A 57,671-nucleotide genomic window follows, 5' to 3' on the forward strand; every position below is an offset into this window, starting at 1 on the left:
GGGGTGTGGTGTGTGTTTTTTTCGGGGGGGGGGCGGCGGTGGGGCCCCCCGAGGTTGGCCCCGGCCCGGCGCTCGGTGCCGGCGCGGGGGCGGCCACGGAGGGCCCGCCCCTACATGCTCAGAAAGGTGAGAAGATGAGAAAACTTTGGGCATTCACATTGATCGCAGCGATGACGGCATGCACATCAACGAAGACGACGGAACAGACAATGAACAACTCGGGTGACAACGAGCTCAAAAAGATTCACGACGCATACGTCGTTGAATTTCTGCGGCGCAACCCGACCGTCAACACCTACCTTGGAGGCGCAGGGCTCGATCCCTCGCTGCGTGATGTCGACGGCACATTGCGCGATCACTCTGCGGCGGCGCTTGAAGCTGAAGACCGCTGGCTCGCAGAAACGCAGAAGTCGTTCGAGAGCATCGACCCTAATACTCTTTCGGCAAACCTGCGAATAGACCGCGAAGTTGCGCTAGCTCAGATTCGGTTCCTGCTTCGTCAGCATCAAGCGCGCCGCTATCAGGAGCGCGCGCTTGACACCTACACCGATGAGCCGTTCCGCGCGATCGACTGGCAGTTGCAGGGGATGACTCAGACTGGCGAGAAGACTTATGGCACGGCGGACGAATGGTCGCTTGTTGCCAAACGCGTGAGCGCGATCCCTCGCTTTCTGGGCGTCGCAGAGGAACAGTTGCTGGCTGGAATCAAGTCAAACAACACGCCTGATTTCCGAATGCTCACCCGGAACGGCATAAACACTTCCGAAGCCGACGAGAAGTACTTTGACGCGACGTTGCCGAAGCTTGCCGAAGAAAGAATCGCCGGTACGCAGCGAGAAGAGTTACTGGCCCAAATTCGCAACGCCTCAAAAGAGGCGGCTGGAGCCTATCGAGCGTTGCGGGACTTCGTAGCGAAGACCTTCTTTGACGACGTGGCTACGGCGAAGGTCAAGCCGCAATTCGCCGGCGATCGATTCGCGATGGGTGAAGCCGAGTACGACTGGGCTCTCAAGAACAACTTCCGCATCGATAAGACCGCGGCTCAGCTCTACGAAGAGGCGTGGCCGATCGTCGAAGCGACGCAGAGAGAGATGATCGAACTCGCGCGTGAGATCGGAAAGTCGCACGGTTGGACTCTTCCCGCGGAAGGCTCGGCTGCGGTGCGCGCGATTTTGGATGAGTTGTCGAAGGACTATCCGAAGTCCGATGCCGAGATGGTTTCGTGGTACCGGGATGCCGCGTTTCGCCTGGTTGAATATGCGCGCAAGACCGGAATCTTCGACGTGCCCGCCGACTACAAGCTCGAGGTCGTCGAGACGCCTGCGCCGTTGCGAGCTTCAATCGATGGCGCAGCCTACTATCCTGCTCCTCCGTTTAAGACCACCGGTGTCGGCCGCTTCTACGTGACGCCTACGGACAACGACCTCGCCGCGTTGAAGTCGAACAATCGCTCCGCGCTTGCCGACCTGTCCGCGCACGAAGGCTTTCCGGGCCACGACTGGTATTACAAAGTCATGACTCAGTACAAAGCTCAAATCGGCGCCGTGCGATGGCTCACGCCGGGGGCGGTCGAAGACTCGTCGTCGATGTGGGAAGACTCGATGCCGTCAGAAGGATGGGCGCTTTATTCCGAGGCGTTGATGGCTGAGCCTCAGCCGGGCGCTCCGCAGGGTTTCTACACTCCGGAAGAAAGGCTGTATCAGTTGCAGGGCAAGCTCTACCGCGATCTGCGAGTTCGCGTAGACACGGGCATTCACACCGGCCGGATGAGCTACGACGACGCGGTCGATCTGTTCTCCCAGGTAGTCGATTTTCTTCCGGGCTCGTGCCGCGACGCCACGGCGACCGCGAAGGACGATAAGCGAGCGAGCTGCAAGTCGGCCGAGGGCGCGATCTTTCGCTATTCGAAGTGGCCGACTCAAGCGATCACCTATCGGCTGGGCAAAGACCAGATCTACGCGCTTCGAGAGGAAGCCGCAAAGCTTCTGGGAGATCGTTTCTCGGCCAAGACGTTTCATCTTCTTTTCATCAAGCAGGGAACAATCCCGGCCGGATACTTTCGCGATGAACTGCTGCGCGAGCTTCGTGAGTCGAAGTGAAGAAGGAATGCGTGAAACGTGATGCGTGACCGGATGAGGTCACCGAAGCGCGCATTCATGAGACTCTGTATGGTCACGCATCACGCATCACGCATCACGTTTCACGCATCACGTTTCACGCATCACGGATCACGCATCCTATGGGCATGCATTTCTCTTTCGGTCCGGCGCTTCCCGGCAACAAGCGGCCGACTCTCCAGGCGCGTTTCGCCGCGCTCGGCTACATCGCTCCATTGATCAAGCTCGTTTGGGAGACGCATCGCGGCTACACGATCGCGATGGCATTGCTGCGTCTGATGCGATCCGCCATTCCGGTCGCTACGCTTTGGGTCGCGAAGCTGATAATCGACACGGTGGTTGCTTCGCGTGAATCATCTCCGGATTTCGCGAGGCTTTGGAAACTCGTCGCTTTCGAAATCGTCATCATGACCACCGGCGATGTTCTTGCAAGAATGTCGTCGCTGGTTGAAAGTTTGCTGGGCGACCTGTTCTCAAACCATACAAGCGTGCGATTGATGGAGCATGCTGCCACGCTCGACCTTTCGCACTTCGAAGACCCGGCATTCTACGATCATCTCGAACGCGCGCGGCGGCAGACAACCGGCCGCATTGGGTTGCTGACCCAGCTTCTGACAATCGGGCAAGACGGCCTCACGTTGATATCGCTCGGCGCCGCGCTGATAGTGTACAGCCCCTGGCTTTTGCTGCTGCTTGCTATCGCAGTGCTGCCCAGCTTCTTTGGTGAGACTCACTTCGCTTCACTCGAGTATTCGATGCAGTTTCGCTGGACGCCCGAGCGCAGACAGCTCGACTATCTGCGTTATGTCGCAGCCAGCGACAAGACCGCGAAAGAGGTCCAACTCTTCGGGCTCTCTCACTGGCTGATAGAGCGGTTCCGCGCCCTCTCCGCGCGGTTTTATGACGAGAACAAAAAGCTTTCGATTCGCAAAGCGTACGTCAGCACGGCTCTGTCGTTGATAGGGACGCTTGGCTACTACAGCGCGTACGTAATCATACTGGCGCGTGCGGTGAACGGTGTGATCTCGATCGGCGAGCTGACCTTTATAGCGGGGTCGTTCGCGCGAAGTCGAGGATTGATCCAGGGACTGTTGATGGGCGCGGGCGGAATCTATCAACAGTGTCTCTACCTTAAGGACCTGTTCGATTTCTTTGATATGAAACCGTCGATCGCTTCTCCGCCCGGCGCGCCGCCGGTGCCGCGGCCCATCCGTGAAGGGTTCGTGTTCGAGGACATCGGCTTTCGCTATCCCGGGAGCGACGCGTGGGCGGTGCGGCATGTGAGCTTCACGTTGCGACCTGGTGAGCGCGTCGCGTTCGTGGGCGAAAACGGCGCCGGCAAGACCACGCTTACCAAGCTGCTCGCGCGGTTGTACGATCCAACCGAAGGGCGACTTTTGTTGGACGGGGTCGATCTTCGAGAGTATGACATTCATTCGGTGCGGCGCGCGATCGGGGTGATCTTTCAAGACTTCGTAAAGTACGATTTGCGTTTTGATGAGAACGTCGGCGTCGGCGAGATCGACGAAGTCCGCTCATATCTCGACCGGGCCAGCGCAAACGAAAAAGAACGCGACTCGATTGTAGCGGCTGACGGTAACGGCGAAGTGCCGGGCGCGATTGTTTCCGCCTCGGAGAAGTCGCAGGCCTCCTCGCTGCTGCCGCGATTCGCAAAAGGCTACAAACAGATGCTGGGCCGGCGTTTCGACGAGGGAGTCGAGCTTTCGGGCGGCGAATGGCAAAAGATTGCGCTTGCTCGCGCGTACATGCGCGACGCGCAGGTGCTGATTCTTGACGAGCCGACGGCTTCGCTTGATGCGCGAGCCGAGTACGAGGTCTTCATTCGGTTCTCGAAGCTGGTGGCGGGACGGATGGCGGTGATCATTTCGCACCGCTTCTCGACGGTTAGGATGGCTGACAGGATCATCGTTCTTCAGAACGGAACTGTCGTCGAAGACGGATCTCACGAAGACTTAGTCGCAGCGAGCGGGTTGTACGCCGAGCTGTTCGCGTTGCAAGCGGAAGGGTATCGATAGTGGGATGCACCGGGCTAACGCTGCGCGCGCGAGGGGGTTCGCTGAGTCAGGTGAGGAAGGAATTTGTTAAGCACCCGGTAGCCTAACAAGACCGCGACTGCCACGCCAAACAAGATTGGCTCTCGAGTATCCGCCTTCACAAGCATGTAGTAGTGAATCACGCCGCCGGCTGCTGACAGGTAAACAAGCCTGTGCAGCCGGTTCCATCGCTTGCCTCCCAGCCGCTTGATGCTCTTTTGAGTTGAAGTCAGCGCGAGGGGCACCAGCATCAGGAAGCTCGCCATGCCAACGGTGATGAAAGGGCGTTTGACGATGTCTTCGCCGATCGGCCCGAAGCCAAAAAACTTATCGAACCAAACGTAGGTCAGCAGGTGAACGCAGCCGTAGAAGAACGCGTACAGCCCGAGCAGCCGTCGGAACTTGATCATCCATGGAAGGCCGAGCGCTTTGCGGAGCGGCGTCACCGCAAGCGAGAGTATCAAGAACAACAGCGTCAGAGCGCCGGTCGTGCGAGTTGCGAATTCCGTCGGGTTTGCGCCGAGGCGGTGGTGATACCAGTCCCACCCGAGCAGCGAGAGCGGCACCGCGCTGCTGATGAAAATCACGAGTTGTGCGAAGCGAGTATCGACGGAGGACGGACGACGGGCGACCGATGACGGGACGGACGACCGACGACCGATGCCGGACGCAGGAGGGCGGACGACTGACGACGGACGACTGACGACCGACGACGGGGACTCGGGTCGGTTGTCTTGGTTATCCTCTGGTCGTCGGTCCGCGGTCATCGGTCGGTCTTTGGTCGTCTTCAGTAGTACTTCTTCAAATCCATCCCGCCGTAAAGCTGCGCGACCTGGTCACCGTAGCCGTTGAACATCAACGTGTCTCTCAAGCCGAACTCGCCGATGCGACGCTCGGCCTTTTGGCTCCAGCGCGGGTGGTCGCGGTTCGGATTCACATTCGAGTAGAAGCCGTACTCGCTCGGGCCCGCGATGTTCCAGGCCGTCGGTGGTTCATCTTCGACAAGCCTGATTCTCACGATCGACTTGAGTCCCTTGAAGCCATACTTCCACGGCACAACCAGTCTGAGCGGCGCGCCGTTTTGAGGCGGCAACGTTTCGCCGTACAGCCCGCTCGCGAGAATCGTCAGCGGGTGCATTGCTTCATCCAATCGCAGTCCTTCGATGTACGGCCAATCGAGAACGTCCGAGCTGAGGTTTGGCATCTGCTTCGGATCTGCGAGCGATTCAAAAGCGACGTACTTCGCTTGAGACAGCGGTTGCACTTCATCGAGCAGTTTCGCGAGCGGAAAGCCCACCCAGGGAATCACCATCGACCAGCGTTCGACGCAGCGATGACGATAGATGCGCTCTTCGGGCGGGCTGATCTTCAACAGATCGTCGATGTCAAAAACGCGCGGTTTGTTGACTAGACCTTCCACGGCCACCGTCCACGGACGAGTCACGAACCGTTTGGCCTTGCTCGCCACCTCGAGCTTGTCGGTCGAGAACTCGTAGAAGTTGTTGTAGTGGGTTATGTCTTCGTACGAGGTGTTTTTCTCATTGAGCGGAGGAGCCGTTTGCGGGGGCGCTTGGACATCGGCGATCTTTTCTCCCGCTTGAGTCTCTTCGCCGTGACTGGTGAAGTATCGATAGACAAGTCCGGTGGCGACTGCGCCGCCGGCAAGAGCTGCGCCGCGGATGAACATCCGGCGTTTTAGGTACAACTCCTTGCCGGTGATCTCGCTGCTCTTGATGTCGCCGGGTTTCTTGATCAACATAGTCTCAAAATTCTAGCACCGTGAACTGAACCTCGACGCAGGGGAATCTATCGCTAGTGACCAAAATCGCGTCCTCCAGCGCCGCAACGCTCGCGAACCTATCTTGCGAAAAGCGAAACTTCCGCTGCCAAACGCGCTGATAGCCTGTTCCAAGGCGCGAATCTGGTCACTGTCAATAATCGTCCTGCCATCAGATGCGATCGCCACGAACGCTCCCCGGTGCTTGCCTTCGAGATGCCTGCCAAACCTCTCGTAGAGTTCGTCGTCCTCATCGGCGCGCCGGCGTAGTTCTTCCTGTTTCATTTAGACGTCCTTGAACTGAGAGTTGTGACTAGAAGTTTGAACATCGCTTCTGCTGTTACCGATATCCCGATTCGGCTCGATTCTATTCCCAGCTTGAGGGTTCAGGACATGGGAGGCTACTCTTGACCGAAGTAGTCCGAATCAACTCTCTTTACCAACTTCAAAGACTGGAAATCAGGAATTGCCATAATTAAGAGCGGCGCGCATTTGCAAGATCGCTATGCTCCCTAGATTCCATTGGCGATCCTGGACCGGCAGCTCCGCCATTGGCGTCGGTCGTCTTGGTTGACGCAACGCGTTTCATCTTACCCAATTCGAGACACAACCTGCGCAACTGGGAGACTCGTTTCAGTCGAACTGTTACCGCCTCAGGCGACATATCAACTTTCATCTTGGCCACCCTTCAACCGCTCTATATCGTCCAAATCTTGACCGCTTCTACGGAACGACTTGAGTAAGATCAACCCCTCACGAGATACAACGAAAACACTCCCTTTGGGTGATGCCACTCTAATCCGATTGTTCCACGCGGCCGCAACCGCCGGTGTTACCAACAAGAAGTCGATCATCAGCAAATCGCCATCGCTCGGATCGATCTTGGACAATCGTCGAATCTCGATCGCGCCCTTGTGGAAGGTCATCGGTTGCGCCTCTATAGTATAACCGAGACTGCGCACGAGTGACTTAGCTTCTTCCAGGCTCTCGCCGAGTATGAGCAAGTCGATATCGACCGTGGCGCGCGGGAGTCCGTGAACGGCCATCGCGAGTCCGCCGCACACAGCGTAATCTATCCCTCGCTCATCAAGAGCCGAGACTATCGATTTGAATTCTTCATAGAGATCAAACATGTTCAGGTTTCAGGATCGAGGCCAATGCAGACCTTGAGCTGCCTGTTACGATGCAATTCTGCTGCCCGACAATGTCGCTCTCAGCAAGTCCGCTGGCTCGTCTAGCGCCAGGTCGGGCGAAGTCTGAAGCAATTGTTCGCGGCTCGAGCCGCCCCACAACGCCGCCGCCGTTCGCGTTCCCGCCGCCCGCCCCATCATTATGTCAGCCGGGCTGTCGCCGATGACAAGCGTCGATCGAGGATCAGCTCCAAGACCGGCCATCGCGCGAATCACGCCGTCGGGTTCCGGCTTAGGGCTCTCGACATCGTCGCCCCACACCGCGAGACTTATGAGCCGCCGCAGTCCAATCATGTCCAGTTCCAGCTCGCCCGCGCGACGAGGCTTGAGCGATACGATCCCGACGCTCGCTCCCTGCTCGTTCAGCGACGACAGCAACTCTTCAATACCCTGATAGGCGATCAAGTGATGGTGATGCGTTGCGTAGTAGTGCTCTTCGAAACTCGCGTACATCTCGTCGAGCAGCTCCGCACCGTAGCGTCTGAGCACGTCGTGAGGAGGCACGTTCCAGAAATCGCTAAACTCGACGTCGTTGGGCAGGACTCCAGTGTGTCGCTCGATCGAATGAAGAAACGCCGCGCGATACGCGGGCTCGGAGTAAGCAAGCGTTCCGTCGAAGTCAAAGAGGAAGCAATCGAAATCCATTGGGGTTGGGTTCAGGGTTCAGGGTTCAGGGTTCAGAGTTCAGAGTTCAGAGTTCAAGCTTTAGCTTGCAGGCCGCGAGTCAGCAACCTGAAGGTTGAACTCTGAACTCTGAACCCCGAACCCTCAACCGTGGGTCTGGTCCGTGCGCTCTTCGAACTCGCCCATCGTGCGGAACTTGTCGTAGCGCCGTGCGATGCGCTCCTCGCAACTGAGATCGCGCACCGACCGCAGCGCGTCCGAAAGAGACGCGTCCAGCAGACTGCCAGCTTCCTCGTGATTCATATGCGCGCCGCCCTCAGGCTCGGGGACGATCTTGTCGATCAATCCGAACTCGAGCAGGTCGGGCGCGGTCAATCGCAAAGCGTGGGCCGCTTCTTCTGCGTGTGCCTGATCGCGCCATAGTATCGCCGAGCAGGATTCGGGCGAGATCACCGAATAGATCGAGTTCTCGAGCATCAACACCCGATCACCCAGCCCGATTGCGAGCGCGCCGCCTGACCCGCCTTCTCCGGTGACGGTCACTATCACCGGCACGCGCAGCCTCGCCATCTCGCGGAGGTTGTAAGCGATGGCTTCAGCCTGACCGCGCTCTTCGGCGTCGATGCCGGGATAAGCGCCGGGCGTGTCGATCAAACAGAATATCGGGCGCTGAAATTTCTCGGCGAACTTCATCGCGCGCAGCGCCTTGCGATAGCCTTCGGGTTTAGGCATGCCAAAGTTGCGGTGCTGGCGCTGTTTAGTCGTGCGGCCCTTCTGATGCCCAATAACCACGCAAGGATCGCCGTGGAAGTGGGCGAAGCCGGTGATCATCGCCGGGTCGTCGCCGAAGCGGCGGTCGCCGTGTATCTCGAAGAAATCCGTGAACAGCAGCCCGACATAGTCGAGCGTGTAAGGACGATTCGGATGGCGCGCGAGCTTCACCCGGTCCCAGGCGTCGGGTGTCCCGGGCTCGGCAGTAAGATTGGCCGCGCCGGACTCCTTGAGTCGACGATGGATCTCGTCGAGCGAGCCGACCGGGTCCATCTCCTTCTTTCGCTCTACCATTTCAGTCTAGTTCAGGTTTAAGCTTTTTAGTTCAGAGTTCAAGCTTTAGCTTGCAGGCTGCGAGGCAGCAACCTGAAGGTTGAACTCTGAACGTTGAACTCTGAACCCTCGTCTGCTGTTCATCTGAGCTTCGAATCTTGACACTGCTCTAGCACGGTTGTTACATTGCGGGCGCGTCGCACCGCGCTATCAGGAGGTTCGGAGCTAATGGCGAGGTTCAATGGTATAGAAGTTCCCGCCGATGGTCAAAAGATTACGGTTGAGGGCATGAAGCTGAAGGTGCCCGACCGCCCCATCATTCCATTTATCGAGGGAGACGGCATCGGCCGCGACATCTGGCGCGCGTCGCAGCGAGTGTTCGACGCCGCAGTCGAGAAAGCTTACGGCGGCAGCCGCCGAATCGTCTGGTACGAGATATTTGCCGGCGAGAAGGCGTTCAAGATGTTCGGGGAGTGGCTGACCGATGACTCGGTCAAAGCGATCGCGGAGTTCGCCGTCGCAATCAAAGGCCCGCTGACCACTCCCGTGGGCGGAGGAATCCGCAGCTTGAACGTCACCCTTCGCCAGGTGTTGGACCTGTATGCTTGTGTGCGGCCGGTGCGCTATTTCACTGGAGTGCCCTCGCCGGTAAAGCATCCCGAAAACGTTGACGTGGTCATTTTTCGCGAGAACACCGAGGACGTCTACGCCGGCGTCGAGTTCGCTTCCCAAACCGAGCGCGCGCGAGAGATCATTTCGCTGTTGAACGACAAGTACGGATACAAGGTGCGGCCGGACAGTGGCATCGGCATCAAGCCCATCTCGCCGACGGGAACAAAGCGGCTCGTGCGGCGCGCGATTCAATACGCGCTCGACTTCGATAAGCCCTCGGTGACCCTGGTGCACAAAGGCAACATCATGAAGTTCACCGAGGGTGCGTTTCGCGATTGGGGCTACGATCTGGCGAAGGAAGAATTCAGGAACCAGATCGTCACCGAGCGCGAGACCTGGATATTGGAAAACCGCGAAAAGAATGCTTCGCTCACCGAAGAAGAGAACGCGAGGATGATCGAACCGGGCTTCGATCAGATGTCGGAGAAGCAGCGCGCGGCGGCAGTAGAGGAAGTCAAGAACACCCTAGGCGCGATTTGGTCGACGCACGGAAACGGCGAATGGCGAACGAAGCCGCTGATCAAGGACCGTATCGCCGACTCGATATTCCAGCAGATCCTGATCCGGCCGGACGAGTACTCGATTCTGGCCACACCGAACCTGAATGGAGACTATCTATCGGACGCGGCCGCTGCGCAGGTAGGCGGTCTGGGAATGGCTCCTGGGGCCAATATCGGGGATCGAGCCGCGGTATTCGAGGCGACTCATGGCACCGCGCCAAAGTACGCCGACAAGGACATGGTCAACCCTTCATCGGTCATATTGTCGGGCGGAATGATGTTCGAGCACATGGGCTGGCGCGAGGTGAGCGACCGGATCGTCGCTGCCCTGACGAAGACGATTCAGCAGAAGCGAGTGACCTACGATCTACATCGGCAGATGGAGGGCGCGACAAGGCTTAAGACGAGCGAGTTCGCGTCGGCGATCGTCGAGAATATGTAGAACGCGAGCATTCTCTGCTTGATCGCGATCGGCAAACTTAAACCAACAGGCTTTCAGGCTGGTGATGAGAGGCGGACCAGCGAACACCGGACACTGGTTCGCAATCATGGAAGACGCTACAAAGCAGAAGGTCGTCCCGGAGGATTGGGACGATTTCGTCAAGTTCATAAGCCAGCACCGCGATGATATAGCCCACGGTAGATATGACCTTCGAATCGAAAGGGATTGGGCGAGGGATCTCACCGGCGAAGACCAGCTGCTACTGATCGAGCACTGCCCAAGCTCGCGCCTTACCATTGCGTCGGCAACGAAATCAGTTGAAGTTTTGGACCGCCTCGCGCGCGATTCTTCAAGCGATGTCCGGGAAGAGGTAGCCGACAACTCGCGAACCCCTGCAAGCACGCTCGATACTCTCTCGAGAGATTCAGTTCATGCCGTTCGCATGGCTGTGGCTGAGAGCGCAAATGTGTCGGAGGAGAATCTGGAGAGACTTGCGAGCGACCCGGCCAATTACGTGCGATGGGGCGTTGCTCACAACGAGAAAACACGATCAAGCGTATTGGAGATGCTGGTCAAAGATCCTGACTCTTACGTGAGCGACGAAGCGAAGAAGAACCCTAACGCTCCGAAGAGAGGCATTTGGTCTCGCCTGTTCGGGACACGTTAATGCCTGAACAGTTCGGGCCGGTTACAGGGAGGGTTAACAGGTTTAACAGGGCGCATTGACAAACCATAGCTGCTCAAATAGACTTTCCCCGGCCTCGAATTGTAGTGATAGATGTTGCCCAGCCGTTCACGGTTGAACTTGCCGAGTTTACCGCGTGACTGGAGCAACAAAGTCCGGATTCTTCGGTTGTACCCGTGTTTGCCGAAGCGACGCTTACGACCGGAACGTTGAGTGGCAACACGGCAACACTCGATCTGATCAACCCTCTGGCGCGCGTTAACGGATTCATCGGTCGCGATAACGATTTCGCGCCCTTTTACTTCGAAGCGCCCCAGGATTTAGGAAAGACGATACGAGACGGCATTGCCAACGGCACCATCCAGGAACTGTTCATGGTGCTGCGGCTTCCGACAACCACTCCTTTTCCGGGCGTCAGCAACATCCCGCCGCTGATCGGCCTGGACGGTAGCGGATCGGCCACCGGCCTTCCGAACGATGTGCCGATTTTCGGCTTCTCGTATCTCTCAACTAATGGTGTCACCTTTAATAAGGTGGTGAACTTCAACTTCATGTTCTCGCTGATTCTCTCCGGCCCTGTGAACATCCCGGGGGAATGAAGCGCTCGGAAAACGTTAGTAAGGTTCGAGTGAGCTGACCTTACGACCAGAAGCGGAGTTCCTTAGAACCTGTCGCGCTAAAGGCCAACACTTTTAGCCAACGGCAATAAGTTTAGCGGGCGAATGTAACAAATTCGCCCGCTTTTCTTCTATAGCGGTGACGAATCGCTTTCTTGCCGAGCCGCCTGGTTCTCGACTTATGACCAATGGAGCACTCGCCTGGCATTTTGGAGTGTAACCTATTGCCTTAGTCGAACGTGTTATCGTCAACGGGAGGCGAACACGATGGAACCAGGCAATTATCAGAACGATGTCATTGTTATCGGCGGCGGCGTCGCCGGGCTCGCCACGGCAACTTACATCGTGCGGCAAGGCAAAAGCGTTCGCTTGCTGGAACAGTCGCACGCGCTCGGCGGCCGCGCGCAGACCAAACAGCAAGAGGGATTTTATTTGAACATCGGGCCGCACGCGCTTTACCGGGGCGGGCGAGGCATCGAAGTCCTCCGCGAACTCGGTGTCGAGCCTCGCGGGAGAGTGCCTTCGGTTTCGGGCGCGTTCGCCGTCAAGGCCGGCGTGAAACACACTTTTCCAGCGGGCGCCGTATCGTTGCTCACGACAAGTTTGTTCGGGCTTTCGGCGAAGCTTGAAGCCGCGCGCTTGCTGGCATCGATCGGCAAGATCGATGGCAATCGGTTCATGGGCATCAGCGTGCGCGAGTGGCTCGACCGGAACGTCTCACACCGAGAGGTCAAGGATTTCGTGCTTGCAGCGTTCCGCGTCGCGACTTACACAAATGCGCCGGAACTCATGAGCGCGGGCGCGGCGATCGACCAGTTGAAGAAGGCTCAGGACAAGAGCGTCCTTTACCTCGACGGTGGATGGCAGACGCTCGTCGACGGCTTGCGCGAAGCCGCTGTGCGCTCAGGAGTCATCATCGAAACCGAAGCCAGGGTCGATGTTGTCACTCGCGACGCTACCGGCGCCGTGGACAGAGTGCGGCTCGCGGACGGCCGCGCGCTGAAAACTCCAATTGTTGTGATCGCGTCGAGTCCTTCGGTCGCTGCTTCGCTTGTGGAAAACGCCGACCGAACATCGATGGCGCGATGGGCCGATCAAGCCGTTCCAGTAAGAGCTGCGTGTCTCGACGTAGGGCTCAGCCGTTTGCCTATACCGAAGGCGACGTTCGCGCTTGGCATCGATCGCCCGCTCTATCTGTCCGTGCATTCGGCAGTGGCGCGGCTTGCACCCGACGGATGCGCGCTGATTCAGGTAGCCATGTATTTGCCGCCGGATCACGCCGACTCGAAAGAATCAGTCGAGCGTGAGCTAGAAGGCTTGCTTGATTTGGTGCAGCCCCTTGCACGTCGCTCACTTCAGGACTGGGCCTTCCTCGCGTGCCGTCGCGACCCGCTAACGGCATCGCGTTGCGATTAACCTCAGCCGCGACTTGCTTCGCCGAAGAAGACGACAGGGCTATATCGGTCCGTGGCTTCCGTCGCCGGTTCCGACGGACGAGGAGAGTCCGGCATCTTACGAGCCTCCTGCTCCAAGCGCGGACTCGCCCGCGGCGCGGTATGACTTGAAGGAAAGCATCTCGTTTGCTTTCTTACTGGCTCTCGAGGCGCTCACTCCAACCCAGCGGGCGGTGCTACTGCTACGGGATGTCTTTGACTACTCGACAAGCGAGACTGCCGAGGCGCTCGACAAGACGGAAGCGAATGTGAAGGTTCTGTTGCTGCGCGCTCGGCGCAAGATGCGCGAGTATGACGGCGGTCGAGTTGATCTGAGCCCTGCGCGACAGGACGCGACCCGCCGCGCGTTGGAACAGTTTCTGTTATACCTGGGCGCGCGCGACGCCGCGGGACTCGAGCGCCTGCTAGCCGAGGACGTCATTAGCCTCTCTGATGGCGGCGGCGAGGTTAGCGCCGCGCGTCAGCCGGTTCGCGGGCGAGACAAAGTGCTGCGGCTGATCCTCGGCCTTGCAGCGAAAAGCATTGCCGAACCACACGTCGAAGTTCGTGTGCTGAATGGCCTTCCGGCAATGCTTGTTGAGGACGTTCGCTCGATCACGACCGCTGCCACTCGCTACACAATTCACATCGAGGTTGGGGACGACGGACGCATTCGCGGTTTGCACGCCGTGGTGGCGCCAGGCAAACTGACCGCAGTGAAATGACGAGTCGGGCCTCGACGCCTGCGAACAGCATGGCCGACTCGTTCCTCGCTCCCCTCATCTGTTCAAAAGGAGATCCATTGCGACAAAGAGAATTTGGAACTAACCTTATGTTTCCGGATTTGAATGAACGGCAGCGGAGGCCGAAACAAGGAGCAGTGATGTTATGAGGCGAAACCGACTAAACGTGTTGATTGCGATCATCGCAGTAATCCAGTTTGCTGCATCAGGCGTTGCCCAGCAGCCTGGCAAGCAGGAGCCACCGGCGCGGCCTCGTCAAGCGCGGCCGTCAACGAAGCCCCCGGCCGACCCCGTTGAAACGCCCGACACCGCGCCGCAGGCTCACGAGCCGGACGAAGCGATGCGCCGCGCGCTAACGAGTCTTTCCACTCAGCTGGGTTTGCTCACCGACGAACTGCAAATGATGAGGCGCGAAACCGAGCGCAATTCGGCGATGATGGAGTTGCTACTCAACGAAGATCGGCTGGCGAAATTGGAAGACAAGATCCAGGATGCGGCCGATCGCAAGGCTCAGTTGGATGCGCGCGAGCAGGAGCTTGGGCGGCGCATGCGAAACATCCAGGGAGAGTTATTGTTGCGCGGCGGCCTGCGTCGAGACGAGGCCGAGGCTGCCATACGCAGTGAGCTTCAGCGCGTGCTCGACGACGTTCACAATCAGCAAGCGGGCTATCAGCAACGCGTGGCCGATCTGAACGAACAGGCTGCGCGGCTCCGCGCCCGCGTTGAAAAACTGCGCCGGAAGGTGGAGCTATTGGACCGGAAGAGTGAGAAGGAAGAAAAGTGACAAAAGGCTTCAGCAGGAAAAAATATTAGCCGCCGATGACTCTCATCATCGGCGGCTTTATGAGTTCTAACGTAGAGCCACGCCCCCTTGTGCCTCTACACTCGAACTTTGTACTGTCTGTCGCTTCTCTCAGTATTGCTGAAAGCTTCGATGCTGTCACAGTGGCCTGCTCGCCGTGTGACTTTGCTTTGAATGGAAGGCAGGGCCCCCGTCCTCCCTTCCATCCGCCGCATCAGTTCCGCATCCTGCAGTTGCTCTGAGCAGAAGAGGTTTCCATATCAAACTGTCGAATTGCTAGAACCGGGTGCTGGTTGAGCAATGATTGTGCCAGCAGACCGGACGAGTTCATCGCGAAGACGTGATCCGCCTTTTGATTTCTCGATTAGCGCTCGAGCCTTCAGACGGAACTTTAGTAACTGGCAACATCGCTCCTGCTTTTGACTGACAAATTTCGGTAGCCGCGACTCCCAAAATGCGTCACCGGACATTTGGACAGATGCCCCAAAGCTGGATCAGTTCGGGGCACGGCCTTGAAAATCATCGCCGGCGATTGCAACAGGTCTCGCGATTTGGCACGAGGCCGGTGACAATGCGCGTACCATAAACTTCAGTGTGTGCGGCTCACAATAAAGTCTAGCTACCCCAGCTTCCAGTTGCGGCTTGCGATGCTTAACCGGATAATGACGGCTCGGTCTTTTTGATGACTAGAAACGAGAGGAGCAACCATGAGCAGTTCCGATACCGAGCGCTTTGTTAGTAACTGGAACCGTATACACAAAGAGACATCGCGCGTACTAAGAGCCGCGCCCGACGACAAACTCGAGTGGAGGCCCAAGGAAAACATGTTCACCTTGCGCGAGTTGATTGGCCACATACCGCAGGCGGAACTGGTTCTGGCGCGGTCGGCGCTTGCGGGTTCCACCCAGAAGCCGCCGTTTGATTTTTCAAATCGCAGCGGAAGTGAGATCGCCGGCATGTTCGATAGTCAACACGATGAACTGGTCAGCGAAGTGTCGAAGCTGACTGCTGAGCAGTTGAAAGAAGAGGTCGAGTTCCACGGCAGAACTCTGCGCCGTGGCGTGCTGTTGTGGTTCCTGACCGAGCATGAGATTCATCACCGCGGCCAGTTGTTTACGTATTACCGGCTTGCGGACATCGAGCCGCCGAACTTGCATGAGTGAAACCGCGAAGAAATCCGGACGGGGAGACGGGGCGGCGAGGCGACCGGGCCAGCCGGAGCGCGCCACCGCGCGATTCGATAGGGTCTTTGAGAGAATCTACCGGCTGGTGCTGCGAATTCCGCGCGGGCGGGTGATGACCTACGGCCAGATCGCGCGCTTGCTTGAAGAGCGCTACAGCCCGAGGCTTGTTGGGTGGGCAATGCACGCGACTCCGCGCGATGAGCGCAACATCCCCTGGCATCGCGTCATCAATTCGCGTGGAGCTATCTCGACTGGCCGGGTCATCCTGCACGAGCCTGACCTTCAACGCTTGATGCTCGAAGCGGAAGGCGTTGTGTTCGACGCGCGCGGTCACTGTGATTTGAGCATTTATCTGTGGTCGCCACGGCAAAGAGCGGCGAGAGCCAGGCTCAAGGCAATGCGAAAAAGTAGACCTGGCGCGCGCGGAAAAGCGGCGGTTCAAGCGAGCGCCGTTCGGAAGACCACAAGGACGAATAAGAAAAAGGGTCGTACAAGAGAAAGATAGGACTAATGGAACTCACTCCTGAGACACTGCGGCTGATACGTGAGAAGTTTGAGACCAATCACTTTCCGCGATCACTGGGAATCGAGCTCGATTCGATCGGGGCGGGAAGAGCCCGGTTGAGCCTAGAGGTCAAGCAGCAGCACTTGCAGCTTGCCGGCATAATGCACGGCGGCGCGATCGCGACGTTGATCGACACCGCGGTGGCATTCGCGATAGTCGGCGCGTCCGAACCCAACGCCCGCTTCACGACGATCGAAATGAAAGTGAACTACCTGAGCGCAATTCGCGAAGGCCGAATCGTCGCCGACGCGAGGTTGATCCGTGACGGCCGTCGAATCGTCGTCGCCGAATGCGACCTCTTCGATTCGAAGGGGCAACTCGCAGCGAAAGGCCTGGTGACTTATATGCGGCTTAGCGAAAGGAAGTAGCATAGCCTTTAGTCTGTGCGCGTCGTTCAGAACTGAGCTCTCGAAGATACAGGCTAAAGTCATGCTACGTTGCTTTCGCCGCCAACTGGCGATGGCTACAATAGCTGAGTGGCGGGTGCGCTGCGGCCCGCCAATACTTTATTATGGGCCAACGCAGCTTCGAGGATCCGCAAGGTCGTTATGACTCCGCTTCGCAAGCTCCTAAGCTACTTCGTGCCGTACCGGCGAATGCTAGTGTTCGGCATATCGTGCGTCTTCATGACGAATGTCTTCAAACTCATCACGCCTGGTTTTGTGGGCGATGCGATGGATGCCGTGAAGACCGGGATCGATGCGTTGAGCGCAGGGAATACCTTGGACCCGGGTATGCACGCGGTGGTCGAACAAGGCGCGCGGGCGAATCTACTCGAATTAAGCGGGTTGATCGTGCTGGCCACGGTTGCGCAGGGCATTTTTCTGTTCACCCAGCGGCGCGTGCTGATAAATATGTCGCGGGACGTCGAGTACGACTTGCGTAACGATTTCTACGCGCATCTCCAAAAGCTCCCGTTCGAGTTTTATCAAACGCATCGAACAGGCGATTTGATGGCGCGCGCGACAAATGATCTTTCAGCGGTGCGAATGATAGTCGGCCCCGCGCTGATGTACTCGATGAACACGCTATTCGCGATGATACTCATCGTGCCGCGGATGGCGTCGATAAGCTGGCGGCTCACGCTGCTGGCTTTCCTCTCGATGCCGCTGGTGGCCGCGGCGACCAATTACTTCTCGAAGCGGATACACGACCGGTTCGAAAAAGTGCAGGAGTACTTTGGCACGGTGTCCAACCGCGCGCAGGAATCGTTCGCGGGCGTGCGGGTGATCCGCGCTTACACGCAAGAGCAAGCCGAGATAGAGAGCTTCAAGCAGGTGAACCGCGAGTTCGTCAATCGCAATCTGAAGCTCATTCGTTTGTCGGGAATTTTTCATCCCATACTCCAACTCTTCATCGGGCTCGCCTTCATCGCGGTGCTGTGGTACGGCGGAAGCCTCGTCATCAGCGGCGCGATGAGAATTGGGCAGTTCGTGCAATTCACGTTGTATCTCGGCTTGCTGGTCTGGCCGATGATCGCGCTCGGCTGGGTTATCAACATATTCCAGCGCGGCATGGCTTCGATGGGACGCATGCACCACATCATGTCGATCGAGCCTGCGATCCGCGATACCGGAAATGCGTCCGGCGCCGAAGCAATCGAGGGCGGAATCGAGTTTCGCGACCTGACGTTCACCTACGGCGAGGCGGGTGAGCCCGCATTGAAAGGCGTCAATCTTAACATCGAGCCCGGTCAAACGGTCGCTTTCGTCGGAGCGGTTGGATCCGGCAAGTCGACAATGATGAATCTAGTCACCCGGCTCTTGGACGCCGAGCCGGGACAAGTGCTGATCGACGGGCGCCCGATCCGCGAGATACCGCTCGGAGTATTGCGCGCGTCGATAGGCTATGTGCCGCAGGAGACGTTCCTGTTCAGCGAAACCATATCCGAGAACATCGCCTTCGGAGTCGATAATGCCATGCCGGAAGAGATCGAGCGCGGGGCAACTGAAGCCGGAATCGCGGAGGACATACTGGAGTTCCCTGAAGGATTCGCCACGCTTGTGGGCGAGCGCGGCATAACGCTTTCAGGCGGACAGAAGCAGCGAACGGCGATTGCTCGGGCGTTGATACGCCGGCCGCGGATTCTAATTTTGGATGACGCGCTGTCGTCAGTGGACACTTACACCGAGGAAAAGATACTCGGACATCTTCGCCGGATCATGCGCGGGCGCACGAGCCTGATCGTGTCGCATCGAGTCTCGACGGTTAAGGACGCGGATTTGATCGTGGTGCTCGAAGACGGACGCATAGCCGAACGCGGCACGCACGATTCGTTGATCGCGCGGGGCGGGCTTTATGCTGAGTTGTATGAGAAGCAGTTGCTGGAAGAAGAGCTGGCGGCGAGTTAATCCGCCGTTATTGTGAACCGAGCCATGCACAAGAGAAAGCACACGGATGCGATTCCGGATCGCTAGAGCGATGACTACGCTCGAAAAGGGAGAACGTATGGGGACATTCTATACGCGATGCAAAGTTGAGAACATTGTTGATCGCACGAAATCTGCGATTATTCCCAAGCTGTTGGTAGACACCGGCAGCGATTACACCTGGATTCCGGCGGCTGCTCTTGTAAAGCTCGACATCGACCGAGAGAAAAAAGACGTGACGTTTGTGATGGCCAACGGTCAGCAGATTACTCGCAGCGTCGGCTTTGCAATCATTCGACTGGACAAGGTCTTCACAGTTGACGAAGTTGTATTCGCCGAAAAAGGCGATCTGGCGATTCTGGGAGCCAGGACGCTCGAGGGGCTTAATCTCGCTGTAGACTCAAAACGTAAGAAGCTCGTCGTTGCGGGACCTTATCTTGCCGCGACATCAACTGGCCGGGTGCCGATTTCTCTATTGGTTCTTCGTCGAAAAAGTTCTTAGGCTTTCTTAGAGATGGCTGACCATCACGAAGAAGAAGTATTAGGCAAGGCCTACGACGCGCGGCTGATGCGCAGGCTGCTCAAGTACCTGTGGCCGTATAAGTGGCACGCCCTCACGTCGCTGGTGCTTACCATTCTTAGCGCGCCGCTGGTGCTCGCAGGGGCGCCGCTTACCAAGGCTGCCATTGATCTCTTTCTAGATCACCCTCCGAAAGATCAGTCGCAAGTCACAGGCTTTGCCGCCACGATCGTAAAAACGGCTCACTGGTTGGGATATGACACTGCGCGCTGGTTTGGAGACGGGGCGAATCGTTACGAAGGACTCGCGTTCATAGCCATTCTCTTTCTCGTCGCAAATCTTGCCGCGTTCGCGGTTCAATACACCCAGGCCATCGTGATGCAGACGATGGGGCAGTACATAATGTACGACCTGCGCAAACAGATCTTCGCGCACCTGCAGAAGCTGTCCGTGCAGTTCTACGATCGCAACCCTGTTGGCCGGCTGATGACCCGGCTCACAACCGACGTCGATGCGCTCAACGAGATGTTCACTGCCGGGGTTATCGCGATCTTCGGGGATGTCGCGATGATCTTCTACATCGTCATCTGGATGTTCGAGGTCAACTGGCAATTGGCTCTGGTCTCGTTTGCGATCCTGCCATTGCTTGCAGTGCTGACTACCTGGTTCCGGCTGGGCGCGCGCTCGTCATTCCGCGAAGTCCGAGTTAGGATCGCGCGTATCAACGCATTTCTGCAGGAGCACATCACCGGAATGCCCGTCGTCCAGTTGTTCAACCGCGAAGAAAAAGAGATGCGCAAGTTCGACGGCATCAATCAGGCGCATCGCAAAGCGAACATCGATACGATCTACTACTACGCTATTTTTTATCCGGCGGTTGAGATCGTCGGAGCGCTCGGCATAGCGCTGATTATCTGGTACGGCGGCGGACAGGTGATTCGCGGGGTCGCGACGATCGGCACGCTTGTGGCCTTCATCCAGCTCGCCCGGTCGTTCTACGAACCGATCTCCGACATCAGCGAGAAGTACAACATCCTGCAATCGGCGATGGCTTCATCGGAGCGGATCTTCAAGCTGCTCGACGAGCCGGTGACAATTGCCTCGCCCGAAAAGCCGGTCCGGATCGGCCGCGCGAGTGGCCGGATAGAATTCCGCAATGTCTGGTTCGCTTATAAAGACGAAGATTGGATTCTGAAAGACGTTTCGTTCACCGTCGAACCGGGCGAGCGTGTCGCGTTCGTGGGCCACACCGGAGCGGGCAAGACTACGATCACTAACCTGCTGCTGAGGTTTTATGACATTCAGCGCGGGCAGATACTGCTGGACGGCGTGGATGTGCGCGAGTTGGATCTTCAAGAGCTGCGCGCGAACTTCAGCATAGTTCTTCAGGATGTGTTTCTGTTTTCCGGGGACATCGCCACGAACATCCGGTTGGGCAACCGCTCGATAACGGACGATGGGCTGCGCGATGCGGCTCGCCAGGTTCACGCCGACACTTTCATACGGAGACTGCCCGAAGGATACGGCGCTGAACTGCGCGAGAGAGGGGCCGGGCTTTCCGTCGGCCAGAAGCAGCTCATCAGCTTCGCGCGCGCACTTGCGTTCGATCCTCGCGTGCTGATCCTGGACGAAGCGACAAGCTCGATAGATACCGAGACGGAACTCCTTATCCGCGACGCGGTCGAGAGATTGATGGAGGGCCGCACATCGCTTGTGGTCGCGCATCGGCTTTCTACGATTCAATCGGTGGACAAGATCATCGTGATGCACAAAGGCGAGATACGCGAGACGGGCACGCATCAGGATTTGCTGGCGCAGCGCGGTCTCTACTGGCGGCTTTATCAGTTGCAGTTCTATCAGGACTACAAGCGGACGTTCGCCGAGAGCGTGGCGGATGATTGAGATTGGTTCCAGAGCATTGTGACAGGCCGCCCCAGTCAGGGACCCATCTTTTTACCCACAGTTTCGGAACTTGTGTTTCATATGGAATACAACCTGTTTTTCTGTCTTTTCTATCTCGATTATGTCGAACGGTCTAGAGATCTTGCCTGTTACTATACACCGTTTGCCGGGTGCAAACGCCTTTACGAAAACCTCAAGCGAACTTTCAGTTTCCACGAGTTCTTGGATTGAGATTTCGTAGCCACCGCTAGGTTGAGACCCCTGGAACACAGCTACGATTGTCCTACGGGTAAAATCAATTTCCGGCAAGGGCGGTTTTTCACCTGTGTTAGAGAAAATCTTCTCCCAGAGACTTTGCCATTCAGTCTGGGTTTTTATCACGTAATTCTGCGCCTCCGCGTGACCGCTATCCGCGAGTTTCAGCACACCCAGAAAACAGATGGTGTCCGCTTCTGCCAGAGTTGGAGTAAGTGAGAGGGCCAGGCAAAGCAGTATTGTCGGAGCGCGGAACAATGTGTCGAGTGATTTCAAACCCGCGCCAGCCTTCGCGCGGTCTGAACCGGTTGAGATCGACTGAGCTGCGGCCAAGTTTGCAAAGTGCTTCATGATGATACCTCCGAACTCTTGATTCTCTCGGGTCGCGTCTTACTTAGGAGTTAATGTAACGCACGCGAAAACGGGATGACACTATTTCGAGATCTTGGTTAAGGTAACGCACACACTATCAATATGGTATCTACGGTGTGGGTTCTGTTGTTTCACAACTTCAGTTCCCCGGATGCCGATGACTACATACAGCACATCGCTTTTCTTTGATTTCACTTTGAAGGTGTAGTTCTTGTGCAGCCATCCCCAATAGCCGCTTGTCGTTTCCTCTTGATAAGCGGGAACCAAATCGTCCGCTGTTTCGGGACGCCTTCTCAACACGCCGGTTATGATCGTGAATCTGGGATTGCTGCCTCTATCCCCGGAGTTAAAACCGTACTCAACGGTTACCTTATACTTGCTTCCGCGCTCTACTAAGAACGGCCGCTCAATCCAGATTTTTCCTTTCTGATTCACGTTGTTTATATCGAACTCTACTGCTGACGCTCCGTCTTCTGCGCCGAGCGCGAACGGCTGGATACGTGCAATGGACCAATCAATCGAGGAACTGCCGAAATCTAAGTCAGTCGCATTCGGCATCCATCCCTCCATATCATTCTCGAAGGAGAAGAATTCAGTCCCTTGGGGTTTCTTGGTAAGGCTAATGTGAACGTCGTCAATATAGTATGTCTTGCGCACTTCCCAATCTCCCCAGATGCCGATGACAACGTGTAGCATGCCCTGTTCGTCTGACCGCACGGCGAATTCATACGTCTTACGGAACCATCCGTATCCTGATTCGGAATCCGGTTTTCGAGTCGAATCCTTGAACGCAGGACCTAGATCGACTCTTGTCCTGGGGCTTTTTGCTAAAACCCCTGTTATCACAGTAAAAGACGACGCTACGTCCGTCGACGGCTCATTAGAGGCAAGAGCATATTCCACATCGACATGATAAATCTGGTTAGGCTCTACTGCGAAAGCCTTTTCGATCCAGATCTTTTCTGCGCCATTGGAATTAGCCAGGAAGAATTCTACCGATGTGCTACCCTTCTTGGCCTGATCCTGGCTTCGGGTAACCGACCATGCCAAGGGAGGGGCTCCCCATACGTCAGTCGCGTTCACGGACCACCCTTCAAAGTCATTTTCAAAGGAATATGACTCGGTTATTTCCAGTTGGACAGGGCTGGCACCGGTGGCTAGTACGCTCGGTGAAAACAGCAGAGCAATTAACAGGTAAACGACGCGCTTCATGATTAACCTCCCTTACTCTCACAAGTGGATCGACCGGCGCTACCGTGGAATACCCGGCAGCGCCGGTTGAACATGACTAACGAAATGGTAACTCCTTTACATTCTAAGGGACACTACTTGAGAAGGCAGCTCCCCCAACGAGTGTGCCATTGTGGATATCGGCGCAGTCCCTCGCATTCTGCCTGTCGAATCTCCACAGCCCCTTGGTGTCCACAACACCAGTCAATTTGTGCTGAGTCGCGAAACCGGCGGTGTAGATGGCCCTGGCCGTTACCCTCACCTCATCAATCAACCCGTTGAGGAAATACGTCCCTTCCGGTGACACACCAATCTTAAGATTGCTCGTTCCTGCTTGAGGTGCATATGTCACTGAAACAGGCGGAGCATCAGACATACCCTGAACATAGATCTTCAACTGGCTACCATCGAACACGCCTGCAACATGGTACCAGGTGCCGATTGTGAGAACTGTGCTGCTCGTGATGAAGCTATATTCAACGGCGTTCTTGAAGGTGAAAAACCTCACCTTGCCGCTAGGCATCACTCGAAGCCCATAGCCGCCGTCATTTGTGCCCGCGCCAGCCGAAGGGTTGTACCTCTCGACTATGGCCTGCCGAACGGTGTTGCCGTTCAGCTTGACCCAGGCTTCTACAGTGACCGGCCCGGTTATATCCAGCGACACCCCTAGACCGGCATTAGGTACGTCGACGTATGCACTCGTTCCGTTCAGCGACAAAGAATAGTAGGTTGGAGCGGGCCAGGACAGCGGCGTGAAGAGTAGCTTGTTTGTTGTGTTCGGACCCGGATTACCCACTACGGGATTGCCTAGGCTGGTAATGACGTCACTAACAGTTGACGGACATGCTGTTGGGTCCGTTTGCAAGTAGCGTGCAACAGCGCCCGCTACGTGAGGAGAGGAGGCCGATGTGGCGCCGAACTCAGGGTCTGCTCCTGTATCGCTGAAGGGTGATGCGCCGGGAGTTTTTACGCCGGGGGCGAAAAGGTCAAGGACAGAGCCGAAGTTGGAAAACGATGCACGCTGATCTGAGACTGGATCAGCACCGGGCGTATCGTTACCCGTCGCACCGACAGTTATTGCCTGTGTGACCCTCGCTGGCGAGACAGGCAGGAGATCTAGATTAACGTTAGAATTCTTGGCGGCGACCACATGGGTTACACCGCCAGCAATGGATCTCCTAACTGCCTTGTCGAGAGCTTGAGAGGGCCCACTGTCCTGTGTGGTTCCGACGCTTTGGTTGGCTACCGCGGGCCCCATATGGCTGGGGTTATTGGTGTGGTCATTCGTCACCCAATCGATTCCCGCTATCCAATTTGAATTGACACAGTTGAAAAAAGAGTCGCAGACGCGAACATTGTAGATCGTTACGCTTTTGGCGACACCATACGTGTTTCCACCGAGGATACTAGCCACTGATGTGCCGTGCCCGGCGCCATCGGTTCCGTTTCCTATGCAGTTGCCATTGCCGTCTCTAACAGTACAATCGGCACCAAGCGAAGCGCGCCCACCAAAATCGTTGTGGCTAATTCGAACTCCCGTATCAATGACGTAGGCATTCACGCCCATGCCCGTTTCGCTATAAGTGTATGTCTGATCAAGCGGAAAGGCGGCAAGGGAGCCGCTTTGGTCTATACGATCAAGACCCCACGGCGGGTTGGTTTGCGTGGTCCCGACCGTAGCTACACCATCCTCTTCTATGAACTCAACTCGCGGATCCAAGCTGAGGGCAATGGCTGCCCCCTCGGACATCCGTGCCGAAAACCCTCTGAGGGCGTAGCGATAGATATGTCCGATGCTTCCGCCGGTGGTACGAAGCATTTCGTCCGCTCGCGAGGCGACGTCGGAGCTGGGAAGGTCGTCGTTGAGGACGACAATATATTGATTGGGAATCGGTCTCCCGATTCTGTGGAACTTAGCGGTCGCCGATTGACCTTGGGCGCGAACCCCGGTCGTTGATATCGACGACATCATCAGCAATGCACCACACAGCAGAAGAATAACGATGCATCGCACAGCCAGGACTCCATTGCGAGACCACTTTGCATTTTGTAGACTAAACATACAGCACACTCCTTTTATCGGGTCTGTGTTGAGGGCAAGACAGACTTCGGCCGCCTAAGCTTGGAGCTGTCTTGCCTGTTAATTTTTGGGCAATCCGAAAATCTCATTGCCCTACCCTTCGTCAGTTGTTCTGAGACACGTGAGGTGTAATCAGGGCGCTCCTGGTCTAACCTTCTGCTATTGATCGTTTCACGGGATGGGAGACCCAGGACGCGGTAACGGGCTACTTGAACGGTTAATAGTTGTCGCTGAAATTAGTTGCTCGTTCCGCAGCACCCAACAGACGTGAAAATACTATCACACAACCACTCTCAGTCAACCGCCGCTAAGGGAAAAGAACAAAGGGTCCGCGATGCCGTGCTTATCAATCGCGTTCCATCCGCGCGGTTGGACCGGCAATACTGAATCGCTAAGAGGTCTTAAGCATGATTCATTCTCTGTGCGTCCGGATATCGAGAGTCGAGCCATCAGTCTCCAGTGTCACCATTCCGTCATGACCGGTTTGATATAGTTTTACATTACGAGTGAGGTAACGGTTAACAACTGCCGGGTGCGGGTGGCCGAAGCGGCTCCGCTCGCCAACCGAGATCACCCCGTATCGAGGATGAACCGCGTTTATGAAGGCTTCGGTTGAAGAGGTCCGTGAGCCGTGATGCGGGACTTTCAACACATCCGCCGCCAGAATCACACCGGAGGCGACAAGCGAGTCTTCGGCGGCTCGCTCTATGTCGCCTGCCAGCAATATGGATACGGAGCCGTAGACGAGCCGCAACACAACTGAATCATCATTGCCCGAAGTCTCGGGCCAGCTACTTGCGGGTAGTGGCCACAGCACCTCGATCGTTACACCATCGATCTGAAAGTGTTCGCCCGCGCTGACCCTGGACAAAACAATGCCACGCTGACGTGCCGCTTCCGCAAACCGGTCGTACTCCGAGTCAGCCGTCGGCACGTGACCCACGATGGCTTGACCAATCTGGAGATTCCGAACCACGTCTCTGAGACCGCCGACGTGATCCGCGTGCGCGTGCGTTGCAAGCACATAGTCGACTCGCGTCCGGCCCAGCGACCAGATGAACCGCGACACGACAGCTTCGCCAATCGAAAATGCATTGTCCGCGAAATTTTCGTCCTCCTCAGTTTCAGCCGTTGCGCCCCCCTTCTGACTTTGATCTCGTCTCTCGAAACGAAGTTCGCCGCCACCGTCAACGAGCATTGACTTGCCGTGAGGAAAAACCACCAGCGCAGAATCTCCCTGACCAACGTCCAGGAAGTGAACAGTCAGTTTTCCGTTTGCCTGATTGACGGCTGGCCTGATAACGGCGATCAGAGCCGATGTCATAGCGAGCGCGCAGAACAGCGACGGGACGATTCGGAGACCGGCCGGCGCGGCTCGTCTGGTTGCTGTTTGCTTTCTTACCGCAGCGCGGTCTTTTAGGGAGCGGTCGATGGTTCGCACTTGATCCACCGGATGCCATTGATCTATCAACGCGACGAGCATCGCGAGCGGCGCGAAGTACAGTGCGTAGATGATCGAATCCCAGCCTTCATAGTGCGCCACCCTGAACGTCGCCATCGGAATATCCGAAAAAGGCGCGATCGAGTTGACCAGCAAGTAGTGCGCGGCATACACCACTCGTCCGAGTTGCGCCCCAATCCAAGCGCTGAGCGCGCCGGCGGCAATCGCTCCAAGCGCTGTGAGCATCAACACGCCAGTCAAGAGTCCAGCCACTATGTTCAGCAACACCCCGACCGGCGCAATGCGATTGAAGTAGAGCGCCATCAGCGGCAGCGTCGCGAGCTGGATGGCCGCGGATGTGATCGCCAGCAGTACGATACCCCTGATTATTCCCTGCACGCGCAATAGTCCCAGCAAGCGCGCTGCGCCGGCTTTCTCGAGCCGGTAGCGAATGGGTGATCGTCGCATCTCTTCGTTGAACGCGCGATCATCCCAAAAGAGAGTCTCCGCGAAATACCTTACGGCTGGCGAGCAGGACGGCGGGTGCGGGGTGTGTGAACCAGGACGCCACTGTCCTATTTCCCGGAGCTTCTCCGCCAGCGGCAGCCCGAGGCCTACTATCGCGGCGACAGCGATAAAACTCAATTGAAACGCAGGATCATTCACCAGAGCCGGTTCCAGGGCGAGCATGATGAAAGCCGCCAGCGCAACAGTGTTGATTGAGGCTGAGCGCCGGAAAAGGAGCGGCCCCATCAAACCGATCGTTATCATCGCCGTCGCCCGGCTGACAGGCGCCGCCAGCCCGACCATAATCGCATACGCCCACAGGACGACGAGACAAACGATAACTCGCGCGGTTCTACGCCGTTTGAGCGTTGAGCGGCCCCCCAACAGCACCCACGCTATGATGCCGATGTGCATACCGGAGATCGACAGAGTGTGAAAGGTCGAGGCTTCGCGAAGACGCTCCGAAGCTGCTGGCTCGAGAAAATACCGATTGCCAACGAGCATGGCCTTCAGCGTCCCGGCTACTCGACGATTAAATCTCGAATCGAGCGCGGCCATTGTTCTAAGGCGCAGGTGGTAAAGAATAGCGAGCACCCGGCTTGCGCGGGCGTCGCCAATCCGCTCGATTAGAAGCGGACTCTTTATCACCCCTTTGAGGTCGTAACCTTGACGCTCGAGGAAGGCGTTGAAGTCGGGCGATCCTGGATTGGCGTACGAGCGCGCGCGCTCAAGCCTTACCAGCACCCGGACGCGGGAGCCGTAGTCAAGAGCGAGGCGTTCGAATTCGCTCTGCGATTCACCGCTAGCTGTCGAGAGGATCAGCCGCGCGCGGCCGGCGGCGGCCATCGCGTCGCCGTGAACGCGAATCTCTTGCGCGTCCAGGTCCAGGTAGTAAGCACCCGGCGCAGGCTCGGGTGGCGCAGCCAGAGTGCCGGTCAACTCAACCGGATCATCGGGGCTTATGACCTTTGACTCAAAGAGGCGGTCCAGCCTTGCTGCCGTGTGGCTTGTTCGTTCGGCGAGTGAGAGCAGAGCGCCGCCGAAAGCGAAACCGATCATCAGGGCTACGCCGGCCGAGGTTTCTTTCTTGCTGAGTACAAGCTTGATCGACGCAGCGGCAAAAAAGAGCGTTGACGCGGTGACGATCAATCGCGGGGGCTCGAGACATCGGTCAACAAGAATGCCAACCACAAGCGCAGCCGTCAGGTACAAGAACGGCTGGCATCGGGGAGTTAGCGTTGATCTGAAGAAGACCTGGGACATAACACAACCATGTAGCGGTTGATACACGGATTGAAGCCCGTGTTACCCAGGTTCAACATTGATAATCCGGAGCGCAATTCGCGATCGCTTGAATCCCGCGAGGTCTATTTCCGATCAGGAATCACGGTTCACGCATCAATCATCACGCATCACTGTTCAGTTGACAACGGCGCGGGCGCGGCTCGATGATTCGGTTATGAGCTCCGGACCGGATGACCTTCAGAAGAAGGTTTTTGAACTCGCCAAAGCCACTGAATGCCCTGAAGAATCGTTTTTGATGAGGCGGTTGTCCCTCGACGACGCGGATCAGGTGCAGTCAGTCATCGATGGGCTCATGCTCTCGCTTATCAGCTTCTGCTATCACCGGCATCCGCGCGGCGAGAACGTTCACGAGGTGATGGAGAAACTGGATCACGTCCAGCCCGGTTCAACTGAAGCTTCCGAGCTCGAGCGGCGAGCGGACGACGCTGCCGCGCTTCAGATACCATTCATCGTCACGCTCAATCAGCTTGTCGAGGATTACTACCACATCAGGCGGAGATTGGAAGCAAGGCTGCGAACTGAAGAATAGCAGCAACTGCCGCGCTCGTGTTTAACCCTTCCGGTAACCCTTCGTAGAACCACCGCGGCTTCACGCCAATGGCCCGCCCGCGAAGCGCACTGCCTTGCAGAGGCTAAGATATCCTTTGCGATCCAGTTCGATAATAAAAACCGGGCGCTGTCTTGACGACAGCGCCCGATTGGCAGGTTGCACATGCGGCTTCGAGTTAGAACTCGATGCGGCCCACAAGCTGGACTATGCGCGGGTTGGTCGCCAGGCTGGTTACGCGGCCAAAGTTCGTGCTGTTAATGTTCAGACCGCCGAACTGGCTCACGAAGAAATTCGCGCGGTTGCCGACGTTGAAGGCCTCGAGGCGAATCTGCACCTTGAGGTTCTCTTTGATCGGGACGTTCTTGGTGATGGACGCGTCCCAGTTAAAGATCACCGGGCCGTTTATGAAGGCCCGCTCAAGGCTGCCGGTCTGCCCCGGCGCGACGTTGAAGAAGACCTGTCCGGCGAACGTTGGCTGGCCGAAGCCTTCCGCGCCGCGGCCCGTGCCGGTGCAGGTGTCGAGGTTGAAGTTGATTACTGACGGGTCAATGAAGAAGACGCCGCACTTGGTCTTGCGGATGCCAATCAGCTTCTTGATCTGGTCCTTGTTGAGCGAGGTAAATGGCGTCTGACGGCCGGAAAACGCGACGCGGTTCAAGGTGCCACGCGGATCGACGATGGTGATCGGCGCGCCGCTCGCCCAGCGAATTAAGTTGTTGACCTGGAAACCGCCAAACACCCGGTCAATCACCCCGCCTTTGTTCAGGAACGGTTTCCCCTTGCCGAACGGCAGTTCGTACACAGCCGCCAGATTGAGGACATGCGTCTGATCGTAGTCGGCGCGCGAGTACTCGAGCTCCGGCGAGAAGATATCTAGCACCGAATCGACCCGCGTCTGCGCCGTGCCGCCGGCATCAGTCAGCGTCTTCTGGAAGGTATAGTTCGCTTGCACGAACAGACCGTGGCTGAAGCGATGGCGGATCTCCGTCTGTAAGGAGTTGTAGTTGTACCGCGCATCGTTGGTCAGCAGCCGGGACTGCAAAATATTGGGGTTCGGCTGGAAGACCACCGTGCCGGTCAGGTTGTTAACAATGTAGGTCGCTGCCAGATCGCCAGGCGTACCCGCCGTCAGGCTGTTGAGAATCGTCGCGTTGGTCAGGCCGCCGTTGGTCCCGCTCAACAGGCCGAGCTTCGGGAAGACCGTCAACTGCTGGCTGCCCGCAACGTTCGCGTTGAAGGCCGCGCTCAACGGAATGCTCGAGTTGGTAGCGCGAGCCGCCGTTGCGAGCAACAGATTCGAGCGCGCGCGATTGAAGTCGGCCAGGAAGCCGTTGTTGAAGATGTCCAGTTGGTTGTAGTCCTTGGCCCGCAGGAGATTGGTGCTGCGGCTGCCAACATAGCGAACCTCGATAGCCGTCTGCCAGCCGATTTCGCGCTGAATGCCGAAATTGTACTCCTGCGCCCGCGGCACCTTTATGTTGGGATCAATGGCTTCGGCAGCGCCTTGCCGCCCGGCCAGCAAATTGTTATCAAGAAAGGTCCGCGGCACTTTGAGCGTCGGGGCAATGAAACTAGGTAACGCCGAGAAGCGCGCGTTGAGTTGTGCGGTGTTAGTAATCGGATTGAGCGCGCTGGCTTGCGAAATCAGACCGGCATTGGACCCTAAGGCCGCGTCCGCGCCGCGCACGAACTCGTCGTTGACGTAGCTCTCGCGGTAGCCGCCGCGCAGCACTGTCCGGCCGTTGCCCGGTAGCAGGTAGCCCAACCACTTGTTCTTCAACTCCGGCGAATAGGCGAAGCTGAAGACGGGGGCGAAGTTGTTCTTGTCGACTTTGAAGAACTTCGTGCGCTTGCTGTCGCCCGCGTTGGCGCCAACGAAATCAATCGTGGCATTCGGATTGAGAATAGCCGTCAAGGGATCCGTTCCCGCCGGAATGACCGGCTCCAGCGCCAGGCCGCTCGCCTCGCGAATCGAGGTGAACAACTCGTAGCGCAGGCCGAGGTTTAACGTGAGTTGCGGGGTCACCCGCCACGAATCGGAAAAGTAGCCAGAGTAGTTCTCGTAGTTCAACTGCCGCTCCGGCACCTCACCTTTCACCAGACCCGAAGACGGGCTGTTGGCGGCATAGGTCACGTTGGCGGTGCTGATGATGCCCCCCAGCAATGCCAGCAAGCTATTGGCCGTCGCCAACTGCGCCGTGCTGATGCCGCCAAGCGACGTGAATTGCGCCTGGTTCAACTGCGGCGTGTTCGCGTTGGTTCCAAGGTTAAAGGTCGGTATAGTTGACTGTGAGAAGGCAGGCGGGCCGAAGGGATTCACTCGGAAGAGTTGCCCCTGTATGCCGAAACGCAGCCCGTGCGCTCCCCTGATCAGCACGGCATTGTCTTGAAAATTGGTGATGACCGTGTTGCGGCCCTGCGCCTCAAAATTGACTTCCGTGTTGCTCACCAGCGTCGGGGCGATGAAAAACCCCGGTAAATCCAAAAGCCGCCCGAACGCTGGGTTGCTCTTCTGGTAGCCGCCGCGCACTTCGTTGGTGAACCTCGAACTCAGATTGAGGCGATAGGCGAGCGACAAAAACGGCGTGTGCGCATCCTGGTTGCTGGTCGGGCTCGGCGTAAAGCCTCCGGGGCCGATCTGATCCACGTCCGGCCGCAACAGGTTTTCCTTGCGGTAGCCGTAAACGCCGTTGATTGTTTGATTCGAGCTGATCTCGTAGTCCATGCGGACCGAGTAACTATCCAGATCCTGATTCTGCAGGCGATTGACCCGAAAGCCGGTGGTGTTGAGTTGATCGCCGGCCTCGGTCGTATTGCCGCCGACCGGCAGCAGGTCGAGGATGCGGCTCTTAATGACCGGATCTAGCGAAACCCCTGCGAGCTGAAGAATGTTGACAGTTTGCTTTGCCCCGGCGTTGTTGAGGAATGTAAACACCCCGTTGAAGGCATTGGGCAGCAGCGTCGTGCGCAGGGTCGACGTGGCGCTGCGCTGCCGCGTTGCCTGATAGCCGAAGAAGAAGAAGAGCTTCTCCCTCTTGATCGGCCCCGAGACGGTGCCGCCGTACTGATTGCGGTTCAGAAACGCTATCGGTACGTTCGGTTTGCCGGTCGCGGCAATATTGCCCGCCGCGTTGTTGAAGAAGCTGTTGGCCGCCAGAAACGAGTTGCGGTTGTAGATGTAGCCCGCACCGTGAAACTGATTTGCGCCGCGCGGGGTCACCAGTTGAATCTGCGAGGAGCCGTAGCCCAACTCAGCGCCGGCGTTTTGGGTGGTGATGGTGATCTCGCCGATGTCGTCAACGTTCGGGCGGTCGGGAACGAAATCAACGGCATTCGAGCGAATGAAGTTGTCCTGCACGTTTATGCCGTCACGCGTTATGTTGGTAAAGGACGACCGCTGCCCGTTGACGGCGGTGGTCTGCGCGCCGTTAGACGACACGCCTGCCTGTCCCTGGATCAAGCTTATGGGATTGCGCCCGTTGAGCGGTAGTTCGCGGACTTCTTTCATGCTGATCGTATTGCTCAATTCCCCCGAGGTGGCATTGAGCAGTTCGGCGCCGGCGGTGACGGTCACCTGTTCCTGCACGCCACCCACTTCGAGCGCCACGCTCAAGGAGTACTCTCGGCCGACGTCGATCTTCACCTCCGTCGCCGTGTAGGTCTTAAATCCCTGCTGTGTGACCTTCACCGTGTAGGTGCCGAAGTCCAGTTGCGGGAGGGCGAACGTGCCTCCCTCGCCCGTGACCACGGTTTTCTCTCTTCCGGTCGCGTTGTCTGTGACCACCACAGTCGCGCCGGCAACCACGGCCCCAGTGTTGTTGGTGACGGTGCCGACGAGGCGACCGGTGTTGGAGCCTTGCGCTGCCAATGCTGCTGGGGAAAGGCTGCTGAGGGAGCCGAGCGCCAGCAACAGGGACATGGCGTGTACGAAAGTTCTCTTGATCATTATCTATCCTCCTCGATCTGTCGTGCCCGGCGGTGCCGCCACAGGGCATTCGTGAAATTGGAACTTCGGGTCGTGATCCTTTCTGACGGATTGGTCGAAACTAGTTGAAACTAGTAAGGAACTGAAGAGTCGAATACGGCAAAGTCTATGCCGTCTGTCCATCCCGATTAAGCTGTTTAATCGCAATAGTTAAAATTGCGCGCCTAGCCTCGGTTTCCAAAAATTTGAAGGCTTCTATGAAAAAATGGATATGGTGCCCGCGTCCATGTCTTTGTGACAGATGGAGTGCTCCTTTTCCTAAGTGAAGTGCGCCCCTAACTGGCAGCGGAGCGTGGAGAATTTGCGATAGCCAAAAAGCTTAATCGTAGCACCGATGCACTATCGGCTCGAGTGCGACTGTAATCCTCGCGACTATCTGCGCAATACCCCGCGGGTTCGTCGGGAATGACTTTCGACTATGTCATCAGCACCGTTCCCGTGCATGCGGAAGTGCCCTCACCAGGCCTGAATCTTCTGCCCGCGCAATGCAATGACGCTATTCTTCGGCCTCATCGCCTTCGTCCGTTGCCGCGTCGCCTGGCGACAGGCCTTTTATCTCGGCAGAGATTTCCGCGCGCCTGGCCTTCGCGAGCTTCATTATCTGGGACAGGTGCTTACGCGCGCGGCGCGCGGCAGCCTTGTTTCCCTTTTGACGACAGACCATATTCTCGGCGGCGAACCGTCCCACCTCTACCAGAAGCTGGCCGGTGGTCGAGCCCTGAATGCGCCGATCAAACAACCGGCGTTCGCGTCCGGTGCGACGCTCGGGCGAGCCAGGCGGCGGGCCGAGGTCTTGCTTCCGTCGCTCTTCCCTTCTATGGTCCTCATCGGTGCGGCGTTCTTTCTCGGTCAGGTTGAAATCGTCGTCTGCCATCTCATTCTCCACAGCGAGTAGTGTTTACTCCTGCCGGCTGGTTCGGGTGAGTCATCCGATAACCGCTTGACCTTGGGGACCAGAAGCGTCCCGCAGCACGGGCTAGTCTATCACAGAGCGCGATGGTTGCAAGCGTATAGTCATTGGTCATTGGTCATTCGTCATTAGTCATTGGTCTCTTGAACGACCTCAACTGGCCAATGACAATGACCACTGACGACTGACCATCATGTCTTGAGCATTTCCCGAGCGTGGCGGCGCGCGCTTTCGGTGATCTCGGCGCCGGTGAGCATGCGGGCAATCTCTTCTATCCGGCCGCGCCGGTCGAGTCTATCGGCGCTGATCTCCGTCCGGCCGGCAATCGCTTCCTTGCGCACAAGAAGATGCGAGTCCGCGAATCGAGCGATCTGCGGTTGATGAGTAACGCAAAAAACCTGGTTGGTTTCGGAAAGCTTCTTGAGCTTGGCGCCAACCGCCTCGCTGACGCGCCCGCCGATGCCGCTGTCGATTTCGTCGAACACGATCGTGCGAGGGAACTCGGAAGCGCCGGCGACCGTCTTAAGCACGAGCATCAAGCGGGACGCTTCTCCTCCGGATGCGACGCGCGCCAGCGGCCGAACCGTCTCGCCGACGTTGGCCGAAAAGTAGAACTCCACTCGATCGATGCCGGTTGCGGTAAATGAAGCTGAGGCGTCGTCGCCGTCCAATTCCATATCCGAGGGTATTGTGATCTGAACTTGGAAGCGGGCATCCTCCATTGCTACTTCTGCTAGCCCGCCTTCGACGGCGCGCTCGAATTTCTTTGCCGCGCGCGTGCGCTCCTTATGAAGCTTCACAGCGCACGAGACGTAAGCGGCGCGCGCCACGGCGAGGTCTGCCCCTAGTTCCTCCTGCCGTTCATCCGATTGCTCGATTTTTCGCAGGCGGTCTTGAGAACGCGCCAGGTGCTCGAGCGTGCTTTCGATCGAGCCGCCATACTTGCGCTTCAAACGAGACAGCTCGGCAAGCCGATTCTCAATTTCTTCAAGGCGCGCCGGAGAGAACTCCAGCTTGTCGGCGAAGTCGCGGAGCGAAAAAGCAAGGTCCTCCAGCAGCGCGCGCGCGGTCTCGAGTCCTTCGAGATATTCGCGAAAGCTCGACTCGTAACCCGCAAGCTCCTCGATTCGCCTCGCCGTCTGTTGTATGCGCGTCATAGCCGAATCGCTGTCTTCATAGGTGAGGCCAAAGCTCTCGGCGCAAAGTGTCGTCAGCTTCTCGACGTTGTTGAGCCGCCGCCGTTCCTCTTCGAGTTGTTCATCCTCGCCCACTACCGGCCCCGTTCGCTCGAGTTCATCGATCTGAAATCGAAGAATGTCGATTAGCTGAAGCTTCTCGGCCGCTTCCTTGCTGTGCGCCTCAAGCTCACGCTTGACCAAAGACCAGCGTTTGTAGCAAGCGGCCACATCATCCTTCAACGCCGTCACGCCGGCGAATGCGTCGAGCAGCTCCAGGTGGGTGTTCGTGTCAAACAACGTTTGCTGATCGCCCTGCCCGTGTATATCGACAAGAAATGGCCGCAGCTCGCGAAGCAGCGACTGAGTCGCGAGTTGATGATTGATAAGTATCTTGTTTCTGCCGCTAGCCGCAAGCTCGCGCCTGATGATGATCTCGGTGTCGTCGGCGCCATCGGCTTCAATGCCCGCATTGCGCAGCAGTTCCTCGAGCTCTTGGTTGCGCCCGACTAAAAACAACCCCTCGATGAACCCGCGGTCGCTGCCTGATTTGAGGAAATCCGGCGTGAATCGTCCACCAATGAGAACGCCGAGGGCATCGACGATGATGGACTTGCCCGACCCGGTCTCGCCGGTGAGCAGATTGAGGCCCCGGTCGAACTCGACAGTCAACTCATCGATCAACGCAATCTTAGAGATGTTGAGGAATGTCAGCATTGAAGAAATTGTACGGGTGGCCCTTCGTGGCCGCCCGCCGCCGCCGCGAAGAGCCGCTCGCTCTATCAATGAGTGGTGCCCAGATCCACCCCAAACAAGCGCTCGAGCCGGATGGCGCTCGCAAACTTAGCTTCGCATACCTTCGCTGTCAAGGATCTGCTTAACTGCGTCCAGCAAGTTCTCGGCTTCAAACTCCGGGTTACATGGCCAGCGGTCGGGATGCGCAAAGGTCTCGCGACCGTAGCCTGTCATCACCAGCGCCGCGCGCGCCGAAACGTTTTCCGCAAGTTTGATATCGCTGGCCTTGTCTCCGATAACAAAGGAACGCGCGAGGTCAATGTTGTGCTCGCGCGATGCAGCATCGAGCATACCGGTTCGAGGTTTTCGGCACTCGCAGTCGAGGCGATAACGCGCATTTCCAACTTCGGGATGATGAGGACAATAGTAAACCGCATCTATTCGCGCCCCGTCGCCGGCAAGCTCTTCGATCATTCGCGAATGAATCTTGTTCAGGGCTTCTTCCGTGTACAAGCCGCGCGCGATGCCGGATTGGTTGGTTATGACAATCGTTTTGAGCCTGGACCTATTGATCGCGCGCACGGCTTCAGCGGCCCAGGGGTAGAGAATCAACTGATCGGGTGTCGACACGTATCCGGTGTCTTCGTTGAGCGTGCCGTCGCGGTCGAGAAATATAGCGCCTGAGAATTGCGGATCATTCAATTGCGGATTGCGGATTGCGGATTGCGGATTGCGGGCCACTGGGCGAATCTTAGTTCCGCACCCTGCAATCCGCAATCGCGTTCAGTAGAGCGCTTTAGCGATGCCTACCAGCGATGAGATATTGTGCTGCACAAAATCGATGCGGATCTTCATCGACGTCAGCCCTTCACGAAATCCACCGGCCGCGCGCCGCGGGTTTGGCAGAGACGTGCTGTTGCGAACGCTAAACTGCTGCGCAAGCTGAAACGACGCGCAGGCTTTTAGCGAGCCTGCTATCTTCGCCGCGCGAGAGTCGCCGGTAGAGCGCGCAACGCGGTAGGCCGCGACCAGACCTTCAGCTCTGGCTGCGGCCGGCGTCGCTCGGGGCGGGCCCGGTCCAAACCCACCCGAATAACCTGCCGGGTCGCTTTCTGAGTACTGATCAGCGATCATCGCCTCGGCGAGAGCGATCGAGTGCTCGGCGTACTTCTTTTCACGACCGATGTTGTACAGGGCTTCAAGCGCCTGCATAAGCCACGCATCCGGAGGCAACGCTCCCAACATGCGCTGCGACTCGATCAGATAGTCAGCTCCGCGCCGCGCGCAATCGAGCAGCCGCTTATCGCCATTCGATCTGTAGAAAAGAATCAACCCGAGTATCGCCTCACCCGGATAGTACAGCGATGCTATACCTTCGGGGTCGCCTGTTCGAAGCCGATAGCGCGACTCAAAGGATCCATCCCGGCGTTGCATCGCAAGGATAAGATTGGCCAGGCGAGCCGCGCTCTTACGATCCGCCGTTTTTCGATCGAGCTCGATCTGCTTTGCAAGCGCGGCCAGCGCCAACCCGTTCGCTCCAAGCTTCGCTTTGCCGTCGTAGTCCAGCACGTAGGCAGCTTCTCCGGACCGCACTGATTTAAGCCGGGTCTTTAGGAAAGTTATAGCCCGCCGCGACGATTCGAGATAACGACCGTCGCGCGTCGCCGCGTAGAGGTCGAGCAGAGACAATGCCGTACCGGCGTGCCTGACGATGTTGTACCTTCGCGATTCGAAGCGGTCTTGAGCTGGGTCGTAGTAATAATGAAAGCTCCCGTCGCGCCTCTGCATTCGGATAAGATAATCACCGCCCGCCCGAGCTGCAGCTATCAGTTGCCCGCGATTCAGTTCAGGTGCGTACGCGCTGCTGAGGGACGCGTTGGCAGCTCCTGAAGCATTTGAGAGCAGGATGACCGCGAGCAGGAACGATTTTTGTAGAACGATTCGCATCGACTAAAAGATTTAACATAACAGCACAAAGTCACAAAAGTGAGATTGATGCGCGGGGCCCGGAGAGTTTGTGGGTTCGTTGAGTTGATCTATGACGAGATGGATTAGTGGTCGGTTCGGTTAGAACACAGCGCTGGGCTAGAGATGGAAGTAGGAATGCGGATTCGCTTCCGCCTGTTCAAGAGCGAACATCGGGCCACAAACTAGAAAGGCTGCCGGCTCATTGGAGCGGGCAGCCTTTTCGTCTGATCTCGGCTTTCTAATTCACGCTGCTTGCGCGCGCTGCAGCAGAAGACGGCGCAGCTTCAATCTGGCTTTGTGCAACTGCGACTTCGAGGTGCCGGCGCTGCATCCGAGCAACCTGGCTATCTCCTCGTGCTCGTAGCCCTCAACATCGTGCAGCACGAATACGGTGCGATAGCCGTTCGGCAGTTGTGCGATCGCGGCCTCAAGGCCGATCCGATCGACGATCGGCATGGCTTCGGGGTTAATTGTCTCGGGGTCGATCGAGTCGGGCATCTCGCCGTCGTCGGTAGTCAGTTCCGAGCGAACCGATCGCTTGCGAAAATGCATAAGGACCTGGTTTACAGTCAGCCGATGAAGCCAGGTCGTGAATGCCGCTTCTCCGCGGAACGAACCGATCTTCCGATGGAGTTGAATGAATACCTCTTGAGTCAGATCCTCGGCCTCGGCCATGTTGCCCGTCATCCTCAGGCATATCGAATAGACTCGTCTGTAGTGTTTGCGGTACAGGTCTTCGAACCCGCTCATCGCATCGCCGGCCAATGCTGCGTTAAGCCCTGCGTCCGATTGAATCGATATTGCGTTGCTTGCCATCAGTCGTTCCTCCGAGTGTCCGCTCAACTTCGTAACTCCTAGAGCTGGTCGGTAGTAAGGTAGAGCGACTGACGTGCCATCTGCGCACTGTCGGCATCGCGCCGAAGAACCCTCGTGTTTATCGGGTTTATCTAAGCCATGGGCTATCCTCGGAGCACTGACTGGCAATGGCTTTAGCTGTGGTTATCGTGTGGGGTCACCCCAAATAGTATGCGCGGGCATGAGCAAAGGACAGGCTGGACTCAGGAGCTTGAGGGTGCCTGGAATCGACGGGCAAGCAGCTCTGCGATGCTTGCCAACAATGATTCGTCCGCCTGGGTAAAGGCGTTTTCGAGGTCGCTGTCGATGTCTATCTGACCGATAATCTCTATCCCGTCTCGGATAAGCACGACGATTTCCGAGCGCGTCTCGACGCTGCAGGCGAGATAGTTATCAAGCCGGGTAACGTCGCCGATAATCTGATTCGCGCCCTCGGCCACCGCAACGCCGCACACCCCGATTCCAATCGGGATGTGGGTATGCTCGGTGGGCTTGCCAATGTAGTTGTGCAGGACAAGCGTGTCGCCTTCGATCAGGTATATTCCCACCCAGTTGTAATGCTCGCGCTCCTGTTTGAGGATCCTTACCGTAGATTGAAGCACTTCATCGCGCGATGCCGGGGAGTTAACCACCACTTCAACAAGGCTCGCGATCTCGTCAGCGGTCTTCATCGATTCACAGGACTCCCGTTCCTTGGTTATTAACTAAGTCACTCAGAATAGGACGCCCGGACTATCGAACGCAAGACACGCTGCGAGTTGGCTACGCTAGAGTTGACCGGCACAACACCCAGGGTTTGCACTTTCGTTGAGTTCGAGCAGTCATCTTGATAGACTGCCCCCTAAACGCACATGAGAACAGAACGCAGGCGGTCTGGCTGGCAAAACCGGTTCTTGAATACAGCCTCTGAGTCGCAGCAGGGTGATGATCGAAACAATCGCTACAGCCGATAGCAACCGCGAGCTCGCGCCTGGCTATCGACTTCTTACGCTGGATCTCAAAGAGGACGTCCCGGTGCGCGCCGGGCAATTTGCGATGCTGAAACCGCACGCTTCGCTTGAGCCTCTGCTGAGACGCGCGCTCGCGGTCTACCGAGTTCACAGCCCGCGTCGCATCAGCTTTTTGTATCAGGTCTTAGGGCGTGGCACCGAGGCGCTGGCGCGCGTAGAAAACGGCGGCGCGGTCGAAGCGCTCCTTCCGCTCGGCAATAGCTGGCCGGACGCAATCGGAGCCAATCAACGGGTGATCGTTGTCGCGGGAGGCATCGGCTCTGCCTCGGTCTTCATGTTGTGCGAAAAACTCGCGAGCACTGGAGTCGATACCCAATTGCTATTCGGCGCCAGGAGCGAGCCCACGGCCATCGGGTGCGGCCTCGAAGACTTCCGTGCTCTTGGCCTTCCGCTCACGCTCACTACAGACGACGGCAGCCTCGGTGAACAAGGCTTTGTTACCGGAGCGCTGGAACGCGAGCTTCTCCGGAGCGGCCGCCCGCGCTCGACGATCTACGCCTGCGGGCCTTGGGTGATGATGAAGCGAGTCGCCGAGATAGCTGTTCAGTTTGAAGCCCGCTGCTTTGTTTCGCTCGAAGCGCCCATGGGCTGCGGCTTCGGCGTGTGCGTGGGCTGCGTAGTCGCCGTTAAAACAAGAGGAACGAACGAATACGGTTCATATAAGCGCGTTTGCACTGACGGCTCAATATTCCCGGCTGAATCGATTAGATGGGAAGTGGATCCGATCGCCCACTAACAATCTCGATGCGGGTTCAGGACTAGCGATCTCATTTCGAGCATACAGCAAACATGGCAGACGGAACTAACAACGATCCGAGGCTCGCAGTCGAGATCTCTGGCATCCGTTTCAACAACCCGGTGATTGGAGCATCCGGCACTTTCGGATACGGGCTTGAGTTCGCGGACCTCATAGATTTGAACAGGCTTGGCGGCTTCGCTACCAAAGGGCTTTCAGCGCGCCCGCTGCCCGGCAACCCGCCTCCTCGAATCGTTGAAACGCACGGCGGTATGTTGAACGCGATCGGTCTTCAGAACATCGGTGCGCGCGCGTTCGTCGAAGAAAAGCTTCCCCTGCTTGCGCGTTACGACACGCGAATCATTGCAAACGTGTTCGGCTATTCGGACGACGAATACATCGAAGCCATCACGATCCTGAACGACGGCGACGGTATCGCAGCCTATGAGCTGAACATATCGTGCCCTAACGTAAAGGAAGGCGGCATCGTGATCGGCAATTCGCCCACCGCAGCAGCGCGGCTCACTGAGAAAGCAAAGCTGGCGTCCTCTCGACCGCTCATAGTCAAGCTATCTCCAAACGTTACTGATATCGCCATACTGGCCCGTGCGATCGTCGACGCCGGAGCAGACTGTATTTCGTTGATTAACACAATCGTAGGGATGTCGATCGATGTGAACACACGGAAACCGCGGTTGAGCTACGGCACGGGTGGGCTGTCAGGCCCGGCTATTCGCCCGATCGCAGTTCGCATGGTTCACGAAGTAGCGAGAGCCGTTGACGTGCCGCTAATCGGCATCGGCGGCATAGCCTCTGCCGCCGACGCGCTTGAATTCATTATCGCCGGCGCAACCGCGATTCAGATCGGAACAGCCAACTACTATGACCCCACAGTCACGATGAAGGTGATTGACGGCCTTACAGCACACTGCGAAAGTCACCACATCGCAACGATCAAAGGCCTGATCGGCTCGCTAGAATAGGGGTGCCTTAACTCAGCGGTACGCGACAAATCTTGACTTCGCATTCCGCTCGGCGTATAACCTGTCTGCCCCGATTCTAAAACAAGCGAGCAGGTACTATCGCAGATCGCAGACAGCGACTTCTTAAACTTCGGGGCTTCCTCACGCCAGAGAGTCAATTGCAGTAATGAGGTTCTTGCGAGCAAATAAAACGGGGATAGATAGAATGAAATTAGTCAAAGGTGAACCCAACGAGTCAGATTTCGGATGGATAGGTCGCGGGATCGAAGTTAAGGGCGACATAGCATTCGCTGATCGGCTTCAAGTCGATGGTAATGTTACGGGCAAGCTGAAATCCGACAGCGGAACTCTCATAGTAGGCGAGTCGGGCCGGCTCGATGCGCAAATCGACGTCGGCGTTTGCGTAGTTCACGGAGAGCTTCACGGCAACCTAGTCGCGCGGTCCAAAGTCGAGATTCGCAGGACCGGTCGCGTTCACGGAGACGTGGTTACGCCAGTGCTGCTAGTCGAAGAGGGCGCGGTGTTCAACGGGGCAATCAGGATGACCCAGGAAACCGGCGCCCGTCTGCTCGAAGAAGTCCGGCCGAGTGATGTTGACGCTGAGGGCCGCCGGCAAGCAAGCGGCGCATAAATCATCTTAAGGTAGTCCTCTCCCTCGCGTTGAACTCCGAAAGACAGCGGTAGTGTCCTAATCTTGTGTTGGCCGACCAGGACACTATCAAGCGACCGCGTATTTGGACTGCGGTGGCGTCTTTGCGTTGCCACCGCTTTCTGTCGTTTCGTGGGCGATAACCAAAAGCGGCGGCAACGCACAAAGGCCGCCGCAGTCCAAATATTCCGTCGCCCGTAATCGGGTCGTGCGCCCAGGCCACCTGCAAATATCAACACAAGATTAGGACACTACCGCCCCGGCTTGAATCGAGTTCTTCTCGCCGCTATATTCGAAACTGGCGATGATGATTTGTAGTATTCAAGAGAGAGCGACGATCGAGGCGGCTCATTAACCCTTTCCGAGGAAGCGATGCTACCGGCGACGACAACCACCCCAATCCCCTCGAGCGTCAAGGACCAGCTCATCGTCGCGCTGGATGTGCCGGATCGCGACAGCGCGTTGCGGCTGGTCGAACGGCTGAGCGGCGCCGTCGGGATGTTCAAGATCGGGAGCCAGCTCTTCACCGCCGAAGGCCCACAGCTCGTGCGCGAGATTGTAACTGCCGGAGAGCGCGTGTTTCTTGACCTCAAGTTTCACGACATACCCAACACTGTAGCCGGCGCGGTTGAATCTGCGGCTCGGCTCGGGGTCTCAATACTAAACGTGCACACCCTGGGCGGGTCGGAGATGATGCGCGCGGCCGCACACGCGGTCGGCGATCGCGGCTTGCTATGGATCACCCGGCCAGCAGTGCTCGGCGTAACGGTTCTCACGAGCATGGACAAATCCGATCTTTCCGACGTCGGGATCACGCCGGACTTGAGCTCCGAAGTTGTACGCCTGGCCGCCCTCGCGCAGGATTCAGGATTGGACGGCATAGTCGCGTCGCCACATGAGATTCGCCTGATCCGCGAGCGCATCACAGCAGAGCGGTTCATCATACTTACACCTGGCATACGTCCGGCGTGGTCGGCGAAGGCCGACCAGAAGCGCATCGCAACTCCTGCCCACGCGATACGCGACGGCGCCGACTTTATCGTCGTCGGACGCGCCATCACCGACAGCGCCGACCCGCGCGCCGCCGCCGAACTAATCCTTGAAGAGATCAATGCCGAGTAGCCGATTCGGCAGCAACCCCAGCAATCAATGATAAGCCAGGCGCCGCCGCAGTATCGAGTCGAAGGCTCGGGCCCCCTGTTAATCTACATCGCCGGCCTGGATGGTACGGGCCAGCTCTTCTTCAAGCAGATTCCGCCGCTCACGCGCTCCCGTCGCGTAGTAACGTTTCGATCTCGCGAAGGCGGCCGATTCACGTATGAGGATTTGACCGATGATCTGGCTGCGATCATCCGGGACCTTGGAGAAAAGCAAGCGACGATACTGGGAGAATCTTTTGGCGGGACCGTCGCGCTCAGCTTTGCGTTGCGCTATCCACAGATGGTCGAAAGGCTGGTGGTGATCAATTCGTTTCCGCGCTTTCGGAACCGGTTCACGATCAAGCTCGGCGCGATGCTGGCCTCAGGCTTGCCGTTTCGGTTGCTTTGGCCGGTGCGGCGAGCGGCGAACACTCTGGGCTTGCTTGTAGATGAAGTGAGCCGCGAAGATCGACGCATCTTCTGGAAAGCGATCCGAACAGTCAGCGGCGAAGCTTACGCGCGGCGCCTTCATCTCATCGCTGAACTCGATCTCGAGGACCGCCTCTCCGAAATTCGATCGCCCGCGCTGTTCATCGCCGGCGATCGAGACCTGCTGATTCCATCCGTCAAAGAAGCGCACGCGATGGCCGCGCGAATGCCCAACGCAACAGTGAAGGTGATAAGAGGTGCAGGCCACGCATGTTTGCTGGGCAATCGAGTCCGCCTCGCCGAGCTACTCGCGGAGTAGTTACCTCTCGTCTGCGGGACGCTGCCACTACGAGCCGTCTTCTGCTTAGGTGAGTCGAGTGCGGTCCACACAAATCTCAAGGCTGTTTTGGCGAATGGCGCAACAGATACTTCTTTCTAAGTTCTTTTCTGACGTACATCAGAAACCGGCCAGTTGATCCGATCGCTTTGTACTCGCTCATTACCCCTTCCAGCTCGGGATACTTGAGAATAGCGAGATCCCCATTGAAGAAGCCGATTTCGTCGACTATGTACTTGGGCTGAGTCTCTTCAAGATCGCGCGCAAGCTGAACGCGCGCTTTGGCGGTGGCTGCTTCGTCAAGGAGTGAACGGTAGTCATCGCCGAAGTAGTGAACATCAGCGGGGACTCCCGTAAGCGGCTGTGTGCTCAAGTATTGAGAAGCCGGAAGCAGCCCCGACCAAAAATAAATCTCAGGCCGGTACCCCCAAACGAAAACATAGTCCGCGGGCCCGTCTACTGCGCGAGTACGCGGGCCGCCGGCACGAATCGCTTCGAGCCCGAGGTGGTCCGCGGCAGCGGCGCCATCGGGAAGGTCCCTCACTACGGCGGCCACCATTCGTTCTTCGCGATCGCGGACACTGTGATACCAGGTCGCGTTTGCCGCGCTGGTGGTTCCCCGCGCCCAATCAACTGCGAGTAGTACGCCGCGGCCGTGAAATCTAACGAGGGTGAATATGAATCCGATGAGGAGCAGTGCGATCGCAGCTCTTCGAAGGGTCCTGCCCCGAGTGCTCAGGGACGACAGGATACCCGTCAGTCCCCGTGCGCCTATCAGGCATAGGCTGGGCAAAGTCTGGAGGAAATAGTGAGCATAGAAGCGCCCGCCAACCATCACTCCTGCGAACGATACCGCGAACCAAATAAGCAGCAGCACGTCTGCCCGGAATATGCGCACAACTCTGAAACTAGCTCCTGCAGCCTCATCTGTGCCACCGCTGTGATCCCGCATCTGGCGAGCCACGGTCACGCTGACGAAAACAAGCCCGATCAAAAGAGTGTCGTTGAGCGCCAGATAGTTCAATCCGCTATTCATTGCAGACACGGCGATCTTGCCCGCGGAATAGTATCTGCCGTAGCGCGCGCCCCAGTCCCAAACATACGTCCAGTAAGCTGACAGCGAGCGTGTAGCCGCAATGTAAGCCAGGAACGGGAGCGAGCTGGCGAGGAGACCAGCCGCAGCAAGCACAAACAAACGCGATCCGGCGAGCGTCCCACCGAATTCTTTGCTGACAGCCTCGATCGCCCTTGCGGCCGGTTGTGCCGTTACGGTTTTTGCTGATCGTTTTGAATCGGCTAAGTTCCATCTTCTTGACATGAAAAGGACCGCGGCGAAGAAGATGAGGTCGAATATTGCTTTGGGGTTTACTTGAAAAGCTACGCCCACCAGCGCTCCGCCTGTCAGCGCTAGCCAGTCTTTACTCGATCGGTTGCGATTTGCATCGCGCGCATCCAAGCCGGATCGGACCAGGAGATAAGCCCCGGCCGAATAAGGCATCACCATTAGGAAGTCCGTGCTGAGCATTTGTAGATGTGGGTAGGTGGTGCTGAACACTGCAAACATCGCGGCAGCAAGCAACCCGACACGCTTGTTGTAGAGCCGCGAACCGAACAGGTAAAGCACTCCCGAGATCGCCACGGAATATGCAATTGTGAACAGGCGAATAGTCAGGATGTGCGCGCCGAAAATCCAAAACAGCAGCGCGTAGACGAACGGAAGCACCGGCGGCTTATCAAAGTAGATCGCGCTATAAAGCGCCTTGCCGCGCAACATCTCCTCTCCCACCGTGAACCACAGCCCGTCGTCCTCATAGAGATGACCCGCATAGAAGATCCGCAAGATGAAGCCGACCGCTGCAATGATCACAAACAGTTTCAGAACTGTTGCGCGCGTAACGCGGTCCTGCTCGTCGGTCAGTTCATTCTGCTGATCGGCGAGTCCTGCGTTTATCATCGGGAGAATTGAGCGCGTAGTCGGATCAGAGGGCGTTGAGAGTCACCGGCGCAAGCGTCGCAGCAGGCGGGTCGCTATGCGCGCTGAGCACACCATCGAGTTCATCGGCGAGATCAGCTCTAACGGCGGACAACGACTCGAAGTCAAAAAGCTGCCTGTCCAGCAACTGCGAAGGCCTGACGTTGGCGAGCGCCTTCAGCATCGAGTTCCGCACTTCAAGAATCTCACACTGAAGTTCGTCGATCAGCCGCTTTACTCGCTTGCGTTTTAGGTTCTCCTGCGAACCGCACAGATCGCAAGGAATGATCGGATACTGTTGGGTTTCGGCGAACGCTGCGACATCGGACTCCCAGCAATAGGCGAGCGGACGGATGACCATGTTGCGTCCGTCATCGCTTCGAAGAGCCGGCGGCATCGCTTTCAGGGAGCCGCTGAAGAACAGATTGAGCAGGAATGTTTCCAGGATGTCGTCCGCGTGATGACCCAGGGCGATCTTCGTGCAGCCTTCTTCGACCGCCGCGTTGTAGAGAATCCCGCGACGCAGCCGCGAGCACAGAGCGCAAGTCGTCTTGCCTTCAGGCACGACCGATTTCACGATTGAATGAGTGTCGCGCTCGATGATCCGAAACGGGACACCCTGTGCCTTTAAGTATTCTGGCAAGATGTACTCGGGGAAGCCGGGCTGTTTTTGATCGAGGTTCACCGCAAGCAAATCGAATCTGACCGGCGCGCGGCGCCGGAGGTCTGATAGCAACGCGAGAAGCGTGTAGCTGTCCTTTCCGCCGCTTAGGCAAATCATCACGCGGTCGCCGTCTTCGATCATGTTGAAGTCGGCGATGGCGCGGCCGACTCCACGAAGCAGCTTTTGCTCGAGCTTCTCAGTTTTGTTTTGTACGTTGGTCTTTGACATCAAGGAAGGTTGATACTAGCATAGCGACGCTAGCGCCTGCCAAGAACAGCCCGGCTTATCACAGTTATGATGCCTTGTCCGATTAGAGTTGAATGTTACGCCGGCACGCGCGCCGAAGAGTCGCCAAGGCGAATCCGTTTCAACTGGCGCGAGCACGTCGTGGCTCTCGTGCTAGCCGAGTCCGTCGAGGAATCGCTCTCGTCGCGTCAACAAACGCGGCGTTACAAGCTCCTGACTGACGAGGGGTTGGTGCTTGAAGTTGTCCGCACGAGTGACGGTTCCTGGTACCTTGTGTCGTAGCGGGATGCTTGCGACTCTCATTGCCCCTCATCGTCGGCTGGGGCGGCTGGGGTTGTCAGTTCTCCGACGCAATGGATCTTCATCGACAACGAGATTACCGCGTCGCTCAACCGGCCTGCCATTACGATGACTGTCTCGCCGCGCTCGGCTAGCTCGAGATCGAGTAGCGCGCGGTCCGCGAGCGGCAACAAGCCATTCACTACCGAGTTGACGCCGTCGAGCACACAAGGCTCGACTCCCCAGTTGACCGAGAGCTGGCGGCGGATCTGCTCGGTGGGCGCAAGCGCGATTATTCGTTGGCTCGGTCGAAGCGCGGCGATGTGCCGGCCCATATTCCCGCTCTGAGTGATTACGACAATCGAACGGCAGCCCACTTCGTCGGCAGCGCGGACCGCGGCCTCGGCGATCGCCCGTCCGTAAGAACCGGTTTGCCGGTCGAACACAGACTGCCTCATCAGCTCTCTCGCGGGGACATCCATCTCTTCCGTCGAGCGAATGATCCGGTCCATCATAGTCACCGCGTCGACAGGGAACCGGCCCACTGCGGTTTCGCCCGAAAGCATCACGGCATCCGAGCCATCTAGGACCGCGTTTGAGACGTCTGACGCTTCGGCGCGAGTGGGCCTCGGGTTGTCGATCATCGACTGAAGCATCTGCGTCGCAGTGATGCTGAGCTTTTGAGCGATCAAACAATCGCGAAGGATTTTCTTCTGCAGCACCGGCACGCGTTCAGGCGAAGTCTCCACCGCGAGGTCTCCGCGAGCGACCATCACGCCGTCCACGACGTCCAGGATGTTTGCGAAGTCGTCGACAGCTTCCGGCTTTTCGATCTTGGCGATCAGCCGCGCGTTTCCGCCGAACTGTTTGATCAGCTCACGCGCGCGGCGGCAGTCATCCGCGCTGCGGACGAAGGACTGGGCAACGAGATCGACTCCCCGTTCAATTCCGAATTGTAGATCGGCTATGTCCTTTTCGGTGATCGAGGGAATCGAAACTCGAGCGCCGGGCAAATTGATGCCCTTGTGATCGTACAGGACGCCGCCGTGAATCACGCGCGCAGTGACTTCGTTTGGTGTGGTGTCGATGACTTGAAGCTCGATCTGGCCATCGTCGATGAGAATGCGGTCGCCTTGATGAACGTCGCGAGCCAGAAGCTGATAGTTGGTCGAGAAGCGGGTGGCGTCGCCCTCGATCTCTTCGCTGATGATTCGAACCTCGGCGCCGTCCTCGAGAAGAGCGTTGCCGTTGCGAAGCTTGCCCGTGCGAATCTTCGGGCCGGAGATGTCGAGCATCGCCGCTACTGGTTTCTCGAGTTGATCGGCAACGCGTCGAATGCGAGCGATGATCTCGCCGTGATGCTCTCGCTCGCCGTGGGACATGTTGATGCGAGCGACATCCATCCCGGCGAGCATCAGTTCTCGGAGCCGTGCTTCCGAATCGCATGCCGGACCGATTGTCGCGACTATTTTCGCTCGACGCATAAGACGTGTAAGGGCGACCTGGGAGCGCAGCCTCTTTCCGATGACGGCTATTCTCTTCCTCGTGAAGGCCAGGCAGGCAGGGATGCCTGCGCTCCCAGGGTTATGACCCAGCCAGCGCTTGATTCACCGCTTCATCCAGCTCTTTTCCGTGCGACTGGCTGTAGCCACTCAGGTGCTTGATCAAGCGGCCGTCACGGCCGAATACCAGCGTCTGCGGGATCGTATCGTCTTCGGTGCCCAGGTAAGAGGTGAACATTTCTTCTGTGGCCAGACCTACCGTGTAGGTTATGCCGTAGTTGTCGATGAACTTGCGAATGTCCTGAGGCGAAGATCTGCCTCGATCGTCTATGTGCAAGCCGATGACCTCAAGCCCGCGGTCACGATTCTCCCTCGCTAACCGTGCGAGCTGAGGAGTCTCAAGCCGGCACGGAGCACACCACGTCGCCCAGAAGTCCATCACCAACACCTTGCCGCGATAATCCGAGAGCTTGATCGTCCGGCCATCGACCGTGCGCACGTCGAAGTCAGCAAGCACGATCTTCGATGCGGGATTTGAAACTGAAGTGCCCGGAAGCACCACCATCGAGTCGGCCTTCTCATCGGGATGAGCAGTCAGCAGGGTGTAGCCGATCGTCGCTATCAGAACAACCACGACTAAGGTGGCAATAATACGACCCGGTGTCCATAGAGTGGGTTGCGTGTTGCTCTCAGCCATCACTACCTCCAGAGATCGCCGTGGGGGGACGTGAAGTCGGATTCTCAATCCTGCTGCAGTTGCTCGGTATCTTCGGAAACGTCTCTCAGCGGGATCGAGACGCTGTACTCCTCGCCAGCCCACCTGCCCAGGTCGATGACGCGGCACCGCTCGGAGCAAAAGGGCCGGTCGGGATTGTCATGCCATTTGGTCGGCTTTCCGCAGATTGGGCACTTCATATTCAAATCCATCGTTTGGTTTGCCTCGGGCATGATACTACGAAGCAGGCCGACTGCTGAACAGCAAAGACGCCGAGCACGCGAGAAAGGAGTTCCCACGTACTCGGCGTCTATGTGGCTTTGCCTGAGTTCTAACGCTGCGTCGAGTTTGTAACCATAGCGCCCGAACGCGCGGGTTCGTTCATCACCAGGTTCTCGATGAAGAACTCCATCATCCGGTCAGGGCGAAGACCCGAGTGACCCAGATCTGGACCCACCTGCACCTCGAAGCTCTTACCCGCTTTTTGCAAAGCTTGAATGAGCTGCATCGCGTTGTTCGGGTGCACGTTGTTATCAGCCGTGCCGTAGTAAATCATCAATCGGCCCTTCAGCTTGTCCGCGAAGTTGATCGCGTTGCCAGCTTCGTAGCCTTCCTTGTTCTCCTGAGGAATCCACATGTATCGCTCAGTATAGATCGTGTCGTAGTGATACCACGAAGTCGGCGGCGATGAAGCCGACGCAGCTTGAAACACATCGGGATAACGCAAGATCGCAAGCGCCGAAGCGTAGCCGCCATAAGATGTGCCAAAGATGCCTACGCGGTTCTTGTCAACATAAGGTCTCTCGCGCAGCGCTTTCACTCCGGCGGCCTGATCGTCGATCTCGGGCACGCCCAGTTTCAAGTAGATCGCGTCGAGAAACCGCTTTCCGCGTCCCGCGGCGCTTCGCGAATCAAGCGTGGCGTAGAGGAATCCATATTCAGTCAGGGTGCTTGGGAGAGTAAATGTCTCGCGCGCGCCGTTCGTCGCAGGACCGGCATACACGCTGACCAGCAGCGGATACTTCTTACTTGGATCAAAGTTCGACGGAAAGTGCAGCAGTCCGTGCAGCTCAGTCGCGCCGTCGGCGGCTTTGTACTTGATCAACTCGACGCGCTTCAGACCGAGCTGGTCGAACTTGGCCGTATCGCTCTTTGCAAGCTCGGCAACCAGTTTGCCGTCCCCGTCCATCAAGCGCGTCGCCGGTGGCGTATCGTGCGTTTGAGCCACGTCGATGAAGTGCCGGCCGTCAGGCGCAACGTCTACAGTGTGGTTGAAGGCCGGATCCGTCAGGCGCTTGTCACCTTTGCCATCAAGCCCGACGCGATGAAGCTGAAGCTTCATATGATTGTCGCCGTCGCGAGCCATGTAGTAGAGCAGCCCGGCCCCCTCATCGAGCTTAACAATCGCGCCCACTTCAAACTGGTGATTAGTAAGAGGCGTTATCAGCTTTCCGCTCAGATCGTAGAGGTAGAAGTTTTTCCAACCGTTGCGCTCGGATTCCCAGATGAACCGCTTGCCGTCTTTTAAAAACTTCATCGGTGGGTGATTCTCGGTCCAACTCGCCGGCCACTCTTCGCGAACGATGACGCGGCACTTGCCGGTCTCGGGACTCGCAGCCGTGAACTCCATTATGTTCTGACGGCGGTTTGTTCTGTTGAATAGCAGCTCGCTGCTGTCCGGCGACCACTGCACGTTATAGGCGTAATGTCCGACGACCGAGTTATCAAACGGTTTGCCGTCTCGGATGTCGAGCTTCACAGTCTTCTTCGTATCGACGTCGTAGATCAGCAAGTCCGCGATCGGATTGTTCACACCCGCCTTCGGATAGGCTTCGACGTCCATCTTGCTTTGAAGCTTGGTTTGATCGAGCTGCAGGAAGTAATCCGGCACCGGGCTCTCATCGAAACGATAGAAGGCGATCTTCTTGCTGTTGGGCGACCACCACATCGCCGTTACCTGATCGAGCTCTTCGCCGTAGACCCAGCTCCCGGTGCCGTACTTGGTGCGGGCCTTCTCGTTGCCATCGATTGTGATCGCCAATTCGCCGGAGAGTGCGTCGCTCAACCAGAGATTGCGATCGCGATAGAAGGCTTTGAACTTCTTGTCGGGCGATTCAGCCGAAGAATACTGCCGCCCGCGCTCGGGTCCGCCCGCCCGTCTGCGACCGCTAGGTCTCTCGGCATCGGGAGGCGCCAGTCCGGCTTCGGTGGCCGCGCGAGTAGCGATGTCATAGCGGTAGGTCTTGCCGTCTTTGTAATAGTCGAGAGCCTTTCCGTCATCCTGCCATTTGACGTTCAAAGCTGCGAGCTTGACCGAGCCGGGAATTTCTTTGGACATCTTCTGGTACTGGTCGTACCCGGGCATCGTCTTGAGACGATCCTGCGCGCGCGAAGTTATCGGCAAGATCCCGAGCGTCAGCAGCAGCGCAGCAACAACACCGTGACAGAGGGTTCTGTTCTTGATCATCCAAGTCTCCTTCTATGAAGTGCCTAATGGCTGACTATATCGATCACAGTCGATGCGTCCGCTGGGGACGAGTCAGGCGGCTTGACGCGACTTCGCCAACTCGTGCAGCGTCTCTGGGGCGATGTCGGCTCCATTGGGCCACGTTACTGTACCACCCTCGAGGAAGAACCTCTCGAAATAATGAACATCCTTTAGGGGCTCGAATACAGGCCCCTCCAGCCATTGCGCAAAGTCGATGGTTTCCTCAACTCCGTCGTTGAACGTAAGTTTTATCAAGTACCCGCCGCGGTACTCGGCTTCAATCACTGTCGGCAGAAACTCCATAGCGCCTCCTCACTCTAGCGGATCGATTTTCTCAAGGCGTGGCTCGTTGCTTTTGGATGTGCCCATCTGAGAAGCGAGCATTTCGCTCGCAACTTCGTATTCAACGGCGAGCGCTCGATAGGACTCTTGAAAACCGCTGCGCCTTTTTGCTTTTCTGAGAAAGGCTTTGTGGTCATGCCGGATGGGTTTGTATTTGGTTTCAGCCGTGAATCAGATAGTCGCTCAATCTTTGCAGAAGGCGATTGTGACGTTCAGAGGAAATCGAACCAATTGAACCGAGCATTCAGTCCGCTTCCAACAAAGTCTGCGTCTGCCGGAGAGATTACTTCATCGAAGTCTTTGACGGCGTGGCGCAGTTGCGTACTCACACCGCAAACAAGCATATCCCGAAAAGGCGGCATCGCGCGCAAGATAATTGCTGGACGATCCTTGACCACTCCGTTAGCTTGTGGCATTGCCACGATGACTACATCACCTTCCTGCATATTCGGCGTTCGCTTCCTTGATCTGGTCGCGTGAGTACTCGGGCTCATCATCACCGTAAGCCCGCGCTAGACTCTCTAAGGCAAGCCACGACCAAGCTTCGCGTTCTTCGTCGGAAGCGCGCGGCACCACAGTGACAATCAGTTCCGTGTTTGGTTCAAGCTCAAACGGCTCGTCCAGGACGATCAGCTTGCCGTCAAAATGAGCACGTAGAGTTACGGTTTCCATTTCCCCAACCCCTCCGAGAAGAGTTCTACAATCCTGTTATTTCGTACTTCATTTTCCCGCACAACCCAACCTTGCGGCAAGATCCAGAGCCGCTAGCACGCCCTCTAGGGTGAGGCGGCCGTGGGCCTCCAGTATTTGATCAATGGTTCCCCAGCCGCAAGCTTCTCAAGGATGAGTTCGACCGTGATGCGTGTACCGGCAACAACGGGTTTACCCATCATGATCGATGGAACGGATTGCAAATAGTCTCTCGCTCATGCCATTACCCGCTGCATTATACAGGCGAGTGTGCGCACAAGACTACGCAGCGTCGGCTGCGGCCTCCCACCCGAACTGCACGCGAACCGCACTTACCGGTCCGCTGTTCGCCCGAGTCTAGACTTGTTGCCCAGCTATGGGTTATGCGGGGCGGGCGTTGGCGAACATCGCATACCCACTGATTGCCTTAGCCACTACGCGAGGCAGTTCCTTCTCCAACGCCGCCGATTTATCATGATACTTGGCGAGTTCGGCGGCAGTCTCCGGTTTCCCGGAAACATAGCGCAGTCCCGCGTCGCCGATCGCAGCATCCATCTCGATGGCTTGTTCCACCAGTCGTGCTAAGTCAGCGTAGACTCTCTGATCCATTCCGGCGATCACCGCGTGTAGACCAGTGATCCGCGGCAGCAACGCATGAATCTCCTCATCGTACTGGTCGATTCGTTTCTGAGTTAAGCGTGATGGCCCATATCGGGCTAACCAACAAAGCCAGCACATCGAGTGCGAGGCCTTTGCAAGGTCCGTCGCCAACTCCTTCACAGCAGAGCGTATGTCATTTGCGAAGGCGTCCGATAGCCCGCGGAGCCATTTCTCGCGCTCCAACCGAGCTTGACGCTGACTGTTGAGCAACGCCCCGCCGACCACTGCCAAAGCGCCAATCAGTGCACCGAGCACCGGATAAAAAGCAGGCTCCATTGAGTGTTTCAACCTCCATTTTCTTCGCCGACCAACTGCCTCAGTCACACAAAACCATTCGCAATAGTCGCTCCTATTGAGGCAAGCTCCGACTCGCTGCCCTCAATTCGCTCATCGCCTTGTAGATCGGATGAACCTTGCCCTCTCCGAGATAGGCATCCAGGAAGTTCCAAGTCGTCAGCCCATCATCACTCTCAGGCTCCAGCAAGTAAGCCGCGAGCGTGCCCAGCGGTTGAGCCGCGCGAACGATGATCGAGCCTGCGGCAAATGTCATCGTCTCTTTTTGGTAGTGACCAGTGAGCGTCACTGCAGTGTGACCCTGGAATGCTCGACCGGCCTTCTTCACGCTGTCAATCACGAAGCTCTCGACTTCAGTCGTCAGCGGCGACGTCATCTCTTCGACTGCGATGCCGTGCTGAAGCAGCTTCTCGATCACCGCGCGAGTTCCGTCTTCGCGGCGGAAGATGTAAGCGCGGGCGGTCGGAACGCTGCGCTTCGCCGCGAACAGTCCGAAGTCCTGCATCGCAACCTTCGTGAACTTGTCTTCGAGCATCACCGTCATATCGCGGCCCGAACGCGGGTTCTTTACCTTGGTCACTTCGCCGACCAGAATCTCGACGGGTTTGGGAAGCGGTTTCAGTTCGTACTCGACGCCCATCTGAAAAGGCGGACCGTTCAGGCCTCGACGAATCGTGTCGAGATCAACTTGATTGGCGAGCTGCACGAACTCAGAGCCGTGCGTCGCAGAGTACTTGAGAATCTTTTCGACAAAGGCTTCGGTCACTTCGACGCGGCGGCGAAAGTCGAGATAGCTGTAAGCTTCAGACAAGATCGTCAGCCGATTGCGAAACCCAACATAGTTCTGCCCGATGCGCGGCTGGTGCGTGAACGCTTCCCATCTTCGCTTGTCGGGCTCGCCGGGTTTGGGCGCCTCGCCTTCGAAGTTGCCGTAGTAGTAAGTTCGAAACTTGTGCTGCGCGAGCATGGCTTTGGTTATCGCCGGCATCATCTTCTCGCGATGATAAGCGATGATTCGCGGATCGATCGCCGGGTTGAGCGGGATCGAATAGGTCAGATGATATCCGTGATACGAGCCGTTGGTCGTGTGCAGATCGACGGTCAGATGCGGGTCCCAGCGATTGAACAGCCGAACCATCGATTGAGCTTCGGGGGACTCCAGCTTCATGTAGTCGCGATTAAGGTCCAACCCCTTCGCGTTCTCGCGCACGCCGACGCCTCCTAGCGGGCCGTTCTGAGCCGTGCGATTCATCACGTTGATCTTCTCGTTGCCGTCCGCATTGTAGATCGGCGCGATAAGGATGATCAGCTTGTCCAGAAGCGAGCGCATCTCGCCGAGCACGATTCGCCGTGCCAGGTGTTGCATCGCCTCTTTGCCTTCGACTTCACCGGCATGGATGTTAGCGAACACGAAGACGATCGGCTTGCCCGAAGCTCTCGCCTCGCGCGGCTGGGAAATCGGCGGATCGCTGAGGATGACAAGCGGCAGCGCTCGCCCTTCGACTGAATGGCCGAAGGTCTCGATGCGCACGAGCGGGCTTCGCGTCTGGAGCTCACCGAAGAAGCGCAACACATCATCGTAGCGGCTGGTCTCTTCGTAGTTGGTGAGTTCGGCGCGGGATTTCAAAGTGTTGTCCTGGCCTAGCGACATAGTGCTGAGCAGCGAGATGGCTGCAATAACGTTGACGGTCCTCATAACGATATCACGGTATCGGCCAATCAGTTGCGTTCAACCAACTTGGTCTTGCGTCTGGTTGACTTCGGATTGAGTCCAGCTTGATATCGCAGAATGCGACATCAAGTCAGCACTCTCGGGTGCAATGTTTGAGGTCACAAATTGTGACCTCAATTTTGAGGTGCCAGATTGGCGTCTCAAAGACTCAGCCTCTTCGTTGGTTAGTCGAGCGCCTGAAGTCAGCGCTTCAAGTTTGTTTCAAACAGCTTGAATATCCGCTTGTACTCATCGGCCCAGCTCGTCGGTTCAACGAAGCCGTGGTCTTCAACCGGAAACACCGCAAGCTCCCAGTTTGTCTTGCGTAGCTCGATCAATCGCTGCACCAGTCGCACCGTGTCTTGAAAGTGCACGTTCACATCAACCATCCCGTGACAGATCAACAGCGCGCCTTTCAAACCTTGAGCAAAGTAGATCGGCGATGACTGCTTGTAAGCCTCGGCGTCCTTCTGCGGCACATTAAGTATGTTCGACGTGTAGCCGTGGTTGTAGTGCGCCCAGTCGGTGACCGGACGAAGCGCCGCGCCAGCCGCGAACACATCAGGCTGAGTGAACAGCGCCATCAGCGTGATAAACCCGCCGTAGCTGCCGCCGTATAGTCCTATCTTCTTCGCGTCAACGCCCTGCTCGCTGACGAGCCAACGCGCGGCATCGACCTGATCGTCGAGGTCTTTGCCGCCCATGTGACGATAAATCGCCGTGCGCCAATCGCGGCCGTAGCCCGACGATGCGCGGTAGTCTACGTCCATCACCGTGAAGCCGTTCTCCATCAGCAGGTGATGGAACATGTATTCCCGATAGTAGCTCGCCCAGTAGCGATGCACGTTCTGCGCGTAGCCGGCGCCGTGAACGAATATCACCGCCGGCCCGCCTTTCTTGAAGGTCTTCGGCTTGTACAATCGCGCGTAGACTTCGGCGCCGTCGCGCGCTTTGAACGTCACGATCGGCGGTTCGATCCAGCCGTAATTCCAGAACTCAGGCGCCGGTGACGACGTGACCTTCAGCGCTTGCGATCCGGGCTTGTTCTCCTGAATGTAAAGCTCCGGCGGTTTGTTGCTGTAGGAGTAGATCAATGCCAGCAACTTCTCATCCGGCGAAACAAATGATTGATTGCTGCCGGGCATTGAAGTGATCTTCGTGCGCTCGCCGCCGTCCGCAGGCATTGAGTAGAGGTGACGTTCGCCGGGATGAACTTCGCTGCTCGTCAGGATGAAACGGCTCTTGTCATCGGACATCTGAACGCCGGTGACTTCCCACTTGCCCGAAGTGAGTTGCTTCGGCTCGCCGCCTTCGTAGGCGACTGTGTACAGGTGCGCGTAGCCTGTTCGCTCGGATTGAAAGTAGATGCTCTTGTTGTCCTTCATCCAACCTAGCGTGAACGCACCGGGCCCGCCGATCCACGCGTCGTCGTGCGCGGCGGCTATCACGCGCGTCTTGCCGGTTGCAGGATCCAGCGCGAGCACCCATCGATCTTTGTTGTCGGCCGCGCGAGCCATCAAGACAGCCTTGGTTCCGTCTTCCGACCAGATCGGCTGCGAGACCTGGGCGTCCCTTTCTCGCGGCTCGTTCGTGCGGCGTTCGCCTTGACCGCCGCGCGCGCCGCCTTGCTGCTCGCGGTTTTCGCCGTCGCGCTGGTCAGTTGCGGTCCGCTCAGTTCGAGACTCGGTGCTGGCGGCCAGCGCTTGCTTCTGTCCGTGGTCGACCCACTTCACTTCACCGTTATCGACGGCAACAATCGCGAGCCGCGAACGATTCTGCATATCGCCGACCTTCGACCGGCTGCCGATGTCCTCGGTGTAAGAGGTCTCGGTGACGTAGTTCGGAACTATCGTGTTCTTTGCGCCGTCACCCAGCTCGTTCACGGTGACGAAAACAGACTTCTCATCTGGCGCGAGCTGGAGGTTCACCGCGGTCTGGCGCGCTGTAAGCTGAAACGGCTTTCGCGGGCGCTCGCGTTTGCGCTTCTCTTCGTCCTGTTCGCGCTTCTCAGCGCGGCGCTTGATCACATCGAGCAGGTCGCGCTCCTCTTTCTTCAAATACTCCTGGCTGTCGGTCCCTTTCTGTTGCGCGGCAGTGTCGCGCTGGGCAGCCTGGCCGCCGCCTTGTCCTCTGCCCTGGCCTTGTCCAAACCCGCCGCCGACGCCGGCAACTGGGAGCGGGGCCGCGGCGCCTCCGGTTGTGATGTCGGTCATTTGC

48 protein-coding genes (1 of these 48 cut by a window edge) are annotated in these 57,671 nt (G+C 57.4%); 21 read left to right on the forward strand and 27 right to left on the reverse strand.

The window, feature by feature from the left end:
• A partial coding sequence (locus AABO57_10975; GenBank protein MEK6286254.1) for a DUF885 domain-containing protein occupies nt 1–2,099 on the forward strand: 2,099 nt, incomplete at its 5' end.
• Between the two features lie 140 nt (nt 2,100–2,239).
• Nucleotides 2,240–4,153 (forward strand): ABC transporter ATP-binding protein, encoded by a 1,914-nt coding sequence (locus AABO57_10980; GenBank protein MEK6286255.1) that lies wholly within the window; start codon nt 2,240–2,242, stop codon nt 4,151–4,153.
• A 14-nt stretch (nt 4,154–4,167) separates the two neighbouring features.
• Here AABO57_10980 and AABO57_10985 read toward each other — a convergent pair whose 3' ends face one another.
• From AABO57_10985 to AABO57_11005, 5 genes are all read right to left on the reverse strand, one after another.
• Entirely contained in the window at nt 4,168–4,758 is a 591-nt protein-coding gene (locus AABO57_10985; GenBank protein MEK6286256.1) for a protein-methionine-sulfoxide reductase heme-binding subunit MsrQ, read from the reverse strand.
• Between the two features lie 200 nt (nt 4,759–4,958).
• Nucleotides 4,959–5,930: a protein-methionine-sulfoxide reductase catalytic subunit MsrP gene (gene msrP, locus AABO57_10990; protein MEK6286257.1), complete on the reverse strand. Its 972-nt coding sequence runs from the start codon at nt 5,928–5,930 to the stop codon at nt 4,959–4,961.
• 683 nt (nt 5,931–6,613) lie between these two features.
• On the reverse strand, nt 6,614–7,081 hold the full coding sequence (locus AABO57_10995) for a hypothetical protein (GenBank protein MEK6286258.1): 468 nt from the start codon (nt 7,079–7,081) through the stop codon (nt 6,614–6,616).
• A gap of 45 nt (nt 7,082–7,126) precedes the next feature.
• Complete coding sequence (locus tag AABO57_11000; GenBank protein MEK6286259.1) at nt 7,127–7,783, reverse strand: HAD-IA family hydrolase; 657 nt, start codon at nt 7,781–7,783, stop codon at nt 7,127–7,129.
• 123 nt (nt 7,784–7,906) lie between these two features.
• Nucleotides 7,907–8,827 (reverse strand): acetyl-CoA carboxylase carboxyltransferase subunit alpha, encoded by a 921-nt coding sequence (locus AABO57_11005; protein MEK6286260.1) that lies wholly within the window; start codon nt 8,825–8,827, stop codon nt 7,907–7,909.
• A gap of 207 nt (nt 8,828–9,034) precedes the next feature.
• Here AABO57_11005 and AABO57_11010 point away from each other — a divergent pair, with 207 nt between their 5' ends.
• The 12 genes from AABO57_11010 (at nt 9,035) to AABO57_11065 (ending at nt 21,240) form a co-directional block, all read left to right on the forward strand.
• A complete protein-coding gene (locus AABO57_11010) occupies nt 9,035–10,420 on the forward strand; it encodes an NADP-dependent isocitrate dehydrogenase (GenBank protein MEK6286261.1) in 1,386 nt (461 codons plus the stop codon).
• A 106-nt stretch (nt 10,421–10,526) separates the two neighbouring features.
• Nucleotides 10,527–11,087, forward strand: coding sequence for a hypothetical protein (locus tag AABO57_11015; GenBank protein ID MEK6286262.1), 561 nt, complete (start codon nt 10,527–10,529; stop codon nt 11,085–11,087).
• Nucleotides 11,088–11,281: 194 nt separating this feature from the next.
• Nucleotides 11,282–11,704: a hypothetical protein gene (locus AABO57_11020; GenBank protein MEK6286263.1), complete on the forward strand. Its 423-nt coding sequence runs from the start codon at nt 11,282–11,284 to the stop codon at nt 11,702–11,704.
• A 285-nt stretch (nt 11,705–11,989) separates the two neighbouring features.
• Nucleotides 11,990–13,138, forward strand: a complete 1,149-nt coding sequence (locus AABO57_11025) for an FAD-dependent oxidoreductase (protein ID MEK6286264.1) — start codon at nt 11,990–11,992, stop codon at nt 13,136–13,138.
• A 13-nt stretch (nt 13,139–13,151) separates the two neighbouring features.
• On the forward strand, nt 13,152–13,880 hold the full coding sequence (locus AABO57_11030; GenBank protein MEK6286265.1) for a sigma factor-like helix-turn-helix DNA-binding protein: 729 nt from the start codon (nt 13,152–13,154) through the stop codon (nt 13,878–13,880).
• A 163-nt stretch (nt 13,881–14,043) separates the two neighbouring features.
• Complete coding sequence (locus AABO57_11035; GenBank protein ID MEK6286266.1) at nt 14,044–14,682, forward strand: hypothetical protein; 639 nt, start codon at nt 14,044–14,046, stop codon at nt 14,680–14,682.
• A gap of 725 nt (nt 14,683–15,407) precedes the next feature.
• Nucleotides 15,408–15,863, forward strand: a complete 456-nt coding sequence (locus tag AABO57_11040) for a DinB family protein (protein ID MEK6286267.1) — start codon at nt 15,408–15,410, stop codon at nt 15,861–15,863.
• Complete coding sequence (locus AABO57_11045) at nt 15,856–16,389, forward strand: MGMT family protein (GenBank protein MEK6286268.1); 534 nt, start codon at nt 15,856–15,858, stop codon at nt 16,387–16,389. The genes AABO57_11040 and AABO57_11045 overlap by 8 nt, the downstream gene beginning before the upstream one ends.
• Before the next feature lie 5 nt (nt 16,390–16,394).
• Entirely contained in the window at nt 16,395–16,817 is a 423-nt protein-coding gene (locus AABO57_11050; GenBank protein MEK6286269.1) for a PaaI family thioesterase, read from the forward strand.
• A 180-nt stretch (nt 16,818–16,997) separates the two neighbouring features.
• The gene (locus AABO57_11055) at nt 16,998–18,800 is read left to right on the forward strand and encodes an ABC transporter ATP-binding protein (protein ID MEK6286270.1); all 1,803 of its coding nucleotides are present in this window, start codon (nt 16,998–17,000) and stop codon (nt 18,798–18,800) included.
• 97 nt (nt 18,801–18,897) lie between these two features.
• Complete coding sequence (locus tag AABO57_11060; protein MEK6286271.1) at nt 18,898–19,320, forward strand: retroviral-like aspartic protease family protein; 423 nt, start codon at nt 18,898–18,900, stop codon at nt 19,318–19,320.
• Between the two features lie 12 nt (nt 19,321–19,332).
• Complete coding sequence (locus tag AABO57_11065; protein MEK6286272.1) at nt 19,333–21,240, forward strand: ABC transporter ATP-binding protein; 1,908 nt, start codon at nt 19,333–19,335, stop codon at nt 21,238–21,240.
• A gap of 51 nt (nt 21,241–21,291) precedes the next feature.
• Here the strand turns inward: AABO57_11065 and AABO57_11070 are convergent, their stop codons facing one another.
• The 4 genes from AABO57_11070 to AABO57_11085 all read right to left on the reverse strand — a co-directional run bounded on the left by AABO57_11070 (nt 21,292) and on the right by AABO57_11085 (nt 28,388).
• A complete protein-coding gene (locus AABO57_11070) occupies nt 21,292–21,846 on the reverse strand; it encodes a protease complex subunit PrcB family protein (protein ID MEK6286273.1) in 555 nt (184 codons plus the stop codon).
• An 81-nt stretch (nt 21,847–21,927) separates the two neighbouring features.
• A complete protein-coding gene (locus AABO57_11075; protein ID MEK6286274.1) occupies nt 21,928–23,079 on the reverse strand; it encodes a hypothetical protein in 1,152 nt (383 codons plus the stop codon).
• Nucleotides 23,080–23,182: 103 nt separating this feature from the next.
• Nucleotides 23,183–25,069 carry a LamG-like jellyroll fold domain-containing protein gene (locus AABO57_11080; GenBank protein MEK6286275.1) on the reverse strand — a complete coding sequence of 629 codons (1,887 nt, stop codon included), beginning with the start codon at nt 25,067–25,069 and terminating at the stop codon, nt 23,183–23,185.
• A 520-nt stretch (nt 25,070–25,589) separates the two neighbouring features.
• Nucleotides 25,590–28,388 carry a ComEC/Rec2 family competence protein gene (locus AABO57_11085; GenBank protein ID MEK6286276.1) on the reverse strand — a complete coding sequence of 933 codons (2,799 nt, stop codon included), beginning with the start codon at nt 28,386–28,388 and terminating at the stop codon, nt 25,590–25,592.
• Between the two features lie 196 nt (nt 28,389–28,584).
• On the opposite strand from AABO57_11085, the gene AABO57_11090 reads away from it, so the two are divergent.
• Nucleotides 28,585–28,959 carry a hypothetical protein gene (locus AABO57_11090; protein ID MEK6286277.1) on the forward strand — a complete coding sequence of 125 codons (375 nt, stop codon included), beginning with the start codon at nt 28,585–28,587 and terminating at the stop codon, nt 28,957–28,959.
• A gap of 196 nt (nt 28,960–29,155) precedes the next feature.
• On the opposite strand, the gene AABO57_11095 is transcribed toward AABO57_11090, so the two are convergent.
• The 7 genes from AABO57_11095 to AABO57_11125 all read right to left on the reverse strand — a co-directional run bounded on the left by AABO57_11095 (nt 29,156) and on the right by AABO57_11125 (nt 39,279).
• Complete coding sequence (locus AABO57_11095; GenBank protein ID MEK6286278.1) at nt 29,156–32,890, reverse strand: TonB-dependent receptor; 3,735 nt, start codon at nt 32,888–32,890, stop codon at nt 29,156–29,158.
• A gap of 571 nt (nt 32,891–33,461) precedes the next feature.
• Nucleotides 33,462–33,839: a hypothetical protein gene (locus tag AABO57_11100; protein MEK6286279.1), complete on the reverse strand. Its 378-nt coding sequence runs from the start codon at nt 33,837–33,839 to the stop codon at nt 33,462–33,464.
• Between the two features lie 227 nt (nt 33,840–34,066).
• Nucleotides 34,067–35,767, reverse strand: a complete 1,701-nt coding sequence (recN, locus tag AABO57_11105) for a DNA repair protein RecN (GenBank protein ID MEK6286280.1) — start codon at nt 35,765–35,767, stop codon at nt 34,067–34,069.
• A 126-nt stretch (nt 35,768–35,893) separates the two neighbouring features.
• Nucleotides 35,894–36,526: an HAD family hydrolase gene (locus AABO57_11110; protein ID MEK6286281.1), complete on the reverse strand. Its 633-nt coding sequence runs from the start codon at nt 36,524–36,526 to the stop codon at nt 35,894–35,896.
• Nucleotides 36,527–36,568: 42 nt separating this feature from the next.
• Nucleotides 36,569–37,732: a hypothetical protein gene (locus AABO57_11115; GenBank protein MEK6286282.1), complete on the reverse strand. Its 1,164-nt coding sequence runs from the start codon at nt 37,730–37,732 to the stop codon at nt 36,569–36,571.
• A 264-nt stretch (nt 37,733–37,996) separates the two neighbouring features.
• Nucleotides 37,997–38,569, reverse strand: a complete 573-nt coding sequence (locus AABO57_11120) for an RNA polymerase sigma factor (GenBank protein MEK6286283.1) — start codon at nt 38,567–38,569, stop codon at nt 37,997–37,999.
• A gap of 242 nt (nt 38,570–38,811) precedes the next feature.
• The gene (locus AABO57_11125; GenBank protein ID MEK6286284.1) at nt 38,812–39,279 is read right to left on the reverse strand and encodes a GAF domain-containing protein; all 468 of its coding nucleotides are present in this window, start codon (nt 39,277–39,279) and stop codon (nt 38,812–38,814) included.
• A gap of 253 nt (nt 39,280–39,532) precedes the next feature.
• On the opposite strand from AABO57_11125, the gene AABO57_11130 reads away from it, so the two are divergent.
• From AABO57_11130 to AABO57_11150, 5 genes are all read left to right on the forward strand, one after another.
• A complete protein-coding gene (locus AABO57_11130; protein MEK6286285.1) occupies nt 39,533–40,354 on the forward strand; it encodes a dihydroorotate dehydrogenase electron transfer subunit in 822 nt (273 codons plus the stop codon).
• Between the two features lie 53 nt (nt 40,355–40,407).
• A complete protein-coding gene (locus AABO57_11135) occupies nt 40,408–41,337 on the forward strand; it encodes a dihydroorotate dehydrogenase (protein MEK6286286.1) in 930 nt (309 codons plus the stop codon).
• Nucleotides 41,338–41,542: 205 nt separating this feature from the next.
• Nucleotides 41,543–41,968, forward strand: a complete 426-nt coding sequence (locus tag AABO57_11140) for a polymer-forming cytoskeletal protein (GenBank protein MEK6286287.1) — start codon at nt 41,543–41,545, stop codon at nt 41,966–41,968.
• Nucleotides 41,969–42,358: 390 nt separating this feature from the next.
• The gene (gene pyrF, locus AABO57_11145; GenBank protein MEK6286288.1) at nt 42,359–43,108 is read left to right on the forward strand and encodes an orotidine-5'-phosphate decarboxylase; all 750 of its coding nucleotides are present in this window, start codon (nt 42,359–42,361) and stop codon (nt 43,106–43,108) included.
• A 27-nt stretch (nt 43,109–43,135) separates the two neighbouring features.
• A complete protein-coding gene (locus AABO57_11150; protein MEK6286289.1) occupies nt 43,136–43,873 on the forward strand; it encodes an alpha/beta hydrolase in 738 nt (245 codons plus the stop codon).
• Nucleotides 43,874–43,949: 76 nt separating this feature from the next.
• On the opposite strand, the gene AABO57_11155 is transcribed toward AABO57_11150, so the two are convergent.
• Nucleotides 43,950–45,845, reverse strand: a complete 1,896-nt coding sequence (locus tag AABO57_11155) for a glycosyltransferase family 39 protein (GenBank protein ID MEK6286290.1) — start codon at nt 45,843–45,845, stop codon at nt 43,950–43,952.
• A gap of 25 nt (nt 45,846–45,870) precedes the next feature.
• Nucleotides 45,871–46,755 carry a tRNA 2-thiocytidine(32) synthetase TtcA gene (gene ttcA / locus AABO57_11160; protein ID MEK6286291.1) on the reverse strand — a complete coding sequence of 295 codons (885 nt, stop codon included), beginning with the start codon at nt 46,753–46,755 and terminating at the stop codon, nt 45,871–45,873.
• Between the two features lie 69 nt (nt 46,756–46,824).
• Here ttcA and AABO57_11165 point away from each other — a divergent pair, with 69 nt between their 5' ends.
• Nucleotides 46,825–47,055 carry a hypothetical protein gene (locus AABO57_11165; GenBank protein MEK6286292.1) on the forward strand — a complete coding sequence of 77 codons (231 nt, stop codon included), beginning with the start codon at nt 46,825–46,827 and terminating at the stop codon, nt 47,053–47,055.
• A gap of 17 nt (nt 47,056–47,072) precedes the next feature.
• On the opposite strand, the gene pyk is transcribed toward AABO57_11165, so the two are convergent.
• The 9 genes from pyk to AABO57_11210 form a co-directional block, all read right to left on the reverse strand.
• Nucleotides 47,073–48,536: a pyruvate kinase gene (pyk, locus tag AABO57_11170; protein MEK6286293.1), complete on the reverse strand. Its 1,464-nt coding sequence runs from the start codon at nt 48,534–48,536 to the stop codon at nt 47,073–47,075.
• A gap of 100 nt (nt 48,537–48,636) precedes the next feature.
• Entirely contained in the window at nt 48,637–49,251 is a 615-nt protein-coding gene (locus AABO57_11175) for a TlpA disulfide reductase family protein (protein ID MEK6286294.1), read from the reverse strand.
• Nucleotides 49,252–49,295: 44 nt separating this feature from the next.
• Nucleotides 49,296–49,481, reverse strand: a complete 186-nt coding sequence (locus tag AABO57_11180; protein MEK6286295.1) for a DNA gyrase inhibitor YacG — start codon at nt 49,479–49,481, stop codon at nt 49,296–49,298.
• 119 nt (nt 49,482–49,600) lie between these two features.
• Nucleotides 49,601–51,736: a DPP IV N-terminal domain-containing protein gene (locus AABO57_11185; GenBank protein MEK6286296.1), complete on the reverse strand. Its 2,136-nt coding sequence runs from the start codon at nt 51,734–51,736 to the stop codon at nt 49,601–49,603.
• A 72-nt stretch (nt 51,737–51,808) separates the two neighbouring features.
• Nucleotides 51,809–52,060 carry a DUF2442 domain-containing protein gene (locus AABO57_11190; protein MEK6286297.1) on the reverse strand — a complete coding sequence of 84 codons (252 nt, stop codon included), beginning with the start codon at nt 52,058–52,060 and terminating at the stop codon, nt 51,809–51,811.
• Nucleotides 52,061–52,531: 471 nt separating this feature from the next.
• Entirely contained in the window at nt 52,532–52,771 is a 240-nt protein-coding gene (locus AABO57_11195) for a hypothetical protein (GenBank protein MEK6286298.1), read from the reverse strand.
• 399 nt (nt 52,772–53,170) lie between these two features.
• A complete protein-coding gene (locus AABO57_11200; GenBank protein ID MEK6286299.1) occupies nt 53,171–53,725 on the reverse strand; it encodes a hypothetical protein in 555 nt (184 codons plus the stop codon).
• 73 nt (nt 53,726–53,798) lie between these two features.
• Nucleotides 53,799–55,439 carry a M14 family metallopeptidase gene (locus AABO57_11205; protein MEK6286300.1) on the reverse strand — a complete coding sequence of 547 codons (1,641 nt, stop codon included), beginning with the start codon at nt 55,437–55,439 and terminating at the stop codon, nt 53,799–53,801.
• Between the two features lie 218 nt (nt 55,440–55,657).
• Nucleotides 55,658–57,671, reverse strand: partial view of a prolyl oligopeptidase family serine peptidase gene (locus AABO57_11210; GenBank protein ID MEK6286301.1) — the 3' portion only. Its footprint extends 566 nt past the window's final position; the window shows 2,014 of its 2,580 coding nt (coding positions 567–2,580); its start codon lies beyond the right edge, outside the window — the gene reads right to left on this strand; the stop codon is at nt 55,658–55,660.

The sequence above is a fragment of the Acidobacteriota bacterium genome, from assembly GCA_038040445.1.
Taxonomy (GTDB): Bacteria; Acidobacteriota; Blastocatellia; order UBA7656; family UBA7656; genus Onstottus_A; species Onstottus_A frigus.

Bases quoted from the DNA above. Each gene is read 5' to 3' on its own strand.
- recN (MEK6286280.1), bottom strand. From the start codon at position 35,767: ATGCTGACATTCCTCAACATCTCTAAGATTGCGTTGATCGATGAGTTG.
- AABO57_11200 (MEK6286299.1), bottom strand. From the start codon at position 53,725: ATGGAGCCTGCTTTTTATCCGGTGCTCGGTGCACTGATTGGCGCTTTG.
- AABO57_11115 (MEK6286282.1), bottom strand. From the start codon at position 37,732: ATGCGAATCGTTCTACAAAAATCGTTCCTGCTCGCGGTCATCCTGCTC.
- AABO57_11130 (MEK6286285.1), top strand. From the start codon at position 39,533: ATGATCGAAACAATCGCTACAGCCGATAGCAACCGCGAGCTCGCGCCT.
- AABO57_11180 (MEK6286295.1), bottom strand. From the start codon at position 49,481: ATGGATTTGAATATGAAGTGCCCAATCTGCGGAAAGCCGACCAAATGG.
- AABO57_11005 (MEK6286260.1), bottom strand. From the start codon at position 8,827: ATGGTAGAGCGAAAGAAGGAGATGGACCCGGTCGGCTCGCTCGACGAG.
- AABO57_11175 (MEK6286294.1), bottom strand. From the start codon at position 49,251: ATGGCTGAGAGCAACACGCAACCCACTCTATGGACACCGGGTCGTATT.
- pyk (MEK6286293.1), bottom strand. From the start codon at position 48,536: ATGCGTCGAGCGAAAATAGTCGCGACAATCGGTCCGGCATGCGATTCG.
- AABO57_11075 (MEK6286274.1), bottom strand. From the start codon at position 23,079: ATGAAGCGCGTCGTTTACCTGTTAATTGCTCTGCTGTTTTCACCGAGC.
- AABO57_11080 (MEK6286275.1), bottom strand. From the start codon at position 25,069: ATGATGTCGTCGATATCAACGACCGGGGTTCGCGCCCAAGGTCAATCG.
- AABO57_11010 (MEK6286261.1), top strand. From the start codon at position 9,035: ATGGCGAGGTTCAATGGTATAGAAGTTCCCGCCGATGGTCAAAAGATT.
- msrP (MEK6286257.1), bottom strand. From the start codon at position 5,930: ATGTTGATCAAGAAACCCGGCGACATCAAGAGCAGCGAGATCACCGGC.
- AABO57_11125 (MEK6286284.1), bottom strand. From the start codon at position 39,279: ATGAAGACCGCTGACGAGATCGCGAGCCTTGTTGAAGTGGTGGTTAAC.
- AABO57_11155 (MEK6286290.1), bottom strand. From the start codon at position 45,845: ATGATAAACGCAGGACTCGCCGATCAGCAGAATGAACTGACCGACGAG.
- AABO57_11025 (MEK6286264.1), top strand. From the start codon at position 11,990: ATGGAACCAGGCAATTATCAGAACGATGTCATTGTTATCGGCGGCGGC.
- AABO57_11190 (MEK6286297.1), bottom strand. From the start codon at position 52,060: ATGGAGTTTCTGCCGACAGTGATTGAAGCCGAGTACCGCGGCGGGTAC.
- pyrF (MEK6286288.1), top strand. From the start codon at position 42,359: ATGCTACCGGCGACGACAACCACCCCAATCCCCTCGAGCGTCAAGGAC.
- AABO57_11015 (MEK6286262.1), top strand. From the start codon at position 10,527: ATGGAAGACGCTACAAAGCAGAAGGTCGTCCCGGAGGATTGGGACGAT.
- AABO57_11000 (MEK6286259.1), bottom strand. From the start codon at position 7,783: ATGGATTTCGATTGCTTCCTCTTTGACTTCGACGGAACGCTTGCTTAC.
- AABO57_11150 (MEK6286289.1), top strand. From the start codon at position 43,136: ATGATAAGCCAGGCGCCGCCGCAGTATCGAGTCGAAGGCTCGGGCCCC.
- AABO57_11040 (MEK6286267.1), top strand. From the start codon at position 15,408: ATGAGCAGTTCCGATACCGAGCGCTTTGTTAGTAACTGGAACCGTATA.
- AABO57_11035 (MEK6286266.1), top strand. From the start codon at position 14,044: ATGAGGCGAAACCGACTAAACGTGTTGATTGCGATCATCGCAGTAATC.
- AABO57_11070 (MEK6286273.1), bottom strand. From the start codon at position 21,846: ATGAAGCACTTTGCAAACTTGGCCGCAGCTCAGTCGATCTCAACCGGT.
- AABO57_11100 (MEK6286279.1), bottom strand. From the start codon at position 33,839: ATGGCAGACGACGATTTCAACCTGACCGAGAAAGAACGCCGCACCGAT.
- AABO57_11140 (MEK6286287.1), top strand. From the start codon at position 41,543: ATGAAATTAGTCAAAGGTGAACCCAACGAGTCAGATTTCGGATGGATA.
- AABO57_11195 (MEK6286298.1), bottom strand. From the start codon at position 52,771: ATGGAAACCGTAACTCTACGTGCTCATTTTGACGGCAAGCTGATCGTC.
- AABO57_11085 (MEK6286276.1), bottom strand. From the start codon at position 28,388: ATGTCCCAGGTCTTCTTCAGATCAACGCTAACTCCCCGATGCCAGCCG.
- AABO57_11120 (MEK6286283.1), bottom strand. From the start codon at position 38,569: ATGGCAAGCAACGCAATATCGATTCAATCGGACGCAGGGCTTAACGCA.
- AABO57_11205 (MEK6286300.1), bottom strand. From the start codon at position 55,439: ATGAGGACCGTCAACGTTATTGCAGCCATCTCGCTGCTCAGCACTATG.
- AABO57_11055 (MEK6286270.1), top strand. From the start codon at position 16,998: ATGACTCCGCTTCGCAAGCTCCTAAGCTACTTCGTGCCGTACCGGCGA.
- AABO57_11165 (MEK6286292.1), top strand. From the start codon at position 46,825: ATGCCTTGTCCGATTAGAGTTGAATGTTACGCCGGCACGCGCGCCGAA.
- AABO57_10995 (MEK6286258.1), bottom strand. From the start codon at position 7,081: ATGTTTGATCTCTATGAAGAATTCAAATCGATAGTCTCGGCTCTTGAT.
- AABO57_11045 (MEK6286268.1), top strand. From the start codon at position 15,856: ATGAGTGAAACCGCGAAGAAATCCGGACGGGGAGACGGGGCGGCGAGG.
- AABO57_11065 (MEK6286272.1), top strand. From the start codon at position 19,333: ATGGCTGACCATCACGAAGAAGAAGTATTAGGCAAGGCCTACGACGCG.
- AABO57_11050 (MEK6286269.1), top strand. From the start codon at position 16,395: ATGGAACTCACTCCTGAGACACTGCGGCTGATACGTGAGAAGTTTGAG.
- ttcA (MEK6286291.1), bottom strand. From the start codon at position 46,755: ATGTCAAAGACCAACGTACAAAACAAAACTGAGAAGCTCGAGCAAAAG.
- AABO57_11185 (MEK6286296.1), bottom strand. From the start codon at position 51,736: ATGATCAAGAACAGAACCCTCTGTCACGGTGTTGTTGCTGCGCTGCTG.
- AABO57_10980 (MEK6286255.1), top strand. From the start codon at position 2,240: ATGGGCATGCATTTCTCTTTCGGTCCGGCGCTTCCCGGCAACAAGCGG.
- AABO57_11060 (MEK6286271.1), top strand. From the start codon at position 18,898: ATGGGGACATTCTATACGCGATGCAAAGTTGAGAACATTGTTGATCGC.
- AABO57_11090 (MEK6286277.1), top strand. From the start codon at position 28,585: ATGAGCTCCGGACCGGATGACCTTCAGAAGAAGGTTTTTGAACTCGCC.
- AABO57_11135 (MEK6286286.1), top strand. From the start codon at position 40,408: ATGGCAGACGGAACTAACAACGATCCGAGGCTCGCAGTCGAGATCTCT.